The sequence below is a fragment of the uncultured Draconibacterium sp. genome (assembly GCF_913060805.1).
Lineage (GTDB): Bacteria > Bacteroidota > Bacteroidia > Bacteroidales > Prolixibacteraceae > Draconibacterium.
On record NZ_CAJXTC010000008.1, the window covers coordinates 1 to 57,671 of the forward strand.

Annotated in this window: 49 protein-coding genes (1 of these 49 running past the window's edge); 7 read left to right on the plus strand and 42 right to left on the minus strand. The window is 37.6% G+C overall.

Going from position 1 to position 57,671, the window contains the following annotated elements; translation table 11 throughout:
• Positions 1-78: 78 nt before the first annotated feature.
• The 3 genes from nqrC to QZ576_RS06250 are packed head-to-tail and all read right to left on the minus strand — an operon-like array spanning position 79 to position 3,352.
• Complete coding sequence (gene nqrC, locus QZ576_RS06240) at positions 79-777, minus strand: NADH:ubiquinone reductase (Na(+)-transporting) subunit C (protein WP_297095182.1); 699 nt, start codon at positions 775-777, stop codon at positions 79-81.
• 17 nt (positions 778-794) lie between these two features.
• Complete coding sequence (locus QZ576_RS06245) at positions 795-1,976, minus strand: NADH:ubiquinone reductase (Na(+)-transporting) subunit B (protein WP_297095185.1); 1,182 nt, start codon at positions 1,974-1,976, stop codon at positions 795-797.
• Between the two features lie 29 nt (positions 1,977-2,005).
• Positions 2,006-3,352 carry a Na(+)-translocating NADH-quinone reductase subunit A gene (locus tag QZ576_RS06250; protein WP_297095187.1) on the minus strand — a complete coding sequence of 449 codons (1,347 nt, stop codon included), beginning with the start codon at positions 3,350-3,352 and terminating at the stop codon, positions 2,006-2,008.
• Positions 3,353-3,772: 420 nt separating this feature from the next.
• Here QZ576_RS06250 and QZ576_RS06255 point away from each other — a divergent pair, with 420 nt between their 5' ends.
• Positions 3,773-5,059 carry a DUF5103 domain-containing protein gene (locus tag QZ576_RS06255; protein WP_297095189.1) on the plus strand — a complete coding sequence of 429 codons (1,287 nt, stop codon included), beginning with the start codon at positions 3,773-3,775 and terminating at the stop codon, positions 5,057-5,059.
• Between the two features lie 82 nt (positions 5,060-5,141).
• Here QZ576_RS06255 and QZ576_RS06260 read toward each other — a convergent pair whose 3' ends face one another.
• On the minus strand, positions 5,142-7,217 hold the full coding sequence (locus QZ576_RS06260; protein WP_297095191.1) for a PAS domain-containing sensor histidine kinase: 2,076 nt from the start codon (positions 7,215-7,217) through the stop codon (positions 5,142-5,144).
• A 264-nt stretch (positions 7,218-7,481) separates the two neighbouring features.
• On the opposite strand from QZ576_RS06260, the gene pruA reads away from it, so the two are divergent.
• The 3 genes from pruA to QZ576_RS06275 all read left to right on the plus strand — a co-directional run bounded on the left by pruA (position 7,482) and on the right by QZ576_RS06275 (position 10,242).
• Complete coding sequence (gene pruA / locus QZ576_RS06265; RefSeq protein ID WP_297095193.1) at positions 7,482-9,119, plus strand: L-glutamate gamma-semialdehyde dehydrogenase; 1,638 nt, start codon at positions 7,482-7,484, stop codon at positions 9,117-9,119.
• Positions 9,120-9,219: 100 nt separating this feature from the next.
• On the plus strand, positions 9,220-9,528 hold the full coding sequence (locus tag QZ576_RS06270; RefSeq protein ID WP_297095195.1) for a septum formation initiator family protein: 309 nt from the start codon (positions 9,220-9,222) through the stop codon (positions 9,526-9,528).
• Positions 9,529-9,651: 123 nt separating this feature from the next.
• Positions 9,652-10,242: a YqgE/AlgH family protein gene (locus tag QZ576_RS06275; RefSeq protein ID WP_297095197.1), complete on the plus strand. Its 591-nt coding sequence runs from the start codon at positions 9,652-9,654 to the stop codon at positions 10,240-10,242.
• A gap of 7 nt (positions 10,243-10,249) precedes the next feature.
• On the opposite strand, the gene QZ576_RS06280 is transcribed toward QZ576_RS06275, so the two are convergent.
• The 4 genes from QZ576_RS06280 to QZ576_RS06295 are packed head-to-tail and all read right to left on the minus strand — an operon-like array spanning position 10,250 to position 13,474.
• On the minus strand, positions 10,250-11,086 hold the full coding sequence (locus tag QZ576_RS06280; protein ID WP_297095198.1) for an aminotransferase class IV: 837 nt from the start codon (positions 11,084-11,086) through the stop codon (positions 10,250-10,252).
• Between the two features lie 3 nt (positions 11,087-11,089).
• Positions 11,090-11,701, minus strand: a complete 612-nt coding sequence (locus tag QZ576_RS06285; RefSeq protein ID WP_297095201.1) for a rhomboid family intramembrane serine protease — start codon at positions 11,699-11,701, stop codon at positions 11,090-11,092.
• Positions 11,701-12,702 carry a DNA polymerase III subunit delta gene (gene holA / locus QZ576_RS06290; RefSeq protein WP_297095203.1) on the minus strand — a complete coding sequence of 334 codons (1,002 nt, stop codon included), beginning with the start codon at positions 12,700-12,702 and terminating at the stop codon, positions 11,701-11,703. Before holA ends, QZ576_RS06285 begins: the two co-directional genes overlap by 1 nt.
• A gap of 1 nt (position 12,703) precedes the next feature.
• A complete protein-coding gene (locus tag QZ576_RS06295) occupies positions 12,704-13,474 on the minus strand; it encodes an AMP nucleosidase (protein ID WP_297095205.1) in 771 nt (256 codons plus the stop codon).
• A 116-nt stretch (positions 13,475-13,590) separates the two neighbouring features.
• Here QZ576_RS06295 and QZ576_RS06300 point away from each other — a divergent pair, with 116 nt between their 5' ends.
• Positions 13,591-14,031 (plus strand): type I restriction enzyme HsdR N-terminal domain-containing protein, encoded by a 441-nt coding sequence (locus QZ576_RS06300; RefSeq protein WP_297095207.1) that lies wholly within the window; start codon positions 13,591-13,593, stop codon positions 14,029-14,031.
• A gap of 194 nt (positions 14,032-14,225) precedes the next feature.
• Here QZ576_RS06300 and QZ576_RS06305 read toward each other — a convergent pair whose 3' ends face one another.
• The 3 genes from QZ576_RS06305 to recR all read right to left on the minus strand — a co-directional run bounded on the left by QZ576_RS06305 (position 14,226) and on the right by recR (position 17,555).
• Positions 14,226-14,753 carry a GNAT family N-acetyltransferase gene (locus QZ576_RS06305; protein WP_297095209.1) on the minus strand — a complete coding sequence of 176 codons (528 nt, stop codon included), beginning with the start codon at positions 14,751-14,753 and terminating at the stop codon, positions 14,226-14,228.
• Positions 14,754-14,770: 17 nt separating this feature from the next.
• A complete protein-coding gene (locus QZ576_RS06310; protein WP_297095211.1) occupies positions 14,771-16,726 on the minus strand; it encodes a glycosyltransferase in 1,956 nt (651 codons plus the stop codon).
• Positions 16,727-16,871: 145 nt separating this feature from the next.
• Positions 16,872-17,555: a recombination mediator RecR gene (recR, locus tag QZ576_RS06315; protein ID WP_297095213.1), complete on the minus strand. Its 684-nt coding sequence runs from the start codon at positions 17,553-17,555 to the stop codon at positions 16,872-16,874.
• Positions 17,556-17,649: 94 nt separating this feature from the next.
• On the opposite strand from recR, the gene QZ576_RS06320 reads away from it, so the two are divergent.
• Entirely contained in the window at positions 17,650-18,210 is a 561-nt protein-coding gene (locus tag QZ576_RS06320) for a hypothetical protein (RefSeq protein ID WP_297095214.1), read from the plus strand.
• A gap of 84 nt (positions 18,211-18,294) precedes the next feature.
• Here QZ576_RS06320 and QZ576_RS06325 read toward each other — a convergent pair whose 3' ends face one another.
• Positions 18,295-20,571 (minus strand): NADP-dependent malic enzyme, encoded by a 2,277-nt coding sequence (locus QZ576_RS06325; RefSeq protein WP_297095216.1) that lies wholly within the window; start codon positions 20,569-20,571, stop codon positions 18,295-18,297.
• A 128-nt stretch (positions 20,572-20,699) separates the two neighbouring features.
• Between QZ576_RS06325 and QZ576_RS06330 the strand changes: the two genes are divergently transcribed.
• Positions 20,700-20,861: a hypothetical protein gene (locus tag QZ576_RS06330; RefSeq protein ID WP_297095218.1), complete on the plus strand. Its 162-nt coding sequence runs from the start codon at positions 20,700-20,702 to the stop codon at positions 20,859-20,861.
• A 27-nt stretch (positions 20,862-20,888) separates the two neighbouring features.
• Here the strand turns inward: QZ576_RS06330 and QZ576_RS06335 are convergent, their stop codons facing one another.
• The 30 genes from QZ576_RS06335 to QZ576_RS06480 all read right to left on the minus strand — a co-directional run.
• Entirely contained in the window at positions 20,889-21,965 is a 1,077-nt protein-coding gene (locus tag QZ576_RS06335; RefSeq protein WP_297095219.1) for an MraY family glycosyltransferase, read from the minus strand.
• A 296-nt stretch (positions 21,966-22,261) separates the two neighbouring features.
• Positions 22,262-23,683, minus strand: a complete 1,422-nt coding sequence (locus QZ576_RS06340) for a capsule assembly Wzi family protein (protein ID WP_297095222.1) — start codon at positions 23,681-23,683, stop codon at positions 22,262-22,264.
• 143 nt (positions 23,684-23,826) lie between these two features.
• Positions 23,827-24,951, minus strand: a complete 1,125-nt coding sequence (locus QZ576_RS06345) for a hypothetical protein (protein WP_297095224.1) — start codon at positions 24,949-24,951, stop codon at positions 23,827-23,829.
• 76 nt (positions 24,952-25,027) lie between these two features.
• The gene (locus tag QZ576_RS06350) at positions 25,028-27,460 is read right to left on the minus strand and encodes an SLBB domain-containing protein (RefSeq protein WP_297095226.1); all 2,433 of its coding nucleotides are present in this window, start codon (positions 27,458-27,460) and stop codon (positions 25,028-25,030) included.
• 126 nt (positions 27,461-27,586) lie between these two features.
• A complete protein-coding gene (locus tag QZ576_RS06355; RefSeq protein WP_297095228.1) occupies positions 27,587-28,471 on the minus strand; it encodes a glycosyltransferase in 885 nt (294 codons plus the stop codon).
• A gap of 2 nt (positions 28,472-28,473) precedes the next feature.
• A complete protein-coding gene (locus tag QZ576_RS06360; protein ID WP_297095229.1) occupies positions 28,474-29,211 on the minus strand; it encodes a glycosyltransferase in 738 nt (245 codons plus the stop codon).
• 8 nt (positions 29,212-29,219) lie between these two features.
• Positions 29,220-30,047: a glycosyltransferase family 2 protein gene (locus QZ576_RS06365; RefSeq protein ID WP_297095231.1), complete on the minus strand. Its 828-nt coding sequence runs from the start codon at positions 30,045-30,047 to the stop codon at positions 29,220-29,222.
• Positions 30,044-31,228 (minus strand): hypothetical protein, encoded by a 1,185-nt coding sequence (locus tag QZ576_RS06370; protein WP_297095233.1) that lies wholly within the window; start codon positions 31,226-31,228, stop codon positions 30,044-30,046. Before QZ576_RS06370 ends, QZ576_RS06365 begins: the two co-directional genes overlap by 4 nt.
• 41 nt (positions 31,229-31,269) lie before the next feature.
• Complete coding sequence (locus tag QZ576_RS06375; RefSeq protein WP_297095235.1) at positions 31,270-32,076, minus strand: glycosyltransferase family A protein; 807 nt, start codon at positions 32,074-32,076, stop codon at positions 31,270-31,272.
• 75 nt (positions 32,077-32,151) lie between these two features.
• Positions 32,152-33,831, minus strand: a complete 1,680-nt coding sequence (locus tag QZ576_RS06380) for a capsule assembly Wzi family protein (RefSeq protein WP_297095237.1) — start codon at positions 33,829-33,831, stop codon at positions 32,152-32,154.
• 40 nt (positions 33,832-33,871) lie between these two features.
• Entirely contained in the window at positions 33,872-35,440 is a 1,569-nt protein-coding gene (locus tag QZ576_RS06385) for a capsule assembly Wzi family protein (protein WP_297095239.1), read from the minus strand.
• Positions 35,441-35,659: 219 nt separating this feature from the next.
• Positions 35,660-37,147: a flippase gene (locus tag QZ576_RS06390; protein WP_297095241.1), complete on the minus strand. Its 1,488-nt coding sequence runs from the start codon at positions 37,145-37,147 to the stop codon at positions 35,660-35,662.
• A gap of 252 nt (positions 37,148-37,399) precedes the next feature.
• The gene (locus QZ576_RS06395) at positions 37,400-38,254 is read right to left on the minus strand and encodes a glycosyltransferase family 2 protein (RefSeq protein WP_297095242.1); all 855 of its coding nucleotides are present in this window, start codon (positions 38,252-38,254) and stop codon (positions 37,400-37,402) included.
• Between the two features lie 533 nt (positions 38,255-38,787).
• A complete protein-coding gene (locus QZ576_RS06400; protein ID WP_297095245.1) occupies positions 38,788-39,915 on the minus strand; it encodes a glycosyltransferase family 4 protein in 1,128 nt (375 codons plus the stop codon).
• A gap of 12 nt (positions 39,916-39,927) precedes the next feature.
• Positions 39,928-40,950: a glycosyltransferase gene (locus QZ576_RS06405; RefSeq protein ID WP_297095247.1), complete on the minus strand. Its 1,023-nt coding sequence runs from the start codon at positions 40,948-40,950 to the stop codon at positions 39,928-39,930.
• Between the two features lie 13 nt (positions 40,951-40,963).
• Positions 40,964-41,773, minus strand: a complete 810-nt coding sequence (locus QZ576_RS06410) for a glycosyltransferase (RefSeq protein ID WP_297095249.1) — start codon at positions 41,771-41,773, stop codon at positions 40,964-40,966.
• A 99-nt stretch (positions 41,774-41,872) separates the two neighbouring features.
• Positions 41,873-42,865, minus strand: coding sequence for an EpsG family protein (locus tag QZ576_RS06415; protein ID WP_297095251.1), 993 nt, complete (start codon positions 42,863-42,865; stop codon positions 41,873-41,875).
• Positions 42,866-42,883: 18 nt separating this feature from the next.
• A complete protein-coding gene (locus tag QZ576_RS06420; protein WP_297095253.1) occupies positions 42,884-43,921 on the minus strand; it encodes a glycosyltransferase in 1,038 nt (345 codons plus the stop codon).
• Between the two features lie 11 nt (positions 43,922-43,932).
• A complete protein-coding gene (locus QZ576_RS06425) occupies positions 43,933-44,790 on the minus strand; it encodes a fumarate hydratase (protein ID WP_297095255.1) in 858 nt (285 codons plus the stop codon).
• Positions 44,780-45,292, minus strand: a complete 513-nt coding sequence (locus QZ576_RS06430; protein ID WP_297095257.1) for a fumarate hydratase C-terminal domain-containing protein — start codon at positions 45,290-45,292, stop codon at positions 44,780-44,782. Before QZ576_RS06430 ends, QZ576_RS06425 begins: the two co-directional genes overlap by 11 nt.
• An 11-nt stretch (positions 45,293-45,303) precedes the next feature.
• Positions 45,304-46,545, minus strand: a complete 1,242-nt coding sequence (locus QZ576_RS06435) for an ATP-grasp domain-containing protein (RefSeq protein WP_297095259.1) — start codon at positions 46,543-46,545, stop codon at positions 45,304-45,306.
• Positions 46,546-46,549: 4 nt separating this feature from the next.
• Entirely contained in the window at positions 46,550-47,686 is a 1,137-nt protein-coding gene (aepY, locus tag QZ576_RS06440) for a phosphonopyruvate decarboxylase (protein WP_297095260.1), read from the minus strand.
• 19 nt (positions 47,687-47,705) lie between these two features.
• A complete protein-coding gene (locus QZ576_RS06445) occupies positions 47,706-49,049 on the minus strand; it encodes an MmgE/PrpD family protein (RefSeq protein WP_297095262.1) in 1,344 nt (447 codons plus the stop codon).
• A gap of 1 nt (position 49,050) precedes the next feature.
• Positions 49,051-50,001 carry an aldo/keto reductase gene (locus tag QZ576_RS06450; RefSeq protein WP_297095263.1) on the minus strand — a complete coding sequence of 317 codons (951 nt, stop codon included), beginning with the start codon at positions 49,999-50,001 and terminating at the stop codon, positions 49,051-49,053.
• Between the two features lie 101 nt (positions 50,002-50,102).
• Positions 50,103-51,245, minus strand: coding sequence for an HpcH/HpaI aldolase/citrate lyase family protein (locus tag QZ576_RS06455; RefSeq protein WP_297095265.1), 1,143 nt, complete (start codon positions 51,243-51,245; stop codon positions 50,103-50,105).
• Positions 51,246-51,262: 17 nt separating this feature from the next.
• A complete protein-coding gene (locus tag QZ576_RS06460) occupies positions 51,263-52,156 on the minus strand; it encodes a peptidase (RefSeq protein ID WP_297095267.1) in 894 nt (297 codons plus the stop codon).
• A complete protein-coding gene (locus tag QZ576_RS06465; protein WP_297095269.1) occupies positions 52,143-53,291 on the minus strand; it encodes a DegT/DnrJ/EryC1/StrS aminotransferase family protein in 1,149 nt (382 codons plus the stop codon). The genes QZ576_RS06460 and QZ576_RS06465 overlap by 14 nt, the downstream gene beginning before the upstream one ends.
• Positions 53,288-54,739 carry a lipopolysaccharide biosynthesis protein gene (locus QZ576_RS06470; RefSeq protein WP_297095271.1) on the minus strand — a complete coding sequence of 484 codons (1,452 nt, stop codon included), beginning with the start codon at positions 54,737-54,739 and terminating at the stop codon, positions 53,288-53,290. Before QZ576_RS06470 ends, QZ576_RS06465 begins: the two co-directional genes overlap by 4 nt.
• Positions 54,740-54,789: 50 nt before the next feature.
• The gene (locus QZ576_RS06475; RefSeq protein WP_297095273.1) at positions 54,790-55,908 is read right to left on the minus strand and encodes a Wzz/FepE/Etk N-terminal domain-containing protein; all 1,119 of its coding nucleotides are present in this window, start codon (positions 55,906-55,908) and stop codon (positions 54,790-54,792) included.
• A gap of 254 nt (positions 55,909-56,162) precedes the next feature.
• A protein-coding gene (locus QZ576_RS06480) for an SLBB domain-containing protein (RefSeq protein ID WP_297095275.1) crosses the window boundary here: on the minus strand, positions 56,163-57,671 show its 3' portion. The gene runs 816 nt beyond the window's last position; only the last 1,509 of its 2,325 coding nucleotides appear in the window; its start codon lies beyond the right edge, outside the window; it ends in the stop codon at positions 56,163-56,165.

The window sequence follows — 57,671 nt, forward strand, 5'->3', positions numbered from 1 at the left end:
TAATCGGGTTACTGTCGTTTAACGGATCCGACAGTAATTTTAAATTTTTCTTTGAAAATAATGGTTCGCTCATCTCTATTATTTTTTATTCTTGTTTAAGAATGCTTCATATCCTGTAAAGTCGTCTTTCAACATTGCTTCTAGACCTTTACTTGTAATTGTACCACCCGAGATTCCATCAACCTTATGTTCTTCAGGAGCAACCTGTCCGGTTTTTGCAACCAGAATAGAAACCATTTCACCTGAATTATCAAAGATCTCTTTTCCTTTAAATTGCTCTTCAAAGGCCGAAGTTGAAATCTCAGCACCTAATCCTGGAGTTTCACCCTCGTGATCGAAATTAGCACCGAAAATGGTGTTCATATCGTCGCTTACCGAAACATATCCCCAGATAGGTCCCCAAAGACCTGCTCCGTAAACAGGAAGTACATATTTGGTTCCTTCTTCTGTATCGCAAACAAATACCGGAAGTACCATTTCGTCGAAACTTTTAGCACGTTCCTTTTTCAGGTCGGTTGTGAAAGCGTTACCGTCAACTTTTTCACCTTTTGTATTTACAAGGTACTCGTCAACAATTTTTTCAGCGTAAATAGCTTCTGCTGTTTCCGCGGTACTTTCAATATTTACCGATGCCAGGATATTTTGTTTTTTCTCTATCTCAACGTTCTTTTTCTGCGCAGGCTTTAATGCCATTGAAACCGAAGCAAGAACGGCAGCCACAACAATTACCATAATGGCTGCATATAAAAATGTGTAAGTATTACTATTTCTGTCCATCTCTTCTTCGTTTTTAATTATGCAGAAACTTTAGCTCGTTTTGTTCTTTTCTTAACATGACCTGCTACAACGTAGTGGTCGATAAGCGGAGCAAATGTATTCATCAGCAGAATTGCCAACATCATACCTTCAGGGAATGCCGGGTTGATTACACGGAAAATGATGGCCAAAATACCGATAAGGAATCCGTAGATCCATTTTCCTTTTTCGGTTTGTGATGCCGAAACAGGGTCGGTTGCCATAAAAATTGCACCAAACATAAAACCACCTAAAATTAAGTGATGCCAGAACGGCATTGAAAAGTAAGTTGCAACTTCGGGCGATAAACCTGCACTGCCTGCAAATGCGTTAAGGATAAGTCCCATAACCGCACCACCTGCAATAGTTGAAACCATGATCTTCCAGCTTCCGATTCCGGTAATGATCAACAATACAGCTCCGATAAGGATTGCCAATGTTGATGTTTCACCAATTGAACCAGGAATAAAACCAAAGAATGCATCGGCTACACTATAATTAAGATTACCTGCAGCTGCATTTGCCATTGGAGTTGCTCCTGAGAAACCGTCAATTACTTTGTCAGTATCTTTTAATGCGATCCAAACCGACTCGCCCGACATTTGCGCCGGATAAGCGAAGAATAGGAAAGCACGTGCTACAAGCGCCGGGTTCCAGATGTTCATTCCGGTTCCGCCGAATACCTCCTTACCCAAAACAACTGCAAAAGCTGTTGCTACTGCAATCATCCAAAGTGGAGTGTTTACCGGCATAATAAGCGGAATAAGCATACCTGATACCAGGAATCCTTCCTGAATTTCGTGTCCGCGCAATTGAGCGAAAACGAATTCGATTCCTAAACCTACTGCATATGATACAATAACGATTGGAAGTACTTTAATTAACCCAAACAGGAAGATTTCGAAAAATCCTGTAGCGGCTAATTCGCCAATGGCTTTAAAGTGTTGCACTCCTACGTTGTACATCCCGAACAACAAAGCCGGAACCACCGATAAAACAACAATCGACATGGTACGTTTCAAATCGATGTAATCGTGAATGTGCGTACCCGTTTTCGACGTGGTTTTCGGCGTGTATAAAAATGTAAAGAATCCGTCGTGTACCGATTGGAGCCAATGGTATTTGCCTCCTTTCTGAACCAGCGGTTCTGTCCTTTCAAAAAAGTTTTTTATGAATTTCATCTTAAAAGACTAAATAAGTTACGTAATTATTAACCAAGCTCTTTGATCATGGTGTTAATTCCTTCGCGTAAAATCTTCTGAACCTCGATTTTTGAAGTACAGGCGTATTCACACAAGGCGAAGTCTTCTTCTATTACTTCATAAATACCAAAGTTTTCCATTTTGTCAAGATCATTCACCAGGATTGCCTTTAACAGGTATACCGGAAGAATATCCATTGGAACCAGTTTTTCGTATTGGTTCGACAAAACAAAAGCGCGTTCGCCACCATGTATGTTGGCATTCATTGTGTACTCTTTTTTCGGGAACAATTTTCCGAAATAGGCTTTGGTTGCACTGAATTTGTTAAAACCAGGATCGGCCCAGCCTAAAAATTCGTACTCATCGCCTTCAGGAATAACACTGATGTGCGAATCGTAAAATCCAACATAGCTTTTTTCAGATACTTTGGTTCCGGTAAGTACGTTACCGCTGATAATACGCTGGTTGTAATCGGCTTCTACCAATTTACCACCAACTATTGTAGCAACAGGTGCACCCAAAGTAGTTTGGTAATATTTAGGTGTTTTAACCTCTGATCCGGTTAAAGCAACAGTTTTTGTAAAATCAACTTTTCCGGTTTCGAACAGGCGACCAATAAACAATACATCCTGAACGTTAATGGTCCAAACCACTTCTCCTTTGTTAATCGGAGATGTATTGGCGATTTGAATACCAACGTTACCTGCAGGGTGAGGACCCTCAAACGTATTGATTTCAACATTTTTTACCGATGTAAAAGCAGAATCCTTCGAAACTCCAAGGTTTACTTTTCCTTCGGTTAGTTGAGCCAATGCGTTAACACCGGTTTGGAATGTATCCATTTGCCCTTCGATAACAAAATTGTAATCGGGTGCCAATGGAGCCGTGTCGAATGTTGAAATGTAAATGGCTTTTGGTTTCTCCTCCGGATTGGCGATAATACCATACGGACGTTTTTTGATTAACGGCCATATACCACTTTTCAAAATTTGTTCCTTCACCTCTTCCGCCGATAAGGTTGATGGATCAGCTTTTTTAAATTCGGCTGAACCAGCTTTCTCGTCGGTTGCAATAACTACTTCCAAAATTTTACGACGCTCACCACGGTTAATCGATACTACTTTTCCTCCAAGAGGAGCTGTAAACAAGATTTCAGGATGATATTTGTCGTAGAATAAAGCGTCGCCGGCTTTTACCTCAGCATCCACTTTTACACTAAGTTTTGGAGTAAGTCCCGGAAAATCGGTGGGTTTCAGAGCTACTGTTGCCGGAACCGGCAATTTGTCAAGTGCCTTTTCTGCACTTCCTTTTAGCTTTATATTAAGCCCTTTCCTTAACTTAATTACTTCTGACATATTGAATTAAGAATGTATTATTTTTAAGTGGGCAAAAGTATCAATTTAATTGGCTTTTCGCAATGGTTTATAGCAAAAGTTCAACGGTTTCAAATATGAAGATATGTGGATGTTGAAATAGTATGCGTAAGTGTCAGGTATTGAGTAAAATAAAAAATCAATTTTATCGTTATTTATCTTCAGATTAAATTAACATTTTGTTATCTATTTTCGCGATTTAACTATAAAAAGCCAGCATATTTATACGAAATTTGTGTTTTCGGTTTTGATATAAGATACGATTTACAGATTTTTACGTTTTAATGAGGCAGGCACTACTTTTGCAGTACAATTGCCAGTAACCGGAAACTGTTTTGTAAAACTATTGTTTACAAAACGAAACCGGCAAAACATTACCAACAATAACAAAGCAAATAGCAAATGAGAACCGTTTTTTTTACCACTATATTGTTTCTGATTTTCAGTGCCGGAGTAATGGGGCAGGAGGAGAATTTTTATTACGAAAATGCCATTAACCGCGAGAATATAAAAACGGTGCAGGCCTTCCGGAAAGGTTTCGAACTCTCGAACCCGATAATGGGACTGAACGAAAACATGACACTGGTTTTTAAATTCGATGACCTTTCGGAAGGGGTGAAAGATTACTATTACACAGTAATTCATTGCGATGCCGACTGGAACGAGAGTTTTATTTCGCAGGACGAATATATCGATGGTTTTATAGAAAATCCGGTTGATGATTACGCCATGTCGTTTAACACCACCTTTAGCTATGTAAATTACCGAATTGAAATACCCAACGACCAAATGCGCTTAAAACTTTCGGGAAATTATGTTTTGGTGGTTTACGAAAATCAGGACAAGGAAAACGTGGTTCTGTCGAAACGTTTTCATATTTACGAAAACGCAGTGCGTATTGAAGGTACAGTTCGGCGTGCCACTGCCGATGCTTTTGAAGGCAGCAACCACGAAGTAGATTTTAAAATATACCATCCCAATTTGTCGATATTAAATCCGCGGGAAGAAGTGAAAGTGGTAATTATGCAGAATAACCGCTGGGATAATGCCATTCGCGATTTAAAGCCGCTGTACATCCGCGACCGGATTTTGGATTACGATTATAACCGCGAAAATGTATTTCCGGCAGGCAACGAGTTTCGTTATTTCGATAACCGGACTAACCGTATGAATGGAGAGAATATAATCGCTACCGATTTTCACCGCCCGTATTTTCATAAAACAGTTAAAATTGATGAAGTGCGTGCGAATAAACCGTTCTTCTCGTACGAAGAAATGAACGGAATGTACGTGGTGGAAAGCCAGGATCAGGAGGTGCGCGATTTTGATACCGAATGTGATTATACTTTTGTACATTTTACGCTGCCGCTTGAAGCACCGCTGCTTGGCGGATCGGTAAATGTGTTTGGTGCATTAAGCAACTGGAACGCGAACAAAAGCAACGAAATGACCTATAATTTCGATCGCGGAGAATACGAATTGACATTGTTGCTAAAACAAGGCTATTATAATTATATCTACGTTTATGTGCCACAAGGATCAAAAGTGGCCGACCATACCAATATTGAAGGAAGCTTTTGGGAAACGAACAACGATTATCAGATTCTGGTGTATTACCGCGATTTAGCCGGCCGTTACGACAGATTGGTTGGATATCGTCAATTAAATTCAGTTATAAACAGGTACTAACTGGTTTCTGTTGTTTGAAATGTTTGATGCTGCCAATTGAAAGCAGCCACTGAAGACTGTTAACTGCGACTGCCAACTGACATTAACTAACGATTTTCATGTAACCACGTCCGTCGCTAAAAGGTAGCATAAACCAGAAATTACTTCCTTTATCCACTTTTGATTCAAACTCCAATTCTCCGCCCAAAAGCGTAACGTAATGCTGGGCAATTGGCAATCCAATTCCGGAGCCTGAAGTTGTCTGGTTTATTTTATTTTGCACGCGGTAAAAACGGCTAAAGATGTGTTCGTAGTCTTCTTCAGGAATACCAATTCCCGTATCGGCAACATAGAACTTGATAAAGTCGTTACGTACCATTTCGAAGCCAAAAGTTACCTGACCGCTTAATGTGTATTTTACAGCGTTGTCAACCAGAATTGTCATCACCTCTTTAAGTAACTGAGGATCGGTTGAGAAGCCAAATTCAGGAGTGGCAACATCGGTTTTTAAACTGATGCGAATATCCTTGCTATCGGGAAGTTCGGCAAAATAGGCATTGTAAATATCGCGAAGGAGCGGATTTATTTTGTTGAAAGAAGTGTTTACAGGAATATTCTCGGTTTCAATTTTTGCCAGATGAACCGTGTTGTCGATCATATTCAACAACTGCTGACCATTTTGCGTAATGGCATCGGTAAGTTGCAGGCGTTCCATCCCGTCAAGGGAATCGTCGGCCAACATTCTGGTAAAGTTCGAGATAATGTTCATTGGGGTGCGAATCTCGTGCGACAAATTGGCGAGGAACGCTGATTTTAACCGATCGGATTCTTCTGCTTTTACGAGTGCTTTTTCCAGACCGAATTCAGCAGTTTTGCGTTTGGTGATATCGCGCGCCACCGAAATTACCGCGTTGGCATTTAGTTTCGCCAGGCGCATTTCGAACATAAAAGTTCCGTTGGGCGTGTTTAACGAGTATTCGATACTTTCAATTGAGTCGTTTTTAATACAGTGCTGAATGCAGGAGTAAATTTTATTGGCCATTTTATCCGGGAACCCGGCGTTAAAAATCGAGCTGCCAATAATATTCGAGTCTTCAATTTTAAACAGGTCGCCCTCTTTAATTACAAAGTCCTCGTAAATTCCATCCTTGTCGATTACAAAGAAAATATCAGGAATAGCTTCCAGCAGTACTTTGTAGCGCCGTTTGCTCGCTTCGAGATCTGCAATCTGCTTTATGGTTTTTGTAATATCTTCAAAAGCCAGGTAGTACGAGTTGTACGAAGGATTTATTACATGTACTTTGTACCATTTGTCAAGGTTTCTGGCATAAAACTCACTAACACTCTTTTTATTGAAAAGCACGGTTTTGTTCACATCAAACCGGCCTTTAAAAATAAGGTCGAACACATATTCAGCTTCCTGCTCCTGCACCTCGTACAAGTTGCGTTTAAAAGCCGCCTCAAATGCATTGTTTATTTTTTCAACCACCAGGTTGGTGATATTTCCGTCTTCGTCTCGAACAGCACGCAACCGCGAAATAAGAAACGATGAGTTTTGCAAAACACGGTTAATCGCTTCGGTTTTCGAGTCAATTTCCTCGGTAAGAACTTCGATGTTTGTAATCAGTTTTTTCCGGAGATAGAATGTTACCAGGAAAAAGGCGGTGAATATTAAGATCGGGTTGCTGGCAAAAGGATCGAAATAACTAAAAGCATCGCTTAAATGCCCCGCTTTTTGCAACTGAAAACAAATCAGTGCCAGCGACACAAAAAAGTAAATTACACCCCGAACTTCCATCATCGAGAAATAGTAGAGGAAAACCAGTCCGGCCATTAACCACCAAACCGAAAGATGTACGGTTTCAATTAATGGTGCATGTTGTGTTAAATCTGAGATGTAAAAGGCGTAGATAAAAACGGGTAACGAAAAAATAACATTGGTGGAGCAATTCTTTTTTGCGTTAAATGTGCAAACAATGGCCAAAATTGAAGCCGATAAAAGAAGAAGGTAACCAACAAGGTCGCTTTTAGGTTCCGAAAGCAGGATTTCGCGGATGGATAAAATTAGAGACAGTACGCCTGCAACTCCCCAAAACAATAGAAGCTGAAAAAGCTGCCTTTTTTCAATGTCCGATTTAGCAGCCCAGAATCTTTCTGCTAATGTTTTATAAATCCTCATTTAACAATAATGTAAAAATATTAAAAAACAGGTACGTCCCGCCAAAACAAACGATTTTTCAGGGAAATTTTGTCAAAATGGGAAACTGAAAACCTGATTTTTGTTTTGTTTTCGGCGTCATTCCTTCTAAATGTTTGGCTATAAGAAGGTTGATTTATTCCGATTTTTCCGATTATGATTTTTGTTATGCTTTGAGAAAATGCGATTTTTTAGTTTTGCATAAACAGATCTGAAGAATTAATAAACGATAAATATTGTAGAATTATGCCAAAAGGAAATTACAACGTTCCGGTTGCTAAAAATGAACCGGTTTTAAGTTATGCTCCGGGATCTCCGGAAAGAGCAGAGCTGCAGGCTAAATTGCAGGAGTTACGTTCGGAAGAACTCGATCAGCCAATGATTATTGGTGGTAAAGAAGTTTTTACCGACAGAAAAGTAAGAATGTTCCCACCTCACGAAATTGCACATACTTTAGGTCATTATAACCAGGGTGATGCGAGCCACGTTGAAATGGCTATCGATGCTGCTTTGGAAGCCAGAGAAGAATGGGCAAACTTGTCTTGGCAACACCGCGCTTCAATTTTCCTGAAAGCCGCTGATCTTTTGGCAGGTCCATATCGTGCAAAAATCAATGCTGCATCGATGTTAGGACAATCAAAAAATGCTTTCCAGGCTGAAATTGACGCTGCTTGTGAGTTCGCTGACTTTTTACGTTTTGGTGTTCAGGTAATGACTGAGATTTACAAAATCCAGCCTGAATCAGCAAAAGGTATCTGGAACTACAACGAGTACCGTCCGTTGGAAGGTTTTATTTACGCATTAACACCATTCAACTTTACATCAATCGCCGGAAACCTTCCAGCTGCACCTGCTATGATGGGTAACGTTGCTGTTTGGAAACCATCGAAAACTGCGGTTTATTCAGCTGGTGTAATCATGGAAATCTTCAAAGAAGCCGGTTTACCTGATGGTGTTATCAACCTGGTTTATGCATCGGGTCCTGTTGCTGCCGATACTGTGCTTACTCACCCTGAGTTTGCCGGAATTCACTTCACAGGTTCAACTGCTGTATTCCAAAGCATTTGGAAAACTATTGGCGAGAACATTTACAAATACAAATCATACCCACGTATCGTAGGTGAGACTGGTGGTAAAGACTTCATTTTTGCTGATCCAACAGCTAAAAAACGCGAATTGGCAATTGCCATGTTGCGCGGTGCTTTCGAATACCAGGGACAGAAATGTTCTGCAGCTTCAAGATGTTATGTTCCTGCAAGTATCTGGCCTGAGGTAAAAGAGATTTTTGGTGCTGAGCTGGCTACCGTGAAAATGGGACCGGTTGAAGATTTCACCAACTTTGTAAATGCTGTAATCGACGAGTCGTCGTTTGATAAACTGAAAGGTTTTATCGATCGTGCAAAAGAAGACGAAGATGCTGAAGTTATCTTTGGTGGAAACTGCGATAAATCAGTTGGTTATTTTGTTGAGCCAACGGTTATTCTGGCTAAAAAACCAGATTACATTACCATGAAAGAAGAGTTGTTTGGTCCGGTTCTTACTGTTTACGTATACGAAGACGAAGACATGGATGCAACACTTGACTTGGTTGATTCAACTTCGATTTACGCACTTACTGGTGCTGTTTGGTCGCAAAGCCGTTACAATATCGAGAAGATTTCAAAACGTCTTGAAAACTGTGCCGGTAACTTCTATATTAACGACAAGCCAACAGGTGCTGTTGTAGGCCAGCAGCCATTTGGTGGCGCGCGTGGTTCGGGTACCGACGATAAAGCAGGTTCTATCTTTAACATGCTTCGTTGGACTGCAATCCGCACAATCAAAGAAAACTTTGTACCACCTGTAGATTATACTTATCCGAACTTTCAACCGGATAACAAATAGATATTAAGGTTAAACTGTTGAAAAAGGGGAATCGGAATTGTTCGGTTCCTCTTTTTTTTGGTCGCGAAAGATTCTACTTTTGTAACAACATTTGGGAATCATGAAGAAAGAAATATTTCAATCCAGGTTTTTTAAAACCATAGGCAATAAATTTGTCATTGTCAGTATACTTTTTGCTGTCTGGATAATATTTTTTGACGAGAACAGCATTGTTTCTCATGTAAAAAGCAAGCGTCAGCTGAATGAGTTGAAGCAACAAAAAGAGTATTACCAGGAACGAATTGTCTCCGACAGACAAAAACTTCAGGACCTGAATAAAGGAAAAGAGGAACTCGAAAAATTTGCCCGCGAACAGTACCAGATGTCAAAACCCGACGAAGATGTTTTCATTATTGTTGAAGAAGAGTAGATCAACTTTTGGTAAACAATAATTTCCCTCAACTAGAACATTCTGTTAATAAATCCGTTACAAAGTAGTGTAAGATAAACAGCTATTTGATAGCCAGCATAAATTTCTTATATTGCTTTTACAATGAACGAGAATCTTGACATATTCAAAATAAAATCGAACAACATTGCACCGCAAAAAGGGCGAATTTTGATTGCTGAACCATTTTTGTCCGGCAATTATTTCAACCGTTCTGTGGTTTTTTTGGTTGCCTACAGTAAAAAAGGCGCGGTGGGTTTTATTCTGAATAAAAAGGTCGATTTTCCGGTGCAGGATGCTTTCCCCGATTTCCCTGATTTTAATGCCGATGTTTATCTCGGAGGACCTGTTTCTACTGATTCGGTGTATTTTATCCATAAACTTGGCGATAAACTTCCGGGCAGTATTCATGTAATGGGCGACTTGTATTGGGGCGGCGATTTTGAAGTGTTGAAAAGAGATATTCGCAGCGGAAAGATAAATTCTTCAGATATCCGCTTTTTCCTTGGTTATTCGGGCTGGGATGGCGGTCAGCTGGAAGACGAACTAAAAGAAGATTCGTGGTTGGTAACCGATGTTGAGCAAAACGAAGTAATGAAAGATTTGAGTGAATCTTCGTGGTTCGATTTTGTGAAAAAGGCCGGTAACCGTTATTCCGTTTGGGAGAATTTCCCAGAGAATCCTGCGCTTAATTAAACCATTTTCATTTCTGATTTTCAGTTTTCTTTTCTAAAAACTTATTTAACGAGGCATAAATCCGGTCGGTGTATTGGTGCACGTATCTACGGTTTTCAAATCCTAAAACCCACTGTATTCCCTGCGCTTCAGAGGCAAAGAATATTTCATCCATCTGCAAAAGATGTTTCGTTTCCAGGTCATCTGCTTCAACGACTTTCATGTTCAAATCATTGGCTATCCGAATAACTTCCGGACGAATTGTATCGGAGTAACACCCGGTGTTTATTGATGGTGTAAAAAGAATATTATCCTTTACCATAAATACATTGGAGGCAATGCCCTCGCACACCATATCCTTTTCATTTAGAATAACTGCCGCCCGATTGGTGTTATCCGTAATTTCAGCACGAACCTGTTTCCATAATGTTGCTTTCCCAAATCTCGAATTGTTGTTTCGCGAGTAACTTAACAATTTAGAATCTGAAATACTGATAAGCAATCCTTGCTCATTTATCTGGAAATCGAAATCTTCAAAAGCTTTACAGGTAACCAGGTAATCGATTTTATCATCAGCGATAAAAAACTGAAAAGTAATGAGTCCTGTTCGGTAAAAACGGTTTTTATTGAGCGTCCGTTTTAACAGCCGGAATAATTCACGGCGGTTTTTAAAAAGGTCCGGAAGATCGTGTCCCAGCGTTTTGAATTCTAATTCCAGGATGTCCAGGTTTTCGTCGAGCAAAGGAATACCACCAAACCCAAACCAAATGCTGTGTTTGTACACTTCAGGGGTGCTTAACAGAAATGGTGTAAGGTTGGTTTCTGCTTCTTTTAAAATTTGATTATTTACAAGCAGGTAGGCCATAAATTACAGGAACGAAAACAGGTTGTCGATAAAGCGGGTGAATAAATCCGGCTTCAGCAAAATCGGGAAAATGAACCCAAAAACGGCTCCCAGAAAGTGGGCGTCGTGTGCTACGTTGTCCGATTGTCGTTTACTCATTTGATACGAGTAAAAAAGGTAACCGGCAGCAAACAAAATACCTGGAATAGGTATAACTGCAAATAAATACAGTGGCTCCCATGGCTGGAAAAATATAGTTGCAAAAAGCACTGCAGATACAGCTCCCGAAGCGCCAACTGCATTGTAGTAATAGTTGTTTTTATGCTTTATCAGGCTCCAAATATTCGAGGCCAAAATACCGCCAAAATATAGCAGCAGAAAATAAGCCGTGGCTTTATTTCCAAAATAATAGCCAAAATAAAGAACCGTATTTCGTCCGAAAAAATACAGCACCAGCATGTTTACGCCCAAATGTGCCCAACTGGCATGAATAAAGGCGTGACTCACCAATCGGTAGTATTCTTTGCGGTGAATAATTTGCGCCGCATTAAACTGCAGCTTTGCCGATAACTCGCGGTTTTGAAAGGCAATATATGAAATAACGGCAGTTACGCCGATGATAAACCAAACTATCATTAGTGTAAAATTTTATAGATCATTTCCTTTTGCAGGTCTCCGGTTTCAACCATTGTTGACACATTGAACCCTTTACTTTTCATGTCGTACTCACGCAAAATACCCATTATTTCGTACAGCTTGGTAGGAGAGTAGCGCTTGGCTGCAGACACATAATCTTTTACAAAGAAAGGATGAACGCGAAGCTCGGCAGCAACATTTCGTTCCGATTTATTTTTAAGGAAATGGTAGGTAAAAAGTTTCGAAAAATAGAAATACAAACCGGCCACAGTTTTCTGTATCGGATTTAAAGTTGGATTAGAACCAAAATAATTAATGATCCGGTTGGCTTTTAATACGTTCTTTTCACCCAGTGCATTCTGAAGCTCCAGAATATTAAACTCTTTGCTAAGGCCGATATTTTTTTCAATATGATCAGGCGTGATTTTGGTAGTGTCTTTTACGGCAATTACCAGTTTATTCAATTCGTTGGCAATTTTGCTTAAATCCGTACCCAAATACGAAGTCAGTAACAACGCCGCTTGTGGCGTTATGGTGTAATTATGACGTTTCAAAAAGCCATCTATCCAACCTGGTATTTTGTTTTCGTACAGTTTTTTTGAAGTAAAAAGTACACCATTCTTTTTTATGGCTTTGGCCAGTTTTGTTCTCGAATCGAGGTTTTTGTATTTGTAAGCCAACACCAAAATTGTTGAAGCCAGCGGCTTTTCGGCATACGATGTCAGCGTATCGATTTTGCTCAGACTTTGTGCCTCTTTTACAATAATTACCTGCTTGCTGGCCATCATCGGAAAACGCAACGATGCTTCAACTATCGTAACCGGATCGGAATCTTTGCCATAAAATATGGTTTGGTTAAACCCTTTTTCGGCATCCGTCAGCACATTGTCTTCAATGTAATCCGAAATCTCATCAATAAAATAAGCCTCTTCACCCTGAAGCAAATAAATAGGGTGGTAGATGCATTTTTTCAAATTGTGCAGTATGTCGCTATACTCCATTTTAGAATCGTAAGTGTTTTACAGAAAGTCCGTGGTTTTTAATTTCCAGCAATGCATCGATACCGGCTTGAATATGTCTCTCTACATACGAAGACGAAACATATTGATCGCTTTTGTCGGTTTTTACGCCGGTAGAAATCATAGGCTGATCGGAAACCAGTAACAAAACGCCGGTAGGTATTTGGTTGGCGAAACCAACGGTAAACAGGGTTGCTGTTTCCATATCGACAGCCATTGCCCGTGTTTTTTTGAGGTATTTTTTAAATCGATCGTCGTATTCCCAAACCCGGCGGTTAGTTGTAAAAACAACGCCTGTCCAGTAATCCTGCTCCGAATTTCGAAGAATATGAGAAACCGCACGCTGCAGGTTAAAAGCGGGAAGCGCCGGAACTTCCGGTGGCAGGTAATCTGCCGATGTTCCGTCGCTACGAATGGCGGCAATCGGCAGAATAAAATCACCCAGTTGATTTTTCTTTTTTAAACCACCACATTTTCCCAGGAACAAAACAGCTTTTGGATGAATTGCACTCAACAAATCCATTACTGTGGCTGCGTTAGGACTTCCCATTCCAAAATTGATCATGGTAATTCCTTCGGCAGTTGCACTGGGCATATTCTTATCAGTTCCTTCAACCGGAACCTCAAATTTTCGTGCAAATCGTTCTACGTAATCCTGAAAATTAGTGAGCAAAATATACTTGCCAATTTCATCGAGCTTTTTACCGGTATATCGCGGTAGCCAGTTGTCAACAATTTCTTTTTTCGTCTTCATAAGCTGAATTATTCTACCTTTGAACAAATAGGAATACAATTGGTTTTAAGGCGAACACAAATGTACATTTTTAGTGCTCGCCAGCCAAGTTGAGTTAATAAGTTATTGAGAAGATTATGTACAAACTGAATTTGCCGGAATATGCTTTCCGAACAAAAACAGAAAATAGTAAGACCTTCATATTTGATTCGATCCGGAAAAAATTTGTGGTGCTGACGCCGGAAGAGTGGGTGCGCCAGAATTTTATTCAATACTTGATACAGGAAAAGAACTATCCGCAGAATTTAATGGCTGTGGAAAAGCAAATAAAAGTAAATCAACAACAACGCCGTTTTGATTTGCTTATCTATCAACGCAACGGAAATCCACATTTAATCGCTGAATTTAAGGCGCCAAACGTGAAAATTACTCAAAATGCTTTTGATCAGGTAGTGCGCTACAATATGGCTTTACGTGTTGAAAGGGTTGTGGTGTCGAACGGAATGCAGCATTTTGCCTGTGAGATCGATTATGAAAAGAACAGCTATTCTTTTTTGAAAGAAATTCCGGTATTTTGAATTATTCTTTGCACCGTTCTTTAGAGCGGTGTTAAGTAACAAAGATGGCAACAATGATTTTTTAGGATTTTGGTAAATTTCAAATTGCCAAAATCCTAAAAAATCAGATTAAGGTAGAATATTCCAGGTCACCGCCTTGAAAGACGGTGCAAAAAAATTATTGGTCGTGAATGAGTCTTGGGATTGAATGAATTTTACCCCAGAAACTTCTGATAAAACAGCTCATCTTTCCAGCCGGAGAAAGTTTTGATCCAGTCTTTTTTGACGCCGCTACGGGAAAAACCTGCTTTTTCGAATAACTGTATACTGCCCCAATTATCGGAAGTAATGTTGGCGTATAATTGCCTTAATCCCAGAAATTCGAATGCGTAACCGGATAAAGCGTTGAGGGCATCGCCGGCGTAACCTTTTTTACGGTCGTCGCTTTTATGAATAAGAATACCAACTCCGGCCCGCATGTGGAACGGCTCAAAGTCAAAAAGGTCAATGGCGCCAACAGGCTTTTTGTCTGTGGTTTCGATAACCAAACGAAGCTGTTTGGTTTCGTAAATATCTTTTGCCGACTCTAACAGGTACTGGGCAAGAATGTGTTTCGAGAAAGGAGTTTTGGTGTTACTTACTTCCCAAATTTCGGTATTGTTTTCCCATTGGTACAACAGGTCAATATCTTCCGGTTCAAGGGGCCTGAGTATTATTTTTCCAAAGCTTAGTTTTTCCTTCATCTTCTTTGTTTTGGTGATTACCTGTCAAGGTGTTTCCAGCCTTTTAACAAAAGCTCAACGTCCGACAATAAATTGTAATCCTTTGCATATAATCGGTTTAATTGAACTGATTTTTCTTTATCCAACTCTAATCCCGGAAATCGATCTCCCGGATGTAAAATTCCTTCTTTTAGCGTTGGAAGTTTGCTTTCTTCAGCGGCGTTTGGAATGTATCCGATCCAGGATTTTTTCCCTACAATTACCTTGAAAATATTTTTGATAAAGTTTCCTTTGTTTCCGGTGAACCAGATTAAAACCGGGCTCAGGATTAAAATCAGTGTTGCCGAAACCAGATCCAGGAATCGTTTTTTACGCTTGTTGCCGGATTTTGAAATAGCATTCAAATTCACCACATAAAGATCGCCGGCAGTATGAATGGAATTACTTCCGATAATACTTGCACTTTCCGGTGGCGCAATTTTGTAATCAATATCTAATCGGCTCAAATCAAGCATTGCTTTAATGATATCGGCCGAACTGATGTTTTCAGCACAAAAAACAATCTCATCAATGCGGTTAATCCGAATGATCTCCTCCAATTGGCTCAACTCGCCCATGTAATTCTGACCTTTATCGCTGCTGTCGAGGGCAATAAAACCGGCCATCTGCGATCGAATCCGGGTTTCTTCCAAAATCTGTTGAACGCGGCGTGCCTCTTTCGAATGTCCGACAATGGCAATTTTTCGGGTACGTTGCGAGTTAAGTCGGAAATCGCTTATTTTAAACCAGTGCCCCAGTAAACGGTAAGCGATAAGTATGACTCCCGACCAAGCTGTGCCTAATAAAATCAAAGCGCGCGAAAAGCGGTATTGTTCATCAACCAGCGAATACGCCAGAAGCAGCGATATTAATCCCCAAAGAATTCCCCGGCCAACTTTGTAAATGCTAACCGGCTTTATATAGCCGCCGGAAAAAAGGATTCCAAATAGAAAAAACAGACAGTAAACGGGTACCACAAATTGCATGAATTCAGGTGGGTAGTAATCGGGTTGATGAAAACGGAATTGTTCCCACGTTGGAGTGATCAGCCAGAATCCGGCGAAAATTAACAAAGCATCTACAACCGGAATATATATTTTTTGCAAAACGCGTTTTGATGCCGATAACAACGCCCGGAAATATATGGCAAGGTTAATTAACAGCGCAAAAATACTTGCTTTACTTCCCGAAAAATGTTTCCGCGCAAAAATTACCATGGCATTGTAAAATACCTTCACGTAGTTCAGCGAGCCCTTTTTGGTGCTTTCTCCTTTGTAATGGATAATCGTTGTTTCGGGGTAATAATAGTTTTTATATCCTCCTTTTTGAATGCGGTACGAAAGATCAATGTCTTCGCCATACATAAAAAAGGTTTCATCAAGCAACCCAACCTTGTCGAGTGCCGATTTGCGAAGTAGCATGAAGGCTCCTGCCAGCACATCAATTTCATGAACTTCATCTTTATCCAGATAGGACAGATGATATTTCCCGAATTTCTTTGATTTCGGAAAAAGCCTCGACAAACCAAACATTTTATAAAATGCAACCCACGGCGTTGGCAATCCTCGTTTTGATTCAGGGAGAAAAACACCCTTTCCATCGATCATTTTTACACCAAGGCCACCGGCATCGGGGTGCGATTCCATAAAAGATATAACCTTTTCAAAAGTATCTTCCTCAACAACAGTGTCCGGATTTAACAACAAAACATATTTGCCATTCGACTGCTGAATGGCCTGATTATTAGCTCTTGAAAATCCAACATTCTCAGTGTTCTGGATGAAAGTAACATTGGGAAACTTCTCGTTTATCAACTGCGCTGAGCCATCAACCGAGTTATTATCAACAACAAAAACTTCGCCTTGTACATTCTGCAAAGCCTTCTCAACCGAGTGGAGGCATTGTTCCAGAAAATGTTTTACGTTGTAGTTGACAATAACAATTGAAATATCCATTTTTCAGAGCTGGCATTTTCAAATCGACTGTTGCTGTATGAAGCGGCAGGCTTATGAAAACGACTTTTATAGTTGCTTAATAACGATTCTCAAATGTAAGGTTTCCTTTTCATAACGAAAAAAATCCGCCTTTCTGATGTGAGATTTATTTTCCAAGTGAACTTTCGAATGGAACTCGGTTCATTAGAGAACGGCCAAGAGTAATCTCATCGGTGTATTCCAGTTCGTCGCCAATGGAAACACCTCGGGCCAGCGTCGAAATTTTTACTTCTTTGCCTTTTAACTTTCGATAGATGTAAAAGTTGGTGGTATCGCCTTCCATGGTGGTTGAAAGTGCGAGAATAATTTCAACCACTTTTCCCGAATCTACGCGTTCAATCAGTGAGTCGATTTCTAATTCGGCCGGCCCAATTCCATCCATCGGAGAGATTATTCCTCCCAGCACGTGGTAAAGTCCGTTAAACTGGTGAGTATTTTCCACCGACATTACATCGCGGATATTCTCCACCACGCAAATTACACTTTCGTTGCGCGACGGATTGGAACAAATCTGGCAAGTGTCGCTATCCGAAATGTTATGGCAAATTTTGCAGTGTTTTATTTCGTTTCGCAGTTGTATCAAGCTGTTCCCAAACGAATTAACTTCCTCTTTGTCTTGCCTTAAAAGGTGCAAAACAAGGCGCAAAGCACTTTTTCGTCCAATGCCGGGTAGTTTCGAGAATTCGTTAACAGCGGTTTCCAGTAGTCGCGATGGATATTTGTCGATATTCATAAAAGCAAAAATAGTGTTGAATTTTAAAATACGATACGTGAAAGCAATTTTTCGCACAAAGCTGTTTTTTCAAGCGTTTTCATTACGGATTTTGTTGCTTCGAAACCTATTTTATGTGTATCTTATCATCATTAAATTAAAACCACAAGCGATGAAAATTTCATTTTTACTTGTTGTATTACTCATTTTTTCTGCATCATTATTTGCACAAGTGCAGGATACAACGGTAGTTGACCAACAGGAAGAAACAACTTTACCCAAGCCAAAACTCGACAAAAGCCGGATTTATTATGGCGGTTATGTAAGCATGAATTTTAGCAAGAATTACAGCGTTATTGGAGCTCAGCCTTTGGTTGCGTATAAACTTACTCCAAAATTATCGGCCGGAACACAGGTGTCGTACGAATATGTTAGTTATGGTAATGATGAAGATCGAAATGGGTCAAATTATGGAGCCAGTATTTTTAGCCGATATCGGGTAACTCCGCGTTTATATGCGCACACTGAATTTGAATTGATGAGTTACAAATTTTATTTTCCTGAGGACCGAAAATTGGTACCCATGTTTTATGTGGGTGGAGGATACAGCCAGCCGATTTCAAGGAATACATGGTTGAATGCCCAGGTGCTGTTTGATGTACTGAATCATGAAAATTCACCCTACAAAGATTGGGAACCCTATTTCAGTATTGGGGTTGGAGTTGGATTCTAAAAAGGAAGACATTCGTAAATTCAATAAATAAAAATGCCGGAGTTCGATTATGAGCTCCGGCATTTCTATGTTTGCATCAGCTATTTACTCAGCGTTACTGTCCTGCGCATCGATAACAGCTATGGCTGTCATGTTGATGATTTCGCGTACGGTACTGTCGCGTTGCAAAATATGGATCGGTTTTTTCATACCCATCAAAATCGGACCGATAGCCTCGTAAGGACCCAATGCCTGTAAAATCTTGTAGGTAATATTTCCCGAACTCAGGTTGGGGAAAATTAAGGTATTTGCGTCCTGATCGCCCAGTTTGTTAAATGGGTAGCGTGAATACCGCAACTTGCCGTTCAGTGCATAATTGGCTTGCATTTCGCCATCAACAATTAAATCCGGAACACTCTCATGAAGCTTTTGTACGGCCTCTTTTACTCTGATCGGGCTGCCTTCGCCTTTGTAGGCGCCAAAGTTAGAGTAGGAGAGCAGCGCGATCCGAGGTTCGATATTAAATTTACGAACTTCAGCTGCGGTAAGTAATGTGGTATCGGCCAGTGTTTGTGCCGAAGGATTCATATTTACTGTTGTATCGGCCAGGAACAACGGGCCACGTTTGGTTAACAGCATATACATTCCTGCAATGTGGTTATAATCCTTTTTCACTCCAATTACCTGCAGAGTGGGACGAATGGTAGAAGAGTATTTTCTGGAAAATCCGGAAATAAAAGCATCCGCTTCGCCTGTTTCCACCATCATCGAACCATAATAGTCGCGATTCATCATTTTTTCTACCGCCTCATTGTACGTCATTCCTTTGCGTTTACGTTTTTCGTAAAGGATTTTTGCAAATTGATGACGTTTTTCATCGCTTACCGATTCACAAACATCGATAATTGGAACATTGTCGATATCCAGCTGATTCTCTCTTATCAGCGCCTGAATTTTCTCTTTATTTCCCAACAGAATCGGTTTGGCAATTCCTTCGCGAATCACAAATTGTACGGCTTTTAAAATGCGGAAACTGTTGGCCTCGGCAAATACAATACGTTTTGGATCTTGTTTCGCTTTGGTGCGAATGGCCATAATCAGACGGTTGTCAATTCCCAGTCGTTCGGTTAACTCACGCTCATATGCTGTCCAGCTTTTTATGGGGTTGCGTGCAACCCCGCTTTCCATGGCAGCATGAGCCACTGCCGACGAAACAGTAGTAATTAAACGTGGATCGAGTGGTTTCGGAATGATATAGTCTTTACCAAATACAATGTTTTTCATGTTATAGGCTTTGGCAACCATCTCGGGCACATATTCTTTTGCCAGTTTTGCCAGTGCTTTCGAAGCCGCAATTTTCATTTCTTCGTTAATGGTTGTTGCCCGCACATCCAGCGCTCCTCTGAAAATGAAAGGGAATCCCAGCACATTGTTAATTTGGTTCGGATAATCACTTCGTCCGGTGGCCATGATTATGTCCTTTCTAGCCGCCGTGGCATCTTCATAAGAGATTTCCGGGTTAGGATTGGCCATGGCAAAAACGATCGGATTTTTAGCCATTGATTTGATCATTTTTTTGCTGACCACATCGGCAACAGAAAGCCCCAGAAATACATCGGCATCTTTCATGGCTTCTTCCAGCGTATTGATTTTTCTATTGGTAATAAATTGTTGTTTGATCTCATTCAAGTCGGTGCGTTCGCGGTTGATCACGCTCTTGCTGTCGACCATTACAATGTTTTCGGGTTCAACGCCCATGCTGATGTACAATTTGGCGCACGATACAGCAGCTGCTCCGGCTCCGCTAACTACTACCTGAATATCTTCAATTAGTTTTTTATTCAACTCCAGTGCATTGAGCAATGCTGCTGCAGAAATGATTGCTGTTCCATGCTGGTCGTCGTGAAACACAGGAATATTGAGTTGTTTACGAAGTGTTTCTTCAATTTTAAAACATTCGGGAGCTTTGATGTCCTCCAGGTTTATGCCTCCAAAAGTAGGTGCGATCGCTTTTACTACTTCTATCAGTTTGTCGGGATCTTTTTCATCTACCTCAATATCGAAAACATCAACATCAGCAAAAATCTTAAACAATAAACCTTTTCCCTCCATAACAGGCTTTCCGGCTTCCGGCCCGATATCTCCAAGTCCCAAAACCGCTGTTCCGTTCGAAATTACTGCTACAAGGTTTCCTTTTGCCGTGTATTTATATGCATTATCCTTGTCCTTCTCAATTTCGAGGCAAGGTTGCGCTACTCCCGGCGTGTAAGCCAACGACAGATCGTATTGCGTGTTATGCGGTTTTGTTGGAACTACCTCTATTTTTCCGGGACGATGTTTTTTGTGGTAGTTGAGGGCATCGATTCTACGAATTTTAGGCATGGCAGTAGTTTTTATGGTTTAATCTAAATTTACATAAAATGCTTTGCCTATAAAATGTTATTAATCAGAAATAAAAGTGTTATTCAGCAATGGAAAAATAGAAGTGGAGAGGAAATTGTGACGGACCGATGTCACGAAAGAAAGGAGAAAGTAGTGTGGTAGATGGCTTTGGTGAAGATATACTCTTAATAAAGTTTTATAGAGAGAATAAGAAAGATAAAACTCGTTTAAGTGCTGTTCAGACTTCTGTCAAATTTAAAACAGATTTTGAAAGCGCTGTTGATCTATAAGCTTATTCGAACACTTAAGACAAGTCGTTACGAAGAATATGCTTTTTTCGATGTTTTTGCACGCAACACATAAGATGGTACCAGCGAGAATGCAAGGCCAATAAGGAAAATAACAACAAACTGTAGGTTTACATTTAATCGCCAGTGGTTGAGGCCAAGAGCGATTGCAATTAAAACAACGTTACCGGCTAATATGGTGAGCGTTACTTTTAAATGAGAATTGAGTAACGAAAGTAAACGATGGTGGATATGATTTTTATCTGGAGAAAATGGCGAGCGTCGCTGAGCTATTCGTATTGTCATCACTCGTAACGTGTCGATAAGCGGTACAATGATAATTGCAAAAGAGACTGCTGGTGCTCCACCGATTCGATAAGGCTCAGGTGCCGTTAAATTCAGTTCGTTAAAGGCGACAACCATTACAGAGATAAGTAATCCGATTATTAGTGAACCGGTATCTCCCATAAACAGTTTATTAGTGTTGCCAAAAACGTTGAATAAAAAGAACGCTGCAAGACTTCCAACCAATGCAAATGCCATAATGGCTATTGCATAGTTCCCTGTTAAATAAAACCAGGTGCCGAAAACAAATGAAGCTAACATCCCTAAACCGGATGCCAAGCCATCAACACCGTCAATTAGGTTGAAGGCGTTTATAATAACGATCATTGCAAACAATGATAGAGAAATTCCTGTGATATGGCCAATTTTGTGCTCTCCGAGAACCCCATGCAAATTTGTAAAATGGACATTGGCAAAACTGATCAACAAAATAACTGTGACTATTTGTATAACTAGTTTTTTTCTAGCGGAAATAATCATTAAGTCATCTTTTAGACCAATAAAAAACATTAGTGTTACTCCCGCAATAATGTATTTTAACTCACTAAATTCTAATCCGTCGGTAGCAAATATTACACTCAGAATAAAAGCTATAAAAATGGCGACTCCTCCTAATGGCGGAACCACCCTTGTATGAACTTTCCTTTCGTCAAAAGGTTCGAATAAATGTTTGGCTTTTGCTGTACGGATAATCGGAGGTACAACTATCAGTACGATAACAAAAGAAAGAATGAGTGCGGAAAGGATTAAAATTATTTCCATGTTGTGCTTGTTATAACTAGTTGCAATCTAACGTATAGATCCTTGCTTCTTAATATTAGTACTTTTAATCATAAAATATTGCTAAGTTTCTAGAACTGGATTGTTTGCGTATGTTGTTAAGTCAAAAGTATATAAAATAAACAGAAAAGCTTCATTTCCTAGCTATATTTTATTATCTATAATAATTTCTTAGTGCAGGTGTTATTAGTCTCATATAATGAGGGTGTTGTGGGGTGTTTCTTATGCTATAAGGTGAATTTGAGAGTAGTTTTTTTGGACATAAATTCATTCATAACTTAGTTTAAACGATAGAAAACAGAGAACATTGTTCCCAATCGCGTTGTGGTATTTCCGTTATCATACAGGCTCCCACGATCAAATGCCAAAGAGCCAGATATACCAATTTTTTTCTTTTTCGGATTCCAGCTGAGGTTAAATAATACGGATGTTTGTCGGCGCGACGGATCGTAAGTCGTACCTCCTAGCCCGTTATACAGTCCGAAGTTGTTAGAATATGTCAATAGACCTTTCCAGTGCAAAACCTCAGAGAATAAACCGTCTGCTCCAACATGGAATCCTGAAAAACGATTGTTCTCAAATCCTTTACTTATTCCATCTTCAACGAATACCGGTGCAAAAAGCGGACTCCCAATCGCCATTTTATCGAAAGTAACACCTGAAAGATAGATACCATGATTAAAATAATTATCGTTACCTCGGTTCGTGCTGTGTCCGTTATTGAAGTCTTCAAAGTAAAAATTTCCACTTTGGTTTTTGGTATGAAAATATTCCAATACCAGATTTTCAAAGAGAGCTTGTTCTCTCTTAAAATCAAGGTGAATTCCTATCAGGTTGTCTTCAAAATTAACAAACTCCATTCCGGAGTGATCTTCATAAGGATGGCTGACGTATAATGTTGCATGTAGTTTTTCCCAGTTTTTGTTTAATTCAACTTGATAAACCCCATAACTGTTTCCCATTGAGTTTATTTGATCAAATATTAGGGCATTTTCGCCACCTGCACTGGCTGTCATGTATTTGAAGTAGGAGTCCCAACCAGGTAATTCTCCGTATTCAGGGTGTGTTCCGCCCCACATTACCATCTGATCAATACCAGCGGTAATCTGAATGGTTTCCGGGTTACCAAAACGCAAATAAAGGGCTCCGTAATGTAAATGCGTGTCTTCTACGTATCGATTGTCATTTAAAAGGCCTTCTTCGTAAAAACCTTTTATCGAGAACCAATCCAATATAGGAACAAAACGATTAAAACCTGCTCTTATTCGTGGATGAGGACGTGCATTTCGCGATGTTGCCAGATTGCCGTTCGTGGTTGACAGTCCGGCATAAACTTCATCTTCAGGGAAAGCACCTACTTGCAATTGAAGGAATTTCCAGCTAAGTGCAGCAAACAATTGTGTAAAACGAATATCATTTTCGTCTGCCAGAAGCAGGTCAAGATCTACTCCGGCTTTATAGCTGAAATTTGAGTCACCAATTTGTTGCTGATGAAAAGCATTAATACTGAGATTTTGAATTGTACTGCTGGTCCGGTCGAACTGCCCCAATTGATTTGCCCATAACCAAAAAGGGAGCTGGTCTTTTGTTCCGGCAAGACTGTTGTACTCAACTTTTGCCGACTGCGCAAATAGCGCAGATAAAGGGAGTAGCAAAAAAAATAAAAATATCGATGATATTTTCCGGGTTTGTTTTTGCATAGGATTATAACGTAGTTTTTTCGGGTTAGTTTTAATCCCTAATCAATTTTTCAGAATATGTCAATAAATGTTTAGTTTAGAGCTTTTACAGGAAGCGTAATGATTCTTAAGCAAGATGGAATGATCGGATTTGGAGAGGATAATTAAATGGTTTCTGTAGGATTTGAACTGAAGAATTCTTTCCAGAGAATAATGCAAGTTCCGGCAAACAAACCAATTAGTGAAAGGCTGATGATGGTAAAAATTGTTTTGGGTTTGCTTTTTTGTTGGGGGACTTTCGCCGGTTCTATAACTGTGAATACAGGTGTTTTATCCTGAACCAGAATTTGTGCTTGTTCTCTTTTTTGCGCCAATCCTTTGTAAAGGTTCGATGCCAAAGTGGTTTCAGTAACCAATCTATCGCGGCGTGATTTTGCAGATGCCAGAATTACATTTACGTTACTGTCATCGTATTCTGCCAAAGCTTCCTGTTTTTCAAAATACCGGGCTTTAGCTTCCTTGTAGCGTGCCTCGATAAATGCAAGGTCTTTTTTCTCTTTACTGGTATGATAATCAATAATGTATTGTTTTAAACTGGCGATCACTTTTTCAGTTAACAGCGCTGAAACATATGGATCTTGTTGCTCCACACTAACTTGAATAATTTTACTGTCGCCACTGGTAAGTCCACTTTCCGACTTAATAATATTAACTTCTATGGAGTTAGCTAATCCCTCAATCAAATTCAGATCTCCCTGTGTTAGGTTAAGTGGTTCACCTTCTTCTTTCTGAGGAATAACTCGCCGTTCTTCTTTTGATTTCAGTAATCCAATAGCATAACTCAGCCAGCCTGCGATGGATGGTTTGGTATGCTCCTGCAGGTATTCACTTACCGGTAGCGTGAGTTCTTCTTTGGGTAAATACACTTCTTCCTGTAAAATATCGATAAGAAAAGTTGTGCTTTTTACCACTTCGGGGTATAAATCGGGCGTTAAGGCGCTGCTGTTACTTCCGCCCATATCTAAACCCATCAATCCTCCCACATCTAATCCTGCGAGGTTGCCCAATTGGCCCATTAATCCATTTGCCGGACTATTTGAATTAGATTCCGCTAATAAACTAACTTGCGTTTTATATAGTTTCGGAGTAAAAACCACAAGAAATACACCTACAAAAAAGGCGATGGCGGTTGATTTGATCAGTATACTACGGTTTTGTTTTATCCGATTAAACAGATCTTTTATTTCGAGGTAATCCTTTTTATTTATTGTATTTATATTTTCGCTCATTTCAGATTGGATAAAGATTTTCAGTGAATTTGTCTCATCAATAATTACTTTGATTATTACTGATCCGTTTCCATTATCACATCGTATTGATTAGAGCAACAACAATAAGAGAGAGCGATGCAGCTAACGAGATGGCACCTGTTTGAGAAAGTTTTCTTCGTTCGCCTTTACTCGGAACAATTATTTCTGCACCTGCACGCAATTCGGGGTATTTTCGACCAAATATAGTTTTGTCAGTTTTTCTCACTGAGCCATTTGCGTAAACCACATAAATATGGCCGGGCTTCGATCGTTTTGTTAAACCTCCTGCATTAGCGAGGTATTCCTTCACACTAAGTGAGTTATCGAAAGGAACGACATTTGGATTGTAGACTGAACCGCTAACTTTAATGGTTTGTAGTGATTTTAATATGCGTATAGAATCTCCTTCCTGTAAAAGCAAATCGCTTTTTCCACCCGGATTGGACAGAATTTCATCGAGGTCGAGCGCAATAATATCAAACTCACCTCTGAGAATGTTTATATTATTCGACGATTCTTTTTCCATTGTAATATTGTCAATGGCTTTATCGGTAAGCGTTTTGTCCAGAGTTTTCTTCCGTATTAAACTGGCGCCGTTAATGTATGCTTCGGTGGTAATGCCTCCCGATCGCTTAATTAAATCGGAGATTCGTTCGGTGCGCGATGTTATTGAGTATTTTCCGGGAAAGTTCACTTCTCCATTGATACTTACCAGCATTTGCGGCAGATAAGCAGGAGATTTGCGGATAAACACCTGATCGAAAGGTTTGAGCACAAAATTGGAGGCCTCATCACTTATCGCCAATGATTTATCGATCGGGAATTTAATGATATCGGCCAATTTAACGGAAGTAACTGTTGACGTATCGTCAGATACCCGTCGGGCTATTTCGATATTTGCCGTCGATGCGGTTTCCAAAAGACCTCCGGCCTGGATAATTAAATCTTCAACTTTACTATTTTCAGAATAAGGATAAACACCCGGAAGTTTAACTGCTCCTTCAATTTGAATGGTGCGTACTTCGCGTAAATCATGAATTGAAGGAATATGAACAGAATCTTCTCGTTTCAATGTAAAATCAAGATTGGAAGCGAACAGATTATTTAAATCCACCGCAATATGCTCCCTTGTCAGATCGTCTTGTAAACGGAAAACCGATACACGGTCTTTAAATACATCTTCGCGCAAACCATCTGCTTTTGTTATTAGTTGCTTCAAGGTAGTAGTTTCGTCAATGGCATAAATTCCGGGGCGAAAAACAGCTCCCGATATATACACCCGGTTTTCGAAACGATTTAAAACAGCATCAATTTGCACCTGATCGCCGTTTTCTAATTTTATGGCATCTAAATAGTCGGCTGCAATGTCTAAAATGCGCTTTTCTTTACCTGTTTTTCTTACAATTTTAACACGTTCGGTATAGGCATTTCCTGTAAAACCACCTGCAAAACCAATTAAATCTTCCAACGATTCGTCGACTTTTATATCGAATGACATGGGGCGTTTTACTTCGCCTTTTATCGACACTCGATTTTCATAAGGAGGAATAAAAATGATATCCTGATCCTGTAAGCGAATATTGTTGGATTGCTTCGCGTTTATTAGGTATTCATAAAAATCGATGTGGGCAACAACTTTGTTGTTACGGATTATCTGCACATCACGAAGAGATCCGTTTTCGTCAGGACCACCGGCTATGTACATGGCATTAAACGCCGTTGCCATTGCCGAAATATTGTAAGTGCCGGGTAAAACTACCTCGCCGACAATGTTAATTTGAATGCTACGAACAGCACCAAGCGTAACCTTCATCGAGGTTTTACCATCCTTTAGCCCTGAGTAGATGCGGCTTAAAATCGTTTCCAGTTTTTTCCCGGCATCTTCGGTGCTCATTCCACTTAAGAATACGGGGCCAATATTTGAAATGATGATACTTCCTTCGTTTGAAACCACTTCCTGGTAACTGTGCTGCGATGCACCCCAAATATCGATGTTCAGCAAGTCACCGGGGCCAATCAGATAATCGCGCGGAGTTAAAACATTAAAACTCGGCTCGAAGGTAAGGTCGGTATTTTTAAACAATGCAAAACCAAAATTTGTATTTACCTGAGTTGGTGCGGAGTGGGGAAGTCGTTCTTCCAAGCTTTCAGGATAATCCACTTGCGGGCGTGTATTTATTTTTATTCCTTCACTATCTTCATCCATTAACTTGTTATCGTAAAGACGTTCAGCACGTTCCTTAAATTTTTCAATTTCGCTTTCTGCCATCCCGCGCGATCGGGCAAGGGATTCGATCTGGTCGGGAGACAATCCTGATTCAATGGCACGTTGCATAATCACCCGCATCTGCGCATCAGAAATTTGGCTTGATTTTATTTCGGAAACATTTTGGTCCATTGTGTTTATGCTTTGGGCCATTATTTTTCCTTGCACCAGGAATAAAAACAATAGAATGGAACAGGAATATTTAAGAATATTGATCCTCATATAAAATTAGTTATGCTTTCAGGTATTGGTTAATAAATTCAAAATGTTAAAATACTGAGCAATAAAAGTAGTAAATATCTCTATCAATAAAGTAGTCGTTTGCTGTTCTTGAAAATAATTCGGATTTTAATTGCTCTTGCAGAATTTTAACTGCACCTTTTTTGCAAACAGGAAAAGCGAATAAAATAGTTTTAAAAAGCTAAGTAAAAAGATATTTGTATTGGCATGGTATTGATGAAAAACCAGTCGGCTATGCAATAAATGCTTAAGTTGTGACAGACGATTAATTTCTTTTCTAATTACCAAGGAATCTTCGTGAAAAAAGTTAAGCTGTAAGGCCAGATAATTTTTAAGCCCGGCTTTTTTTACTTTTAGTCCCAAAATGCGCTCTTCTTCATACAAAAAAGTACGTTCGTCGAAATAGTTTAATTGCTCAAATGTTTTTAACTTTCCCATAAAGAAAGAACCAGTGAGGCAATCTACTGCCAATAACTCTTCATTTTCGGGAAAGTCGTAATAAACAGTTTCATTGGCTTGTGCCCTGTTAAATCCAACAACTGTAAAAACATCATAAGAAAAACCGGGAATTTTCCAGGCAGCATTACGGGCTGGCTGCTCATTAATATGCATTCGTGGCGCTATAAATGCAATCTCGTCGCATTGTTTGTAAGAGGCGACAAGTTGCCTTATTAGCTCCGGGTTTTTAATAGAAATATCGTTATTGCTTATAATAACAAAAGTGTTTATTTCAACCTTTTGTTTAAGGTAATTAAATCCAAAATTATTTCCGTAAGCATATCCGCCGTTATAATCTGATTGAATAATTTCTACCTGATTATCATCGGCAAAATGCTGACTTAGTGTTTTATAGGATTCATCTGTGGAACAATTGTCGACAACCAAAAAGGAAAGCTGAATGCCTTGTTGCTGTTTTAATTGATGGATGTAAGCAACAGTGGCGCTCCATGAATTATAATTCAGAATTAATACAACTACGTGAGGAATATCCATTTTTATCTATTAGCGAAAAGGAGTTTAGATTTTATATTGATCAGGCGTGTAACTACAAGTAAAAACATTTTAACCCGAAACGCTATTATGTAAAACAACGAATTTGTGTTGGTGTTGGCATCCAGCGGTGTTTTGTTGAAATCATGCCTTCTGTACTTTACTAATTTGGTTGGGCAGAAAACCGGTCTTGAATGCAGTTCGGCATTCAGGCCAATCCATAAATCGTGCATAGCAATTGATTTTGGGAAAGGCAGAACAATCGGTAATAAATCTTTATGAAAAGCCATACAACATCCCATATAGGAATTTTTTGTCAGGTTTTTTAAAAAGCCTCTTCGTGAGTTAAAAAGTTCAAATAATGAAGGAGCAATCATTTCTCCTGCCTGATTTATCACCTCTCCGTTTGAAACCACTAATTTACATTTTGCTAATTCTTTTACCAGAACTTCCACCTTATTGGGCATCCATATGTCGTCTTGGTCGGCTAAAAAAATATAGTCGCCTTTAGTCTGTTTTAACGCAAACTCGAGATTGAATATTGGGCTTGAAAACTTTTGTTTCTCAAATAATTTAATTTTATGGTTGTTATATGACTGAATAACTTCAACAGTACGGTCACTTGAGGAATCATCTGAAATAATAATTTCATCAACAACCTGTGTCTGATTGAGAATTGAATCGAGCTGTTCTCTTATAAACTGCTCGCCGTTATAGGTTGGTATACAAACCGAAATAGACATTATTGGTTTTACAGGAGTTTTGAAAACGAGATGCGCAGTTTGTAATAGAAAAGTTTGAAAATTGAATAATTGGTTGACAAACATTTCATCATTCGATAACTTTCCATATTTCTTTTTAACGTAACCGATAAATCACCAACACGCGATAAAAGATAGTTGTTTTTAATAGCCTCTGCACCAATTTTGTTTGTTGAGTGTTGCCGGTATAACAAGCCCGGTTTTTTTGTATAAGCAATTACACCCGATTCTGCTACTTTCAGAAGAATCCACCAATCGTGCATTCTGGCTTGCTCCGGAAATGGTAATACCAGTTTTTTCACCTGTTTATTCATAATAAAAGTGCAGCCTGGTGCCGGATTATTAATCAAAAGTTTATAGCAGTTGTAAACATTATCGGGATCAACTTTCGAATATTTCCAGAATGATGAATGAATCGTTTTAAGCTGTTCATCCGCTACTACCAGATCCGAAAAAACCAAAGCCGGTTTATCGGGATATTTTTGTTCAAGTTGCTCAATACAAGCTAATGATTCTTTAATTTTATGTGGTAACCAAACGTCATCATGATCGCAAAACATCATATAGTCAGCAGAACTGTTTTCTAATAAATATTCGAAACTCTGCTTTGGACCTAATTGCTGTTTGCTGATATATATTTTGATGTTTCTGTCTTGTTTCTTTTCAAAATCTCTCAAAATCGATAAAGTTCGATCATGTGAACCATCATCGTGTACCAAGAGTTTCCAGTCTGTATACGATTGCTCCATCAACGATTCCAAGAGCTCCGGAAGGTATTTTTCGCTGTTAAACGTAGCGAGTAATATTTCTACCTTCATTCTAATCTTTTGTTATAGGATGTCGAGAAAAAGGTTTGTGAAAATACATAAACCAACACAAGCATTCCGGTAGAACTTAAAAGGAGAGGGTTGGTACCTGCAATAAACAGATACGCGATGTAGGCAATAAAAAGGTGACTTATTGATCTGTTTTTTATTTCATGATAAACAGGAAGAAGCAGGATTAGACCAAAGACAATTGAAACAGGTATTCCCCAAACCCGTACTAGTTCGAAATAGGTTAATTCGGTTACGCTAACAACACTGTTTATGCCCGATGTGTACATGGTGCTGCCAATACCCTGGCCAAAGATCAAAATACCTAAATGATCTGAAAAATGTTCTATATAGGAAAACAAGTGTCCCAGCTTAACCTGATTGGAAACTTCAGAACGATTTAAAAATACTTCTGCCAGAATATTTGCTCCATAAAAGAAACCGGCTAAATAAATAAATGCCACAAGCAAAGCTATAGGCTTCGAATTTTTGTAGGCATAAAAAAGGATGTAAAAAAGCACGATTAAACCCATGGATAAGATATTTGCCCGCGTACCTGATAGAAATAGTGTGGTGCACAGTGCCAATATAAATACGATATGCCCGGCTTTGTTTTTTTTAGTTGTTAGAATCAATACCCGGTGCAGAGAATAAGCCAGCGGGAATACTAATATTGGTGATGTTTTGTAGAATACCATTAAAAGGGTAAATCCACCGTAATTTCGAAGTGCATAAACGGCAACTTCTTTTTCCATCACAAAAAAAGCATATAGTTTCGCAAAAAAGCCGGGATTAAACAGCGGTAATAAATAGGAAAATGCGGTAACGACAACAAGCAGTATTGCAGATACATTAAGAACAGGACGGAGTTGGATGTTTTCAGTTACGATTACAAGTAACAGGAAAAAAAAGAAAAAAGAGTTAAGGTAAACCAGGTTGGCCATCGAGCTGTTGGTGGCAAAGTTATTAAAGAGCCCAACTGATAAGGCATAAAAAGGCATAAAAAAGCCAATGAATGTTACTGCAAAAAGTAATTGTTTCGAGAGGTTTATTATATTTTTGTAGTGCTGTGGAAACCATAGCACAAATACTCCCAGAAATAAAACATATTTACTCTGAAATATTTTATTGCTCGGATCGATAATTACGTCCAGAAATAACAAGGCTATGCAGAGGTATAGCAATGTGTTGTAATTGTTTTTGAACAGATGTGTTGTATTATTAATCAATGAAATAACCGATAAATTGTTCGTATAGGTTTTAGTAGAAATACTCCTAATTTATACTCATGCGACTGAGTAATTAGTTCATACTCAAAAGATTCCTGGGGGTCGAGCAAATGTTTTGCATACAGCTCTTTATGATTTTTATAAATCTGTCTTCGAAGTTTTTTGAAATGCGCATTTAATTGACTGTTTCTGGATTTTCTTTTAATTCTATAATAAAAGCCTACTGAATTAATTTTATGAACTTTCCCTCCGTTTTTAAGTAAGGACAACCAGAAATCCCAATCTTCAAAACCATCTTTCATATTGGTATTGTAACCATTGGTGCGGTCAAAATCGCTTCTTCGGTACACGGAAGAAACGGTCATCATGTTTTTTGCCAGCAGTTTTTCCAATGAATAAGCTTCATAACGAACAATTCCATTTTTTATTCCAAACAGTTTAGTGTCACAGTTTACCACCTTAATGTCATCGTCTTTCTCCAGTATTTCTACCGCTTTTTGAATAAAATCTACTCCAATTTTATCATCAGCATCCAAAGGCAAAAGGTATTTTCCTGATGAAACGTTTATGGCGTGGTTACGAGCACTTGAAACCCCCTGATTTGTAGTTTGCAGTACTTTTATCTTAGGGTGCGAAATTTTACTTATTATTTTGTTCGTTAGCTCGTCAGTACTTCCATCGTTTATAACAATAATCTCATAATTATTGTAGCTCTGCGAATGAATACTCTCCAGACATTCATCAAGATATTCTCCTTGGTTGTAACAAGGGACGATAACTGAAATCAAGGGTGGTATATGCATTTACAAAGTCGTTAAATTGGTAGTTTTAATTGTTTTTAATCTACTGATTATATAACATGATAATCTCATGTGCTATTAAAACCTGTAGGTTATGCCAAGCTGTGTATGCATGTTAAAAGTATTGTTAGTATGTGTCCAATAATTGGCCTGAATTTCTGCCCATGTCGGTTCATACAGCCATTGATAATTTATTGAATTTACAAATTTAATTTTACCCGTAAGAAGAAAGTTTTTATAATCCCAATTTGCAAATAAAGTACCGCTTAAATCAACCCAGTTGGCCCTAAAATCCTTAATATATTCATGCCAAAAGTTATTATTATGCACATAACGTTCAAATTCTATCCCCACTTGTTTCAGTTCTCTGTTCCAACTGATTTCTATAGTTTGTGTATTGCTGCCGGGGGCAATTCCTGCACCGATTAACTGGCCTTTGTGCGTGTATCCTTGTCTCAACTGCGAATGATAATACCAGGTGCCAGTGGTTTCTTTATAAGTCCGTCGTCTGTTTATATTTACTTGATTTGCAGCCATGTGAGTGGTTTCACTACGAACAAGAAAATAGCGGTCTCCTTTAAGTCCAAGTATTTTATGTGCTCCAAATATATAAGCTGCCGAATGTGAAGGTTCCATTAAAAAATCGCGCATATCCCAGGAATGGTCCTCCCGGCCGTATTCAAAATAAATTTCAGCATAAGATTCAGGGAAAAGCCATCTGGCAAAAAAAGAAATTCGTTGATCTTGCCTCTGACTATCTACATCGCTATTGGAGCCTCCGGTATTTTTTGTCAAAAAACTAAGTACCGGCAAATAATCGGCAACTCCAGACCCCATATCTTCTGAATAAGTCATAAAACTTCGGGTGAAGCCTAAAAACAAGCCGGGTACCCAACGGGGCTGGTAGCTGAATACCATGGCATTTAGATAGCGCCAGTCATCCGGCATTCCATTAGTATAGCCTGATTCTTCCAGCCGGCCCCCAATAATTTGTCCTTCGAAAGAACCGATTGGCGTTTTTATAGGGCGAACTGTGTTTAAGGTAAGATGTACAAAGCCAGGAGCAGAATTGGTCAAAAGCAATGAATTTTTATAGCCCGGTCCCCACCAAATGTTTTCAGTAGACAAACCTATTGATACAGGTTTATATGTTAAACGTATACTGCTTTGGCCCCAAAAGAATTTGTTATAATGAAAACCACCAGTTCGTTCCGGTAAATCAATAGTTCCTTTTGAATTCGGGAATTGCATATTTAGTGTAGTAGTATAGCCGGAAGGAAAACCATCATATGCTTTGTTGTGCGCATACACAAACTCCGGGTTAAAGGTTATGCTGAGCAGGCTGTATTTAAAATAAAATCCCAGGTCGGCTCGCAGTTGTGCACCCCGGGCATGAATCATTGAACCGTCATTAATTCCTTCCGGGTGATGACTGTTGTATTGATTGAGGAGGCTTACAGGAAGTAAGCTAAATTCTCCTCTTTGTTTTTGAAAGGCAAAGTTACTGTCGAAATTGTTCAGATTAGAATATTTTAATGTTTTTTCAGGATCGAAAATGTCATCCTTTTTCAATGCTTCAGAAAATAAAGGCCGCGAAACAAAAGAAATGGTAGAATCCACATTACCCAGTAATTGCTGACGACGATAATAGTCATTTAGATTTTGCTTATTTAATGATAACGATTGGGCAAAACTACTTTCTAAGCCTATAAACAATAGGATAAGGAAGAAAATAAGTTTGTAGTATTTTGTATTCATTTTGATGGATTTGGGATACTTTTAATACTTAAAGTTTTAACTAAAAACGATACATGATTCCCAGTTTTCCATGGAAATTAAAAATATCTGTTCCTCTACTATTATCCCAGTATTCGTTTGGATTAAAGTCGTAGATCCACTGGTAATTTTTAGCACCTACAAATTTTAAGTTTAGCGAAAACAGCAGGTTTTTATAGTCCCAGCTACCATTTAATGCTGCCGCCAAATCTACCCAGTGCATTCGTACATCTTTTATCGTTTCATTGTGGAAATCTTGGTTGTGGGCATACCTTTCCAGCTGTAACCCAATTTCTTTCAATCCTCTATTCCAGCCTACATTTAAACTCAGTAAATTACTGCCCGGGCCAATTCCTGCTCCCAATAATTGTCCTTTGTGTGTATACCCCTGTCGAATACCAACTCCGGTGTACCAGGTTTTGCTTCCTTGTTGATAGGTATCCTGTGCCCCTCTTAACACCGATTCTGGATTTTTGGCCAAACGAGTGATTTCCATTCCAACCTGAATGACTTCATTTTTGGCAGATGGGAGCTCCAATAATTTTCTGAATCCCAAATTATAAGCACTGGAATGTTCCATTTCAACAATAAAATCTCTTCTATCCCAATGATTGTCAGCGAAGCCATATTCTGCATAAATTTCAACATGTGCCTCGGGCCAAACGTAACGCATAAAAAACGAGTAGTACGATTCTCTTTTTTGGTGGTTACTTAATTCGCCTTCCTCGGTATCTTCGGCTTGTTCTTGTAATTTCTTTTCTCTGAATGAACTAAAGACGGGGAGATAGGCATCAAATGAGTTATCCATATCTTTTTTATACATCTGGAAACTACGTATTAGCCCCAGATGTAAGCCATCAATCCATTTCGGATTATACGACAGTATCATTCCATTAAAATAACGGTTGTCCTGTCGTTTTGGCGAATAAAAATGCATGCCATTGTGGTCTTTTACATCGGTATTTGGAGGAGGGTAGCCCGAAGCTTTTAGTGTCCCCGTTACAATTTGCCCTTCAAAAGATCCTACCGGAGTTCGAATTGGACTGATGGTATTCAGGGTAAAATGGCGGAAGCCAGGTGCAGTGTTGGTCATTAAAAGGCTATTTCGCCTACCGGGGCCCCACCAGAGATTTTCGTTGGAGACGCCTAAGGAAATGGATTTATAGTTCAAACGAATACTGCTTTGGCCCCAGGTAAATTCATTGTAAGGATCTTCTCCGAAACGTTCCGGCTGGTCAATGTAATTTAAGGTATGAAAATAATACTGTGCCCATCTTAAAATTGACAATTCAGGATTTTCCCGGGTTAGTGGGAAACCATCATACACAGGATTAGTGGCATAGACATATTCAGGTTGGATTTTAACAGTTAGAGAAGGAAGATTATTGCGTAATGTATAATTAAAATAGAGCCCACCACTAACGAGGGTTTGATATCCTTTGGCTGGAATCATTGCGCCATCATTCCAGTCTTCCGGGTGGTGAGAGTTGTATTGGTTCATCCAAACCAATGGAAGCAGTTCTAACGAAAGCCCTGAAGTCAACTGTTTTTCAAAAAAGTTTTTATCATCACCATTAAAAAACCGTTTCATTGTGCTATCAGGTTTGTGTGAATCTTTCACTCCGAAAGCCTCTGTGGGAAAGAGGGGATAGGCTGTAAAGGAATGATCAGGTTTAATATTCCCGAGCAATTGCTCTCTGCGGTAATAATCCTCCAGATTGTCAAAATTGCTTGAAAGTGCTTGCGCCCAAACTTGTTCTGTAACAAGAAAGATTAAAAACACTAAAAGGTAATTTCTCCAGGGCATTTATTATAAATTATTTTGAGTTTGCTTTTTAATAAAAATGGCTGGTATCCATCCTTTGTTCTTTGCAAAGACATAAGCTTCGCCAAGTAACGGGTTTTTAAATACCCGGCTCTGAATGCTAAAATATACCAATGCACTAAATGGAATTGCAATGAGGAGGCAGATAATTTCATTTTCAGAAATTGAACGTACCCCATAAGCAATAGGAATAAAAAGAAAACAGGTTACAATTGCTTTTACTAACAGTCTCCACTCTATTTTGAATCTTATAAGTTTATACGCAAAATACCCAGCGATCGCGGTAACCACAATTTCGCTTGATAGAGTAGCAATGGCTGCACCTTTGTCTTTAAGGCTGCCAATAAGTAACAAGTTTAGCCCAATGCTCAGTCCCATCCCTACCAGTGTTGCCCAAAGGTATTTTCGTTCGTAACCGGCCGGAATTAGCAATTGAAAGCCAAAAATATGAGCAATCCCTATTATTAACGCTAAAGGTGCACTTATTTTCATGGTTAATACTGCATTGGCAAATTCATATCCTGAAATGGAAAGTATAAACTCCCTGGCAAATAGAAAGAGTCCGAAACTGATGGGTACACCAATTAAGCACGTAAAAGCAAAGGATTTATTAATCAAATTATTTACCTGAGTCTTGTCGTTGCTTTCAAGGCTTTGTGTTATACGGGGAATCAATACTGTACCCAGTGCAATTAAAACAGGAATGGTAATTTTATTAATTTTTAACGCCGCAGTATAAAGTCCTACCGAAGTATCGTCAGCCAGAAACCCAAGCAACAAGGTATCAACCACTGAATATATACTAATGGAAACCGAAGTTCCAAGCAGAGTTAGTAATGCCGGAAGGTGCCGTTTGATTTTCAGTTCATTGAAACGCAGGGATATGATATTTCGGATTCCCCACAAGTTCCATAAATGATTGGCTAAAATTGAAAAAATAACCACGCCAAAATAAGTCAGCAGGTCTTCTTTTGTTTTAACTAAAATGAATAGAGCTACTAAGGAGAGTGCCTTTATACTTATGGAGCGCATGGATAAAAAGCGAAATTGCTCCATGCCATTATAATACCAATCGAGGTTGGAGAAGGCGCTTATAACTAATAAACCACCAAGGAGGTATAGCTGAATATCCTCCTGAAATCGGGGAACCACAAAAAGAGTTCCGAGATATATGAAAAACAAAAGTAGAGAACTAAATCCGTTCAAAAGAACCAGTTCGGAAACAGTTCTACTGATTTGAGTTTTATCGTTACGAATTTTAGCAATTTCACGTACCCCGTAAATGGGAATTCCAATGGCAGCCAACAAAACAAAATACTGGGCAAAAACCAAAATGAACTGAATTTTACCAAAAGCCTCAGGACCCAACACTCGCGATGCATAGGAAAAACTAATGAATGGAAACAATAAGTTACTTAGTAGGAGCAAACTATTGTGAAATAAATTCCTTTTTATAGATACAGTTTTTTGCAAAACTTAGAATTAGGCGTAAAGAGAATTTTATAAGAGACCCTGAAACAAGTTCAGGGTGACGTTCTTGACACTGACAATAAATAGTGCTTGCTGCTGCGCGAATTCTTTTGCGTGTTTGCTTAGTTATTCTTATAACATAACATATAGCTAATAGTGCTTTCTTATCGATATAATTTGTTGCACAGATTTACAGGATGTCCACACTACAGAATTCACTCGGTTGTAATTAAGGCTGATGCAAAACAGTTTGTATTATTCAACCGTTGTTTTGTGTTTACTTATTTCTTTCTTACTGAGTTTGTATTCCAATTCTTTTAATACCCGTTTATTTGTTTTTCTTCTATTTCGATCGAAAAACCATCCCCATTTGTTAAAGTAGCGAATGGTATTTATCATATGAACCAGCATCATACGGCCACTTTTGTATGAATGCCGGTGGTGATAATGAGTAATGGATACTTTTGGATAATATATAGTTTGGTATTTCTCATGAATCCGTCGTGATAAATCAAAGTCTTCAGCATAAAGAAAATAGCGTTCGTCGAATAGTCCTACCTCCTTTAGTGCTTCTACACGAAAAAACATAAAACAGCCCGATAGGCATGGTGCTTCCATGGTAGTATTGTAGCCGTTAAATGCTAATTGGTATTTGGTTCGTTTTTTCTTTAGGATATTCTTAGGCAAAAACAAACGAATTAATAAATTGGACGGAGTAGGTAAGAGCTTAGCTAAATGTTGAACTTCGCCCCTCAAATTTAGTACTTTCGGCAGAACAAGTCCAACTTTGCGATGTTCGTTAAGGTATTCAACTAATTTGGGAATAACATTGGCCGAAAAAAATATATCGGTGTTTAATGCCAGGTGGTAGTCCGATTGATCGATTATTTTTCGTATGGCAATATTGTGAGCTGCGCCATAACCAATATTTCTTCCATTAAAAATATATTCAACTTTTTTGTCGGGAATAATATTTTTTAGCCGGTCATCGGGCGAATTATCAACAATAATAACTTTTGAAAAGGTGTCGTCCTGAAACAATGACTGACAAACTTTTTCCAATTCTGCCATCGATGTTTTATATAGTACAATACTGGCTGTAATAATCATCTTTAGTCTGGTTTATCGTTCTAAAATTGTGTTTTTTATTTGGGGTCCTTTTATAATGATTGCTATACATTTATAGTAATTACATAGATATAGATGGATGTAAGTTTTAACTTGATCTTGAAAATTGGAGTTAATAAGATTAGGAAAAAAATAACTGGCTAGGATTATCGCTCGGAGTTCGCTTTCTCTCGATTTCATATCCGTGTATTTGTATGTTTTTCGAATGATCATCTAAAGAGTCGAAGAAAACATAAATTTCTTTTTTTTAACGTTTCTGACTGAAGTTGTTTTTATACACATAATCCTCTGCATTAAATTCCAAACATACTTCTAACTTATTTTGATGCATATAGTCAATCTTTTTTAATTGATTAATGTCGAACTCCATATCTTTTAGGTTTGTTAACTGTTCTCGAAAAAGGAAAATCTTCCAATGTTTCTAACTTTTTTTAATAACTACTCTTCTAACATGCTAATCCCAGTTGGTCATATACGATAGCTTTGAATTTAGAAATGCACTGGCGTAACAACATTTAGTCTGTCTTCACTGCCTTACTTATAGCCTCGAGATAAGCATTAATAACAATTTGTTCATCAAATTTTGATTCTGCGAGTTTTCTTGATTGTATTCCCATTTGCAACCTTTGATTCGGTTTAAGATTCAAATAAGCTTCCATTTTTTCTGCTAAATCAGAGGCTGATTTAGGAACACAGATATATCCGTTCACTCCATGTTTAACCGTTTCTTTGCAGCCAGGCATATTTGTCGTAATTATCGGGCGGCCAATAGCAAGAGCCTCCAAAAGACTTTTAGGTGTACCTTCGCGGTAATACGATGGCAAAACCACTGCTTCAGAATTTTGCAAATATTGTTTTACGTTATCTGTTTTTCCAAGATAGGTAACAAATTCATTTGAACATATCTCATTCATTTCCTGCTCACTGATCGCATGTGGATTATTAATTCCCATTTCTCCCAATAATCTGATATAGAAATTATTATATCCTTTTTGCTTTAACAACTTTCCTGCCTCCACAAATTCTGCAATTCCTTTTGTACGAATCATTCGGGCAACCAATAAAAAATTAATTGATTGATTCTCGTTTTGTGACATAGGGCTAAATGGAAATTCATTGAGATTTACGCCCGATCCCGGAAGAAGTTTGGCTTTTCTTTTTTTGATAATGTTTGAGTCTGTAAGTTCTCTCTTATCATCGGGATTTTGAAAGAAAACAGTTTGCACACGATATTGCGAGACTTTAAAAAGAAACTTTAAAATTATTCTCGAAAAATAACCATCGGAAAACAAAGTCCCCATGCCCGCGACATTATTTACGCAAGAAATGCCTTGGATTCTTGCTGCCAAGGAACCGTAAACATTCGGTTTAATGGTAAAGTTTAAAAGCACATCTGGTTTTATTTTTGCCAGAACTTTTCGAATACGAAGTAGTAATACAAGATCGTATATGGGATTTTTCAATTTTGAGTCAATATCAAGATGATTGAATGTACAGCCGAGTGCTTCTAATTTCGAAGAGTATTCATCGGTTGGAGCTATTGCAACAACTTTATAGCCTTGTCTCTGTAATTCCATTATTAGATTTTTTCTGAAATTATATATATACCATGAGGTATTTAGAAGAATGGCAACCGTTTTCATGTTTTCTAATAACTATTTTGTTAACATCGAGTAATATTTCTTTTTCCATTTAGAAAAAGAATAGTCAGTAGATACCAGATCGAACCCCGCATTTCCAAAATTTATTCTCAGCTCCTTATTTGAATACAATATTGAAAGGTAATGCTCCCACTCTGAATGGGTTTTTGCAAGAAACCCATTTTTATTATGTTTTATAATCTCCGAATTAGCAGCAGATGGGCTTCCTATTACTGGAAGTTTGGCAGACATATATTGGAGTAATTTAAATCCGCATTTACCATTTTCCCAATCTGAATTAAAAAGTGGCATTATTCCAATATCACTTGATCTTAGGTAGTCAAATTCTTTTTCTTCAGACCAGGCTAGATTTTCAATATCAATATCAGGATCATTTAGGTAACATCCTATTACTCGCAATTTAAATTTTAAACCCTTATTCTGTAACGATCTAAAAACAGGTACTAAATCTTTTAAATAATTTATATTACTTGGTGTACCTATCCAGCAAATAATTAATTTTTGGTTTGTATTTACATGTTTAAAGTTGTCACAAGGAGTATCGATCACGGTTGGTAAAAAATAACAGTTAGCGTCTGGAAGCTGTTTGAAATACCATTTATTTCCACAAGTAACAAACTTGGCATTTTTGCAAAGTTTTATATGCTTTTCGCGTAAGAAAGGTATTTTTGAGTATTTTAAAAATACCGCATCATCATAATCAATACTGTACTGTCCTTTTTTTAAGAATAATTTTTCAATTAAATATGGAATTCCAGGAAACAACTCTTTTTCAATAACAAGAAAATTATTTTTCTTATTTACTCTAAATAGTTTTATTAATCTTTTAAGATAGGAAGTAATAACTCTTACAAAAGACTTATCAGATTTATATAAGTCGCGTACATAGCCATTGTAAAAGAAAGGAAAATACTGATAATCCAATTTTTTCTCTTTAAAGTATTCCAAGTATTTATATGTCCGATACCTCGATGAAGGTCCTTCCTGGTGGTATTTTGGGAAAAATATTAATGCCATTAGGTATAACAGGTTAATGTGTTGAATAGATAAAACCATCTTTAATGCCCTGTATCATATTCGAAATAATTTTTTTACTATTAGGTGCAACGAGGGGAATATAAACTAAAAAGAAAATCTTTTTCAGTATATTTTTAAATTTCCAATTAATAGGTACGTAATTGCGTTTTAATAAAATAATTAAATTACGGTACTGGTAGTAATACCTAGAGGGAGATGAAAGTAAAATCTTATAACCAAATAATGAATAATCTTTTTCTCCAACTTTATGTAGCATTTCTACTCGATTTGTCATACAACATTTATAACCTTTTGCATTTGCTCTCCAACACCATTCAAAATCAACTGTATCAATAAAAAGTGAACTGTCCATCATTCCTACATCCTCTATTGTTTTCAAGCTAATTAACATTCCGGAACTAATTAACTTTGATGCGAAATGATAATCCAATTCTTTATTATCTGGTGTATTTTTTTCTTGTTTATATGGCGTATTGCTAACTATGTTTATTGGGGTTGGTCCAATGGCAGCTAATTTGGGTACTTGATTGATAACTTTATCATATTCTTCAATCATTTTCAATGGAAAATCTTTTCTGATTCTGGAGTCTTGATCTAAAAAAAGAATATGAGTAATTCCTTCTATTCTTTTTGCTTTTTTTATTCCAATGTTTTGTGCTTCGGCAATTCCTCTATTTTCACGTAATGGAGAATATAAAATATTTTTATGAACTCGAGAATAAGATTGCAATTCTTCATTGATTAAATCAGGAGTATTATCAATAACAATGATCATTGAATCTCCACTCTTTATATTATTCAATAACAGCTTGTTTTGTTCAATTGAAGGATGATATAGAACTATTATAATGCATATATTGTGTGCATTTACTTTCTCCTTTTTTCTCATATTTAGCAATGATTAAAAAATATTGAGAAGATTTAGATTGTACAAACTGTGATATAAGAAAAGCAGAACAAAAGGAGAAAATACAATTATCTTTTGCTTGAAGAAGTATAATAGAAATGGTAAAACTAGTACTTCAACAACACCTAAAAACTCACTGATTCGGAAACTAACAACTGGTAAATCGTGAAATAAAACAACGGTTACTACACTAATTGTATATAACTTTAATAATATAAACGCATACTTGTTTTTGACAACAATTTTGTCTGACAAGAGAATAAGAATGCCACAAATAATGCAACGAAATAACTGTAAAAGGTTGTAAATATTTATCTTATCACCAATTCCTTGTTCCATGGCATAGGAATGATGTTCTAGTAGAATTTGAATCTCAGGAATAGGTACAAACGAGATTAAATAGGTTAAAGACAAGCCACTTCCCGCAATAATGTATGAAATTGGTATTAATACCAGGTAAAATGCTTTATTCAGTTTCTGAGGTTTTATGAACCATAATGGGATCAACATAAATGCCGAATAATGGAAAAGAACAGCACAAAACGTCAGAAATATGAATTGTTTAAAGCTTCTATCATAAAGTGGTTTAATACTAAATAAAAAGAATGCAACAGCAACGCTTGCTCTAATTTGAGTTACTTCGTGTAAAAGAAAGAAATAGGCAACGTAAAGAATTAGTGAATACGCAAAGTACGGGCTTAATTCTTTAATCGCTTTTAGTTTAATTGGAACTGCAATTATTGAATATAATAGATACAATATAATTACACCGCTTCCAATAAATTTAGTTATTGACGTAAATAGTAGAAATGTTGGTTCTATTCTGCTTGACGCCCCATAATTAAAGGAACGCTGATAATTTGAATAATCGTCGCTATGAGGCGCCAAGAAATAAACAGCAACACTTAAGAGCAATATAACAATGAAATATGGATTGATTTCACTCTTATCGGTTGTATGTGATTTAACCGTTCTTTGGTTATCCATTCTTTTGTTTTAGCTACCTTAATTTGTTTTCTGAATAAATTCTTTTACCCAATAAACATATTTCAATAAATAATTCCCCAGAGGAATTTTAGCTGTCATAAAAAGCAACTTATCTCTAAAAAATAATCCATCATTATACAAATACTTTTTTGCCATTGCTATATCTTCTTTTCTATCCAGAACAATAGCTGCCGGTAATACCTTATGATAATGTTTTTTTAAAATCTTAAATTTTAGTTCATCAGAGAGATTATATTTTTTATGAATCTCCAGTTGCGTATTCAATATTCCAAATTCTCTCTTATACTTTTTGCGTTTGGATTTTGATTGGCTTGCGCTTTCTTCTATTCTTCGATAAACCACTGTTGTATCTGGTAGCACGTGAACCTTACTTTTTGAAAAAAAATCCAGTAATAGCACAAATGAACCATCAACAGATTTTGTTATAGATTTTGGTAATAAGTCTCTTCTTAATAGCCAGGAGCAAGGAGCCATAAAGCCAGCATTAAGCAGAAAATCCTCCAGCTCTGTATAAATAGGAAATCTTTCCGGTTCATTTTTAAATAATGAATAGGTCATTTTTTGCGTCTTCTGGTGAAGCATATTAAAATCAGTTGCAACCAAACCATACTCCGAATTATTATCCAAAAAATCAACTTGCTTTTGCAATTTATATGGATCTATCCAATAGTCGTCACCTTCGCAAATAGCCATATATTTACCGCGTGAAGCATTTATACATCTTCTTCCATTTGCTTTACTTCCCACATTGTAATCCGCTGTTAAAACTCGAATTATATCAGGATATTTTTTTGCATAATCAAAAACGATCTCCCGAGTTCCATCTGTACTAAAATCTTCCCCAATAATAAATTCGATAGGAAAAGTTGTTTTTTGCATCAATACTCCCTCAATGCAGTCTTTTATATACTTGCCATGTTGATAGGTTGATGTCCTTATAGTTACCAATGGTTTAGGGACAGCATTAAGAACATTATTTGGTAGCTCGTAAGATTCATCAATTCTCTTCTGTATTTCTTCTTGTGATAAAGCCATAAAAAAGTTTATTACAGGACTACACTTGCCTTTCTTGGTTCTATACTGCAACAGGGGCGCATTGAAACAATACGGACACCACTTGCGCGTTGTGGACCAACTTTTAGAAAAGTACTTAATGCCGTAATATCTCCTCCTAATCCAAGAGAACCAATATTACTTTTATTAACTCTGCTTGTAATATCTTTTTCAATGTCACTCTGAATAGAATGTTTTCCAAACACCATGGCTTCAAACATAAGTGTACTTGCTTCGAAGTGCGAACGTCCAATTCCTACCGCTAAGGTAATTGGCGAACAACCTAATTTGCCTGCTGCTTCCACTGTCCAATCAATAATTTCGTCGGTTACTACCGAAACACTATGTTTATGGAATACACGAAATGTTTTTCCTCTTATTTCGGGACCACCTCCATGCATAAGAACGTGTAAACGAAGAACATCTTCTTTAGTTGGTTTTATGATAAGTGGAGAAGGGAGCATAGCTCCTGGATCGACATTCAGACCTCCAGATTGATCTATACGTTCAAAATCGTTGCCCATTATTGCCATCGGGCGGCCAGGCAAAGCATTGAGTCCTTGGTAAATTCCCATATGAATATCGGCTATTAGTTGCCCGCTAACTTCACTGTTAGGGCCAACTTCTAAAAACAGATGTGGAATACCAGAATCATCGCAAAGCGGACTGCGATTTATCTCAGCAGCAAGTGCATTCTTTAAGGTATTTTCAAGTACCCATTTTGCAACTGGTTGCGATTCTTTTTCAATAGCCTGTCGATAGATCTCTTTCTTATCATCACTGAATGTGGAACCTGCACTGATTAAAGTTTCTTTTACTTTATTTATTATTTCTGTACTCTTATAGCTCATCGTAAATACTTTTACCATTAACCGCTGCAATAATTGCAGGAAAATCTTTAATCTCCAACAAATGTAATGCCTCCATTCCTAATTCTGGAAATGCCACTACTTTCTTACTAATGGTTTTATCTTTAAGAAGTGCCGTTACGGGAGGAATAACAGCAAATACGGAATTGTGTTTTTTTAATTCTGCTATGGTTTCAGGTTTTAACGCACCTTTTCCTAAATGCAGTTTTACTCCAGCTTTTGAAAGAGTAGGTATACTACTTTCAATGTCGAACTTGTTACTTGATGTTGGGCCAACACCAGCAGGGCTTACCGCTGTGTGAAAAATAACAGCACCTTTGAGGTTAATTTCTAAAGCTTGAATCTGATTGTTTTCGATTAAAGTAACAATTTTGGGTAAAACCGCATCACGTCCGGTATAAATGAAGCCAGAAATGGAAATCATATCACCAACGGTTAATTTTTCAATTATTGAATTTGTTATTGGTGTTTGAATTTTAATCATTTGCTTGCATTTTAATTGATTGAATATATGTCTTTATACATAATTGGGTTGCCCTTCTCATCATAAACCTCAATTATATCGAGAACTTGATTTATATTGTTAACACACTTCTCGGTTGAGGAAGCTTTTACGATAAATGCACCCACTCTATTATTGCTGGAGAGGTCTCTACCTATCTGTGTTCCTTTAACTTTATATATGTTTGAGTATTCAATAAGATTTTGTTCTTTTGCTTTTTCGAAACCAATTATTTCTCCCAAAACTTTAGGTTGTACGTATATATATGTGTCAGAAATATATTCGGTTGGTTGCACATAGTTCGTTTCCATTTGACGGTGGAAGAAAGAATTAATTCCGGCTTCTATTATGTCATATCCCGTTAATAGTTCTACAATCTTATAGTTTTCGCCTCCTCCAATTCTCGCACCAAATTCAATGACACTTATATCATTGCCATTAACAATTGCTTGAATCATTAATGTAGTATGAGCTAAACCAAAAGAATCCGAAATCTGTTTGGCGATTATCATAAATTTTTCGATTATATCATCTGTTAAGTTTGCGGGCCAAAATGATCCTTGTATTTGCTGTATTGGATTCTTCTCATTAAGAATCATTTTTCTTCGTTCGCGAGACATTAAATAAATAACTTCTCCACTTTGTATTAAACAATCAAAACCTATTTCCCTACCAATTTTATATTCTTCGATAATAGCACGACCATCTCTACTAATCTCTAATGCACTTCGCAGGTATTTTTCCAATTCTTGGTCATTATTTGCTCTTCTTACTCCTTTTGAACTATTAGAATCAACAGGCTTAACTATTAAAGGATAAGACAAATCAAGATTTTCGATGTCAACTTTGTCGACAACATTGTATTTCGATGTTGGTATATTGTTCTTTACCATTATATCTTTCATCGCTTTTTTGTCGGTAACGGTTTTTGACACTTCATATGTGTATGGATGTGGCAATCCTAGTTTTTCAGCTACGTAACACGCTGTAACATTTGCTTGATCTACACAAACGCTAATAACAAGTTTTACGTTATATTCTATTGCAATAGAAAGAACCTTCTCTTTATCTAATGTACTTTCTTGCAGGTGTATATCTGCATCGTTTTTTGCTGAGGGATTAGGTAGGTAATCTACCAAAATAACAAAGTAGCCCCTTTGTTTTAGCTTTGTTATTAGTAACTTATGAGGAAAAGTTCCTCCAAGAACAATCGCGTTATCTTTTTCGTTAACCATAAGTTTACTTTAAAATGTTATTCATAAACTCATTTTTTGCTTTAAGGTGACTAAATTTTAATGGTGGCATATCTTTTCTTATTCCTTTCTGTATATGAAAATCAATGAAATTTGGTCCATCAATGTTTAAAAATGAGGTAATCGTTGTAATCAATTCCTGCTTTTTGGCGATATATGAATCTAATGTATTTTTATATCCGCAATTCTTGGCAATTTCTGTTAGGTTTATCATCTGACCTGCAGATTTTTGCCCACCAACAGATTCATGAACACCGTTGTTTAATACAATGTGTAACAAATTTTTTGGGCTTACTTTGCCCATGGTGGTCATTGCTCCTAGATGCATAATTGTTGACGAATCTCCATCAATACAAACAACTAACCTATCTTTATTTGCTATAGCTAAACCTAAGGCAATTGAAGAAGTGTGTCCCATAGCTCCTACATTTAAGAAATCGTGTTTATGCGATTGGCCCAGAATATTTCTTACTTCAAATAACTCTCTGGTCGAGCGCCCCGTAGAAGCCACAAAGAGCGTGTTTTTAGGAACATTTTCAACAACAACTTTAATGGCATCCTCTCTTGATAATTCATATCTATCATCTTTATTAAAACCAGATTTCTCCGCTTTATGGAATACCCCCTTTCGTGCAATTAATGCAACTGGATGACTGGTTTTTCTAGCTGTATCAACAGCCCACTTTAAATCTTCGATAGCCTTGTCATCATCATTTTCAACAACTTTGCATTGCACTCCCATAGCCTCTAATGAGGTAATTGTCAATTCTCCTTGTTTTGTATGCTGTGGATGATCTTTTATACCAGGTTCACCTCTCCATCCTATCAGTAGGATCATCGGAATAGAATAAACATTTTTTTCGGTTAAAGAGAGTAGGGGATTAACGCAATTTCCTATTCCCGAGTTTTGCATGTATACAAATGGTATGGTATTAGTCGAAACATGGTATCCAGCAGCTAAACCGATCGAGTTTCCTTCATTTGCTGCTATTACATGTTTGTCCTTATCCCAACTCTCTTCTATATTTAAACAAAAGTCATTTAAAAGTGTATCTGGGACACCGGTTATAAATTCAATTCCTTGAACTCTAAGTTCTGATATAAATTTTCGGATATCTATCATGTGTTTTTCGTGTTAAAGTTTAAAGCGTAAATATTGAATTGTCATTTATACTTTGATTCCAAATATTATTGAGCTGACTCTTTATGATATCTTGATCTACTAGACCATATTCAGAAAGTGATATAAATTTATCAGATATTTCTTTATCGCTTAAGGGGTTTTCTGGTTCTCCTTTGGCAAACTCAATAAATTCTGATAACGTTTGGCCACTATTTAATGTAACCTCAACAAATGCAACACTTTTTTGTGGAAATAATTGAGTGTATTCTTCTTTTGCAATTACCGTAATTTTTGATGTCAATGTTTTTATATCGGTATTTTCAATGTTGCTTTCCGAGAATTGATTGATGTCAGCTTTCCCAATAACAAATGCTAACGCAAAACTAAAAGGTATGCTCATTTTTGCAGAGGAAACATTTGGCAACTTAGTATGGTCATGTTTGTAAACGGCCCAATAATATGTTTCTATCTTTACACTTAGGATATCTTCAGTATTTATATTTTTTCGAAGCTTAATGGCTGCATCTATACTTGGATGAGTGTAACGACATGAAGCATAAGGCTTATAGTAAGCTCTTTCTACACCAAATTTATCTTCCACTTTTTCAAATAAAACCTCAGTATTGTATTCTTTAGACATTAAAGCGAACCATCCCCTTTCTCCTCCAAGAACATCTTCAGGGCCTTTAAATCCAGATAATGAACTGTAAGCGGCGATCAGACCATTGTTTGATGCTTTCGCTACATTAAATGGTTTTAACTCTGAATCGTCTTCTAATACTTTTAAAGTACCGTATGAAGATAATGCTGCCGTTGAGAAAGCATGTTTTAATTGTGTACGATCAAGGTCAAGAGCAATTGCAATTGATATTGCTGCCCCAATAGTTCCGCATGTGCCGGTGGCATGATAGCCAATAGATTTATGAGATGGTTGAATCGCATCTGCTAACCTGACTGCCACTTCATATCCAATAATACCAGCGATTATAAACTTTGAAATACATACTGAATGTTTTTCGACAATTGGCAGTAATGCTGAAAAGACAGGGGCTCCTGGATGAATAATCCCAGATATTACTCCGTCATCTAATTCTGCTATGTGACTATTTAATCCATTAACATATGATGCTGTATTTACATCAACTTTTTGCGAAGAACCTAACAGTGTGCAGTCATTACCATTGCTATTCGCTAAGTCTAGATATCGATTAGCTTTTGTCTTATTCATTTTTGCTCCAGCATATGTCGCACCTAAATAGTCTATAAAGCATCTTTTAAAACAATGTATGGTGTTGCTAGTGAAGTTAGTTTGTTTTAAAGAAATTATTTCATCAATGAATAAATTTGTAATATTTTTCTCCATTTTAAAGTTTGGTAAAATATTTATAATAATCAGGACTGTCTAAAATTACTTTTGACCATGCTTCATCAAATGCATTTTTGATTTCTTCTGGCAGTTCTGGTTGAGTTGCTGCTTGAATGTTTTTTTGCAGTTGGGGCAAATTTGAAGCTCCAATTATAATTCCATCACCATATTCTGAATTTAATTCGGAATGGTTTACTAACCAACGATATGCTGCTTCAGCCAATGCGATATCAAAAATGTCACATTGTTTCTTTAAAAGGTTAACAGCATTGAAATAATTTTCTTTCCAATATCTATTTCGATAGCTTTTAAGACGAGCAAAGCGTCCAGGTTGAGGTTTTTCATTAAAGTTTAAATGTTTTCCTGTCAACATACCTCCTGCAAGTGGATTAAAAGCATAAAACCTCATTCCTAATTTGCGCAAAGCAGGAAATAGTTCTGGTTCAACATTTCGGCACAAACCATTGTACATGCCTTGGTAAATTGAAGGTTTAGGACAACCAATTTTCTCACATAAATGCCATATGTCTACAACCATCCAAGATGGGAAATTGCTTAATCCCAATTCCTTAAATTTTCCGCTTTCATATAATACAGCACATTTTTCGAGTGCTTTTTCAACTGGTGTAACATTGTCGGGAAAATGAAAATATAAGATGTCAACTGAGTTGCGATTCATTCTACGCAATGATTCATTGAATTGCAAGTCTATAGCATCTCCGTCAAGTTTACCCGTAATACGTGGGTGTACTTTCGTTGCAATGGAGTACTTTTCTTTAGGTATATTATTTAGATACGAACCTAAAATTTTCTCAGTTTCGCCGTTGTTATATACAAATGCAGAATCAAGCTCTTTGTTTCCTGTTGATAAAAAAATATCAACCATTTTCTGACTTGTGGTTAAATCAACTTGTGGGCCAAAAGTCATTGTGCCGAATATCAATTTCATGCTTTGTAATTGTAATGTTTCATTTGTAATCGTTCAAGCATGTGTTTAATCATACCCTTAAATGGTAATTTTGCACATGTTTGTTTTTTCTTGTTTTAGTGTTATCCTGCAATTATTTTTAAGTATGAGAGGTCATTCTCTATAACACCATATGCATTTGCTCTTGATATTGTTTGGTTCGCCCAACTGCGGTGTGGGTTTATTTCATTCATTTTATTTGATTGAGCACTTTTTATTACTCCACCTTCAGAGTTTATAATTTGCATCGCATCTTCATAAGCCTCTTGAGTTACGCATTGCATTGCATTCACAAATCGCGCGTGGGAAGGATGAATAATCGTTTTACCAACAAATCCGTTGGCTTTATCAATAATAACTTCTCGGAGTAAGCCATCTATGGCATCATTTAATATTGGCGTTCTATTGGTTAACGATCTGTGGATATCATCGTTAAGAAATTTTCTAATATTATCTGCTTTATATGCTAAGAAGTATTCCCAAACAGGTGCCGAAATTAAATAATCGTCTTCAGCACGATTAAAAAAATTAAGGATGTCGGCCAAACAATCTCTTACGGTAAGGATGTCGTAGATAGAATAGTTAATTCCCCTTCTTACTCCGAATAGGGATGAAAAGTCGGTACCTCCAACTCTTATATTCAGTATTTGCTCTTTAAACGGGTATAAAATATCTTTTAACGCTTTCAATTCTTCTCTTCGGGATTCTTGATAAGCTATAGTTTTTCCTTCAAGAATTGGCATGCTATATAGCTTGGCATCATGTTTTCTGGATAGGAATTCAACTTCTTTTAGGTATTCAATTGCATTTTGACTATAAAATTTTGGGAATACAAAGCCTGTTAAGATTCTTATCTGTTTTCGTGATATTTGTTGCGAAAAATGCTGAAATTGACCAAGATCTCTAATTCTGATAAATATCAAGGGAATATCACCAATTGAGAGCAGCTTATTCTCTACTGCCTCTCCAATTTTTTCAAGATGATGAATAATATTTTTTTCTGCAGTAATTAAATCCGATTCCTGAATAGCATCTTCCAGACACATTACCATGGAAGTAATGTCAACAAGTTCTTTGTTTAATATTTTAGACAGAATATCTTTTGTTCCTGGCATGTACAATGTAGCCCCCAAACAATATTGTAGGAAATTTCGTTCTGTATTTTTGTCAAATTCAACTGGCTCCTTAACAAAATTGTAATTTTTGTTGTAACGATGGTGTCTCATAGTTTTAAGTTTGGGATCTATTTAATTGAACCTTTTTTCGAACCCTTTGCTTCAGGGTAATACTGATCGATGACTCTTTTCACTAAACTAACCTGTTTGGCACGTTGCTTTGCCTCGGTTGCTGTAGTGTTCCAACCATGTGTTTTTGCTACAGAACCACCGGTTTTAAGGAAGACTGGTGCAGTATATTTGATCATATCTGGGACTTCGTAGTGGCGTATAAAACCACCTGAAGATGTCGGATTCTCGGTATGTAGGTCAATTGGAACGTTAATTGCTTGACGTATGGAAGCCAACATTGGTATTTGTAAATCTCTAACTGGATTGATAGAATCTGCACCTAAGATTTCCAGTAATTTTGCTGAACATGGATTCCCGTGTCCGGTATGAGCAGAGATTTTAAATTTTACGTTGGCAGGTAGTTCTCTCTGCTCCCTCATTTGGTTTAAAATCCAAAGTAAACCTTCATCGTAAAGTAGAAAGGAGTTACAACCCAGCACATTTGCCCTTTTCACATCTTCAATGGCACGAATAATTTGTTCTTGTCCTCGTAGGCGCAGTCCCATGCGTTGTCCTTCTGCTGTATGTACTGATGCACTGGTATCGTAGGTAGCACGGGGGCCGATGGATAGAACCAAATCTACTTGACCATGTTTTGCCAAATTTACCATAGCAGATATTTCGTTGTCTGTTAACAACATAATTCCCTTGGTTTGTGTTACCCGATGGATTGTCAGGTTTAAGGTAATTATCTCGTCAAGCAGTGCTTCCATTGTTGCAGGACCTTGAATTCCTGGTACTTCGAAACGATACTGAGCACTATCAGAAAAACATTTTTCTGAGGGCTGCATATTTGTTAAGTCACCATCCGGTAATCCTGATTTTGATAAAAACTCTTTAGTGCTTTTCATTGGTATATAAAGATTTGGCATTTAAGTCTATAAGTTGGCAAATTTTGCAAACTGTTTCTAAAGATAGGTTGGGATATAAAGGCAAGCAGATCACCTGCTCAGCTGTCTGTTGTGCAATTCGTAATTTTTCAGGATTTGCGGATTCTAATCCCTTATAAATTGGAAATTCACTAATTAGAGGATAAAAATAACGCCTGCCATAGATATTATTTTGCTTTAGTCGTTCGTATAAGTCGTTACGGCTTATTCCGTATTCTGCTTCGTTAATAAAAATTGGGAAGTATGCATAGTTAGAAGTAGTATCGGAAGGTTGCGATAGAAAAGAAACACCTTTAATTCCTTTTAATTTTAGTTGATATTGCTCAACAATTGTTTTCCTCTTTTCAACATTTTCTTTGTGGTGTTTTAACTGTAAAATTCCCATGGCTGCCTGTAATTCGTTCATTTTCGAATTAATGCCTGGCGCCATCACTTTTATTTCTCCTGCAAAACCAAAATTCTTTAGGAAATCTATTCGTTTTTTGGTCGCCTCATCATGGCAGACAATGGCGCCTCCTTCCATGGTATTAAAGACTTTGGTGGCGTGGAAACTTAAAATGGAAAGATCGCCAAAGTTGCAGATACCCTGACCTTTGTGGTTTACTCCAAAACAGTGGGCTGCATCGTAAATAACTTTCAGTCCATAAATGTCTGCTATATCCTGTATTCGCTCAATTTTGCAGGGATTACCGTAAACATGAACAGGAAGGATGGCTGTTGTTTTGGGGGTTATGGCTGCTTCTATTTTCTCCGGATCTAGATTGCAAAATTCCTTCTCAATATCAACGAATACAGGTTTTATATTGTTCCACCACAAACTATGTGTTGTTGCAACAAAACTATATGGGGTTGTAATAACCTCACCGGTAACCTGTAGCACTTGCAAAGCTGTAACTAAAGCTAAGGTTCCATTCGCAAACAGAGAGATGTATGGAACCCCTAAAAATTCAGCGAGTTCTTTCTCCAATTGTTTATGAAAAGGTCCGTTATTAGTTAGGATTTTATTATCCCATATTTGTTGTAGGTAGGGAATAAACTCATCCAATTCAGGTAGTGATGGTTGAGTTACATAGATTGGGTTATCTAATTCTTTCATTTTTTTCTGTAGGTTGATATTTTCTCAAATACAACAAGTTTTATATATATATAATCTTTAAAGTTTATTATTTCGCATACTAAGAAGACATAAAGAATACCAGTTAATATTTGAACAAATAATTGCCAGATAGCGGGGATGTCCAAATATTTACCTACTAAAAAAGTTATGCTTGCCATGGATAAAGCAAGCAAAAATGAAGGGGTAATATCTTTAATTTGTCGAATAAACGAATAGCCAATCATTTTTCCCGACCAGTAGCTGTTGAGATAAAAGGCAATGATTGTATTGACCATCATTCCCAATATCATCATTTTTATTCCCCAATAAATCCCAACAAGGATGGTGGGTACTGCCAATGCTTTTTTTATGATCTCAAGTCGCAAAAACAGATCACTTCTTCTCTGTACCTGTAACATATTGAGGTTTAAGGCATGTAGGGGGTAAAACATCCCTACAAAACACAACATTTGTAAATAAACAACAGCCGGTAACCATTTCTCTCCAATTAAGGCAATGATCATTGGTTTCGCCACTGCTGCCATTCCAAGCATTAGGCAGAAAGTAACCAGCATAGTTATTCGAATAATTTTTTGATAGGCATGTTTTAATTTTTCTTTATCATTCTGAATACTAGCTAAAACCGGGTAACTTACTCGACTAATAATGTTATTTAAATTTTTTGATGGAAAGGCTTTGAATTGGTCTGCCCTAGTGTAAAAACCAAGTTCTTTAGCTGCAAAGTACTTACCAATAACAAGAAAATAGATATTTCGATATATGGTATCAATGAGGCCACTTATTAATAGCTTACTACCAAAAGAAAAAAGTTCGTTAAAGGACTTCTTGCTAAATACTCCTTTTGGTTTCCATTTAGCCCAAATCCATAAAAACATTGAGTTTAATCCAAATCGCAAAAGAGTTAACGCAACAAGGCTCCAAACGCCGTATCCCAACATTGCCATTATGATAGCGATTGAACCCGAGCCTACTGACGCCACGATGGAAACTCGTGTTTGTAGTTTAAAATTAATTTCTTTTGTAAGTATTGTGCGCTGAATAATGCCTATTGCATTGAATACAATTCCAATACCTAAAACCTTTAAAAGCAATATTAGCTGCGGTTCTTTAAAAAAGAAACTTATTTGAGGAGCAAAAAAGAATAATATTGCGTAAAAGAGAATGCCTATTATCAGATTATAATAAAAGACAGTTGAATAGTCTTCTTGGGTACAATTTTTCTTTTGTATTAATGCATTGCTAAAACCACTGTCGACTATAGATTGAGAGACAGCAATAAAAATGGTGAGCATACCAATTAATCCAAACTCTCTGGGAGATAGAATACGTGCCAGAATTATGCCCACCACAAATTGTACTCCTTGATTGGTAAAACTATCTATAAAACTCCATAAGAGCCCATTTATAGTTCTTTGTTTAAGTGTCAATATCTTTGATTTTAATCTAAGCTATCAGATTCTATTTATGAAAATGACGGTTAAGCAGAAGGACTATTCCATTGTTCTTTTATACTATTCAAAAACTCTTTCCCAAATATCCATCCAATGGAAACAACCATTCCTACAAAAGTATAAATAATAAGTGTTGTAAGCCCACTTTTATTATCCTCCAATGGTACAGTAACGGGTTTAAGAACCGAGAATACAGGTGTGTCTTCTTTTACCTGTATCCGCGCCTGCTCCAGTTGTTGTGCGAGTCCTGAATATACATCAAAGGCCAGCTGGTAATTGCTTTGCAGTTGTTCTTCCTGAGTACGGGCCAGAGCAGAGGTAACATTTTTGTTTTTATCGCGAAATTCGGCAAGTGTAGCCTGGGCTGATTCAAATTCTTTTTTATTTTCAATGTAACGTTCTTCAATAAATCTGAGCTGTGCTGATGCTTTTTCGATTTTATAATTTGTAATATACCTTTGTAACATAGATAGTGCTTTTTGGGTTACCTGAGCGGCCAGTTCTGCATTTACAGTACTTGCCGAAAGCGTTAAAAAGCCATCCTTGTCGTTTACTTCGAGATTTACTTTTTTGCTGAGCATCTTTCGAACCTTTTCCTGCTCTTTTGTTAGAGTTACATAGCCATTGGTTGTTGTTTCATTTATCGCATTTTCTTCTTCACCTTTAATAACTTTAATAATTACCCCAGGAAGTCCAATTGTGTATTTTTTCAGACCTTCCAAAAAACCGGTTTTTCTTACTTCAGTGTAATATGTATATATACTTAAGGAGTCCCTTTGTCCGGGGAAACTAAAAGGGGTATTCATCAGTTCAAGCTGAAAGGGGACACTTTTTATTATTTGGGGGTATACCATAGGAGAGAGTTGTGTATTTCCTCCGGTCATATCATTAAGGTTAAACCCGGCCATGGCTGCCAATGAGGATAAACCACCTATTTTTGAGGAACCATCAGAGATTTGAGGAACTACAGTCGTGGAGGCGGTGTATTCTTTTGGAGTAAACAGGGCTACTGCTATGCCCATAACCATAAAAGCGAATACGGTTATTAAGATGAACTTTCGTCCTTCCCAAAGGGTTTTTGCGAGGGCTATGAGGTCTATTTCATCCTCTGTAGCTTTGTTTGTTTTATTTATTTCGTCTGTCATTATTTATGTTGCTTACATTATTATTCACTTATCACATCAAATTTCAGAAATTAGTTTGTCTGCCCGAAAAGCCAGACTCTTCCATATGATTGTAAATCTCATACCGGTTTTTATTGTGATGTTTGTTGGTTTAATTTCAACCTGTAGCAATTTTGGTTATCTGGAATTTTATAATACCCAATTTGTTTACCTATGAGATACTGATATTGCTGATTATCTCAAAGACTATTCAAAATAAATGCGGCAATTATAATCTAATTAGTAATATTTATAATCGTAGCAATAGATACGGCCAATGAGGCCATGGTTGAAGCGATGGCAAGCCAGGCTCCCTGATTACCTTGTTTCTCCTGTTTTTCAGGAACAACAACCATACTGCCTGGTGTTACCCTGGGGTAACGTTTTACGATAAATCCTTTGGTAACGGCTGTTTCGCCATTGGGATATTGCACATAGGTTTTTTTCTTATTAGCTTGTGCCTGAAATCCTCCTGAGCGGTTGATGTAGTATTTGGCACTTCGTCCGCTTTCATAAGTAATCGAGTAAGGATTTTGTACGCTGCCAATAATTTTCACTGTTTGCATAAATTCCGGAATATTCAGGCGGTCACCGTCTTTTAGCAGCAGGTCTTTATCGTTTCCCGGGTCATCAATGATTGCGTCAAGATTAATGGCGACCTGTTCAGCACCCAATTCTTCGGAAAAACGTTCCAGAGTAGCGCCTTCGAGGTAAGCTCTTGGTGTGTATCCACCAGCCAATCTAACAAGATCAGAAATTCGCATTTGTTTGTTGGTGATGGCATATGCTCCTGCGTAAACTACCTCTCCTGATACAAATGCTGTTGTGTTTTGTCTGAAATTGGGAGCAGTACGAACAGATACCTGGTCCCAGGGGTGAAGTATCATTTCAGCGTCATTTTTTCCCAATTGTAATCCACGTGAGATATTAGCAATAATCACATGTCCGATAGTATCTGAAAGGATAGAGGCATCGCTGTAGCTTAATCGGCGTGCAATTTCAATAAAGGTACTGTCGGCACCTTCCGTAAGTCCACCGGCCAGGAAGATTGCATCGCCAAGGGTCATGTTATTCGACCAGTTAAAAGGCCCTGGTTCGAGTACTTCGCCATTAACCGTTATATACGGTTGTTCTTTTAAGTCGAAATGTGTTTTTATCAAAACTTCATCGTCGGGTTTCAATAATATATTTTGTTTTCCTGAGCTAATATCTTCAACATCAAAAGCAATGGCGGACGTGGTGCGGTCGCTGTTATAGCGGGTAATCAATCCCCTGCCTTTAAATGCTTCAGGTAGTAGTTTGTCGGCTTTTTTTATTAATTGAGCAAGTGTAAGCCCTTCGGTCCATTCGTATTCACCCGGATGATAAACGGCACCTTCTATGCTTACCCTGTTTTCGAAACGGTCGGTAATTAGAGTATTTTGTATGGTGTCCCCCTTTACCAGAGGAGTGGTGCTGAGTTGTTCATAAGTTACGTCAATAATCTGCTGTCCCTGTTGGGCTTGTCTTACTATTTGAGTATTACCAAGAAAAGCTTGTGCTTTGAATCCTCCGGCAAAGCGCACCAGGTCACTTAACATTTCACCTTCTTTAATTTCAAAAATACCGTTCCGTTTAAACTCGCCGTTTACCATCACATGTTTTTCTACTGGCGGAATAAAAATAATGTCACCGTCCTTCAGAGTTATATTATCGGTCGGATCAGCATTGACCAATAAATTGTAAATATCTACAAGCTTCTCGAT

Excerpts from the sequence above, each read along its gene's own strand:
- QZ576_RS06335 (WP_297095219.1), bottom strand. The coding sequence starts at position 21,965 with ATGGAAATAATTTTAATCCTTTCCGCACTCATTCTTTCTTTTGTTATC.
- QZ576_RS06425 (WP_297095255.1), bottom strand. The coding sequence starts at position 44,790 with ATGAGCTATAAGAGTACAGAAATAATAAATAAAGTAAAAGAAACTTTA.
- QZ576_RS06365 (WP_297095231.1), bottom strand. The coding sequence starts at position 30,047 with ATGAAGGTAGAAATATTACTCGCTACGTTTAACAGCGAAAAATACCTT.
- QZ576_RS06380 (WP_297095237.1), bottom strand. The coding sequence starts at position 33,831 with ATGAATACAAAATACTACAAACTTATTTTCTTCCTTATCCTATTGTTT.
- nqrC (WP_297095182.1), bottom strand. The coding sequence starts at position 777 with ATGGACAGAAATAGTAATACTTACACATTTTTATATGCAGCCATTATG.
- QZ576_RS06280 (WP_297095198.1), bottom strand. The coding sequence starts at position 11,086 with ATGGCCTACCTGCTTGTAAATAATCAAATTTTAAAAGAAGCAGAAACC.
- QZ576_RS06325 (WP_297095216.1), bottom strand. The coding sequence starts at position 20,571 with ATGCCTAAAATTCGTAGAATCGATGCCCTCAACTACCACAAAAAACAT.
- QZ576_RS06420 (WP_297095253.1), bottom strand. The coding sequence starts at position 43,921 with ATGGCTTTATCACAAGAAGAAATACAGAAGAGAATTGATGAATCTTAC.
- QZ576_RS06475 (WP_297095273.1), bottom strand. The coding sequence starts at position 55,908 with ATGACAGACGAAATAAATAAAACAAACAAAGCTACAGAGGATGAAATA.
- QZ576_RS06430 (WP_297095257.1), bottom strand. The coding sequence starts at position 45,292 with ATGATTAAAATTCAAACACCAATAACAAATTCAATAATTGAAAAATTA.
- QZ576_RS06250 (WP_297095187.1), bottom strand. The coding sequence starts at position 3,352 with ATGTCAGAAGTAATTAAGTTAAGGAAAGGGCTTAATATAAAGCTAAAA.
- pruA (WP_297095193.1), top strand. The coding sequence starts at position 7,482 with ATGCCAAAAGGAAATTACAACGTTCCGGTTGCTAAAAATGAACCGGTT.
- QZ576_RS06285 (WP_297095201.1), bottom strand. The coding sequence starts at position 11,701 with ATGATAGTTTGGTTTATCATCGGCGTAACTGCCGTTATTTCATATATT.
- QZ576_RS06255 (WP_297095189.1), top strand. The coding sequence starts at position 3,773 with ATGAGAACCGTTTTTTTTACCACTATATTGTTTCTGATTTTCAGTGCC.
- holA (WP_297095203.1), bottom strand. The coding sequence starts at position 12,702 with ATGGAGTATAGCGACATACTGCACAATTTGAAAAAATGCATCTACCAC.
- QZ576_RS06350 (WP_297095226.1), bottom strand. The coding sequence starts at position 27,460 with ATGAGGATCAATATTCTTAAATATTCCTGTTCCATTCTATTGTTTTTA.
- QZ576_RS06375 (WP_297095235.1), bottom strand. The coding sequence starts at position 32,076 with ATGCATATACCACCCTTGATTTCAGTTATCGTCCCTTGTTACAACCAA.
- QZ576_RS06305 (WP_297095209.1), bottom strand. The coding sequence starts at position 14,753 with ATGAAGGAAAAACTAAGCTTTGGAAAAATAATACTCAGGCCCCTTGAA.
- QZ576_RS06415 (WP_297095251.1), bottom strand. The coding sequence starts at position 42,865 with ATGGATAACCAAAGAACGGTTAAATCACATACAACCGATAAGAGTGAA.
- QZ576_RS06450 (WP_297095263.1), bottom strand. The coding sequence starts at position 50,001 with ATGAAATTGATATTCGGCACAATGACTTTTGGCCCACAAGTTGATTTA.
- QZ576_RS06455 (WP_297095265.1), bottom strand. The coding sequence starts at position 51,245 with ATGAGACACCATCGTTACAACAAAAATTACAATTTTGTTAAGGAGCCA.
- QZ576_RS06340 (WP_297095222.1), bottom strand. The coding sequence starts at position 23,683 with ATGCAAAAACAAACCCGGAAAATATCATCGATATTTTTATTTTTTTTG.
- QZ576_RS06245 (WP_297095185.1), bottom strand. The coding sequence starts at position 1,976 with ATGAAATTCATAAAAAACTTTTTTGAAAGGACAGAACCGCTGGTTCAG.
- QZ576_RS06300 (WP_297095207.1), top strand. The coding sequence starts at position 13,591 with ATGTACAAACTGAATTTGCCGGAATATGCTTTCCGAACAAAAACAGAA.
- QZ576_RS06405 (WP_297095247.1), bottom strand. The coding sequence starts at position 40,950 with ATGGCATTAATATTTTTCCCAAAATACCACCAGGAAGGACCTTCATCG.
- QZ576_RS06360 (WP_297095229.1), bottom strand. The coding sequence starts at position 29,211 with ATGTCTATTTCGGTTTGTATACCAACCTATAACGGCGAGCAGTTTATA.
- QZ576_RS06400 (WP_297095245.1), bottom strand. The coding sequence starts at position 39,915 with ATGAAAACGGTTGCCATTCTTCTAAATACCTCATGGTATATATATAAT.
- QZ576_RS06395 (WP_297095242.1), bottom strand. The coding sequence starts at position 38,254 with ATGATTATTACAGCCAGTATTGTACTATATAAAACATCGATGGCAGAA.
- QZ576_RS06435 (WP_297095259.1), bottom strand. The coding sequence starts at position 46,545 with ATGGTTAACGAAAAAGATAACGCGATTGTTCTTGGAGGAACTTTTCCT.
- QZ576_RS06345 (WP_297095224.1), bottom strand. The coding sequence starts at position 24,951 with ATGAGCGAAAATATAAATACAATAAATAAAAAGGATTACCTCGAAATA.
- QZ576_RS06460 (WP_297095267.1), bottom strand. The coding sequence starts at position 52,156 with ATGAAAAGCACTAAAGAGTTTTTATCAAAATCAGGATTACCGGATGGT.
- QZ576_RS06295 (WP_297095205.1), bottom strand. The coding sequence starts at position 13,474 with ATGAAGACGAAAAAAGAAATTGTTGACAACTGGCTACCGCGATATACC.
- QZ576_RS06385 (WP_297095239.1), bottom strand. The coding sequence starts at position 35,440 with ATGAAACGGTTTTTTAATGGTGATGATAAAAACTTTTTTGAAAAACAG.
- QZ576_RS06310 (WP_297095211.1), bottom strand. The coding sequence starts at position 16,726 with ATGGATATTTCAATTGTTATTGTCAACTACAACGTAAAACATTTTCTG.
- QZ576_RS06320 (WP_297095214.1), top strand. The coding sequence starts at position 17,650 with ATGAAAATTTCATTTTTACTTGTTGTATTACTCATTTTTTCTGCATCA.
- QZ576_RS06465 (WP_297095269.1), bottom strand. The coding sequence starts at position 53,291 with ATGAAAGAATTAGATAACCCAATCTATGTAACTCAACCATCACTACCT.
- aepY (WP_297095260.1), bottom strand. The coding sequence starts at position 47,686 with ATGATAGATATCCGAAAATTTATATCAGAACTTAGAGTTCAAGGAATT.
- QZ576_RS06355 (WP_297095228.1), bottom strand. The coding sequence starts at position 28,471 with ATGGATATTCCTCACGTAGTTGTATTAATTCTGAATTATAATTCATGG.
- QZ576_RS06270 (WP_297095195.1), top strand. The coding sequence starts at position 9,220 with ATGAAGAAAGAAATATTTCAATCCAGGTTTTTTAAAACCATAGGCAAT.
- QZ576_RS06445 (WP_297095262.1), bottom strand. The coding sequence starts at position 49,049 with ATGGAGAAAAATATTACAAATTTATTCATTGATGAAATAATTTCTTTA.
- QZ576_RS06260 (WP_297095191.1), bottom strand. The coding sequence starts at position 7,217 with ATGAGGATTTATAAAACATTAGCAGAAAGATTCTGGGCTGCTAAATCG.
- QZ576_RS06275 (WP_297095197.1), top strand. The coding sequence starts at position 9,652 with ATGAACGAGAATCTTGACATATTCAAAATAAAATCGAACAACATTGCA.
- QZ576_RS06330 (WP_297095218.1), top strand. The coding sequence starts at position 20,700 with ATGTCACGAAAGAAAGGAGAAAGTAGTGTGGTAGATGGCTTTGGTGAA.